At 71.0% G+C, this 55,489-nt stretch carries 52 protein-coding genes (2 of these 52 only partly in view); 23 read left to right on the top strand and 29 right to left on the bottom strand.

Annotated elements, in window-relative coordinates:
* Positions 1–462, bottom strand: partial view of an ABC transporter permease gene (locus tag G3576_RS25985; protein ID WP_164697401.1) — the 5' portion only. The gene continues 300 nt to the left of window position 1, outside the view; only the first 462 of its 762 coding nucleotides appear in the window; the start codon lies at positions 460–462; its stop codon lies beyond the left edge, outside the window.
* Positions 455–1,222 (bottom strand): ABC transporter ATP-binding protein, encoded by a 768-nt coding sequence (locus G3576_RS25980; protein WP_164697400.1) that lies wholly within the window; start codon positions 1,220–1,222, stop codon positions 455–457. The genes G3576_RS25985 and G3576_RS25980 overlap by 8 nt, the downstream gene beginning before the upstream one ends.
* Positions 1,223–1,343: 121 nt before the next feature.
* On the opposite strand from G3576_RS25980, the gene G3576_RS25975 reads away from it, so the two are divergent.
* Genes G3576_RS25975 through G3576_RS25955 form a run of 5 tightly spaced genes read left to right on the top strand, consistent with a single transcriptional unit; the run spans position 1,344 to position 6,975 of the window.
* Positions 1,344–2,255: an SDR family NAD(P)-dependent oxidoreductase gene (locus G3576_RS25975; protein WP_164697399.1), complete on the top strand. Its 912-nt coding sequence runs from the start codon at positions 1,344–1,346 to the stop codon at positions 2,253–2,255.
* A complete protein-coding gene (locus tag G3576_RS25970; RefSeq protein WP_164697398.1) occupies positions 2,255–3,406 on the top strand; it encodes an acyl-CoA dehydrogenase family protein in 1,152 nt (383 codons plus the stop codon). The genes G3576_RS25975 and G3576_RS25970 overlap by 1 nt, the downstream gene beginning before the upstream one ends.
* Positions 3,403–5,445 (top strand): acetate--CoA ligase family protein, encoded by a 2,043-nt coding sequence (locus tag G3576_RS25965; RefSeq protein ID WP_164697397.1) that lies wholly within the window; start codon positions 3,403–3,405, stop codon positions 5,443–5,445. Before G3576_RS25970 ends, G3576_RS25965 begins: the two co-directional genes overlap by 4 nt.
* Positions 5,442–6,287, top strand: a complete 846-nt coding sequence (locus G3576_RS25960; RefSeq protein WP_164697396.1) for a nitroreductase family protein — start codon at positions 5,442–5,444, stop codon at positions 6,285–6,287. The genes G3576_RS25965 and G3576_RS25960 overlap by 4 nt, the downstream gene beginning before the upstream one ends.
* Positions 6,280–6,975 (top strand): NUDIX hydrolase, encoded by a 696-nt coding sequence (locus tag G3576_RS25955; protein WP_235952452.1) that lies wholly within the window; start codon positions 6,280–6,282, stop codon positions 6,973–6,975. Before G3576_RS25960 ends, G3576_RS25955 begins: the two co-directional genes overlap by 8 nt.
* Before the next feature lie 4 nt (positions 6,976–6,979).
* On the opposite strand, the gene G3576_RS25950 is transcribed toward G3576_RS25955, so the two are convergent.
* The 5 genes from G3576_RS25950 to G3576_RS25930 are packed head-to-tail and all read right to left on the bottom strand — an operon-like array spanning position 6,980 to position 12,228.
* On the bottom strand, positions 6,980–7,864 hold the full coding sequence (locus G3576_RS25950) for an MBL fold metallo-hydrolase (protein ID WP_235952451.1): 885 nt from the start codon (positions 7,862–7,864) through the stop codon (positions 6,980–6,982).
* Positions 7,861–8,772: a DMT family transporter gene (locus G3576_RS25945; RefSeq protein WP_164697394.1), complete on the bottom strand. Its 912-nt coding sequence runs from the start codon at positions 8,770–8,772 to the stop codon at positions 7,861–7,863. Before G3576_RS25945 ends, G3576_RS25950 begins: the two co-directional genes overlap by 4 nt.
* Complete coding sequence (locus G3576_RS25940) at positions 8,773–9,744, bottom strand: DMT family transporter (RefSeq protein ID WP_235952450.1); 972 nt, start codon at positions 9,742–9,744, stop codon at positions 8,773–8,775.
* Complete coding sequence (locus G3576_RS25935; RefSeq protein WP_235952449.1) at positions 9,737–10,579, bottom strand: FAS1-like dehydratase domain-containing protein; 843 nt, start codon at positions 10,577–10,579, stop codon at positions 9,737–9,739. The genes G3576_RS25940 and G3576_RS25935 overlap by 8 nt, the downstream gene beginning before the upstream one ends.
* Entirely contained in the window at positions 10,576–12,228 is a 1,653-nt protein-coding gene (locus tag G3576_RS25930; protein WP_164697393.1) for a hypothetical protein, read from the bottom strand. Before G3576_RS25930 ends, G3576_RS25935 begins: the two co-directional genes overlap by 4 nt.
* Before the next feature lie 152 nt (positions 12,229–12,380).
* On the opposite strand from G3576_RS25930, the gene G3576_RS25925 reads away from it, so the two are divergent.
* The 5 genes from G3576_RS25925 (at position 12,381) to G3576_RS25905 (ending at position 16,106) form a co-directional block, all read left to right on the top strand.
* Entirely contained in the window at positions 12,381–13,091 is a 711-nt protein-coding gene (locus G3576_RS25925; RefSeq protein ID WP_207623044.1) for a class I SAM-dependent methyltransferase, read from the top strand.
* A gap of 14 nt (positions 13,092–13,105) precedes the next feature.
* Positions 13,106–14,107 (top strand): glycosyltransferase family 2 protein, encoded by a 1,002-nt coding sequence (locus G3576_RS25920; protein ID WP_235952448.1) that lies wholly within the window; start codon positions 13,106–13,108, stop codon positions 14,105–14,107.
* 25 nt (positions 14,108–14,132) lie between these two features.
* A complete protein-coding gene (locus G3576_RS25915; RefSeq protein WP_164697391.1) occupies positions 14,133–14,483 on the top strand; it encodes a DMT family transporter in 351 nt (116 codons plus the stop codon).
* A gap of 95 nt (positions 14,484–14,578) precedes the next feature.
* Positions 14,579–15,697, top strand: a complete 1,119-nt coding sequence (locus G3576_RS25910) for an MFS transporter (RefSeq protein WP_164697390.1) — start codon at positions 14,579–14,581, stop codon at positions 15,695–15,697.
* Positions 15,698–15,707: 10 nt separating this feature from the next.
* The gene (locus G3576_RS25905; RefSeq protein ID WP_164697389.1) at positions 15,708–16,106 is read left to right on the top strand and encodes a DUF3574 domain-containing protein; all 399 of its coding nucleotides are present in this window, start codon (positions 15,708–15,710) and stop codon (positions 16,104–16,106) included.
* Here G3576_RS25905 and G3576_RS25900 read toward each other — a convergent pair whose 3' ends face one another.
* Positions 16,107–18,899 (bottom strand): phosphoenolpyruvate carboxylase, encoded by a 2,793-nt coding sequence (locus G3576_RS25900; RefSeq protein WP_164697388.1) that lies wholly within the window; start codon positions 18,897–18,899, stop codon positions 16,107–16,109.
* Between the two features lie 184 nt (positions 18,900–19,083).
* On the opposite strand from G3576_RS25900, the gene G3576_RS25895 reads away from it, so the two are divergent.
* Positions 19,084–19,641 carry a hypothetical protein gene (locus G3576_RS25895; RefSeq protein ID WP_164697387.1) on the top strand — a complete coding sequence of 186 codons (558 nt, stop codon included), beginning with the start codon at positions 19,084–19,086 and terminating at the stop codon, positions 19,639–19,641.
* Positions 19,642–19,654: 13 nt separating this feature from the next.
* On the opposite strand, the gene G3576_RS25890 is transcribed toward G3576_RS25895, so the two are convergent.
* Positions 19,655–21,199: an ABC transporter substrate-binding protein gene (locus G3576_RS25890; RefSeq protein ID WP_164697386.1), complete on the bottom strand. Its 1,545-nt coding sequence runs from the start codon at positions 21,197–21,199 to the stop codon at positions 19,655–19,657.
* A 99-nt stretch (positions 21,200–21,298) separates the two neighbouring features.
* Here G3576_RS25890 and G3576_RS25885 point away from each other — a divergent pair, with 99 nt between their 5' ends.
* Positions 21,299–22,837, top strand: coding sequence for a M81 family metallopeptidase (locus tag G3576_RS25885; RefSeq protein WP_164697385.1), 1,539 nt, complete (start codon positions 21,299–21,301; stop codon positions 22,835–22,837).
* On the opposite strand, the gene G3576_RS25880 is transcribed toward G3576_RS25885, so the two are convergent.
* The 7 genes from G3576_RS25880 to G3576_RS25850 all read right to left on the bottom strand — a co-directional run bounded on the left by G3576_RS25880 (position 22,777) and on the right by G3576_RS25850 (position 30,661).
* The gene (locus tag G3576_RS25880) at positions 22,777–25,026 is read right to left on the bottom strand and encodes an ATP-binding protein (RefSeq protein WP_164697384.1); all 2,250 of its coding nucleotides are present in this window, start codon (positions 25,024–25,026) and stop codon (positions 22,777–22,779) included. The two genes, G3576_RS25885 and G3576_RS25880, sit on opposite strands and share 61 nt — an antisense overlap.
* A gap of 145 nt (positions 25,027–25,171) precedes the next feature.
* On the bottom strand, positions 25,172–25,909 hold the full coding sequence (locus G3576_RS25875) for an SDR family NAD(P)-dependent oxidoreductase (protein ID WP_164697383.1): 738 nt from the start codon (positions 25,907–25,909) through the stop codon (positions 25,172–25,174).
* Between the two features lie 36 nt (positions 25,910–25,945).
* On the bottom strand, positions 25,946–27,076 hold the full coding sequence (locus G3576_RS25870) for a DegT/DnrJ/EryC1/StrS family aminotransferase (RefSeq protein ID WP_164697382.1): 1,131 nt from the start codon (positions 27,074–27,076) through the stop codon (positions 25,946–25,948).
* A 17-nt stretch (positions 27,077–27,093) separates the two neighbouring features.
* Positions 27,094–28,080, bottom strand: a complete 987-nt coding sequence (locus G3576_RS25865; protein ID WP_164697381.1) for an NAD-dependent epimerase/dehydratase family protein — start codon at positions 28,078–28,080, stop codon at positions 27,094–27,096.
* A 45-nt stretch (positions 28,081–28,125) separates the two neighbouring features.
* Positions 28,126–29,196: a dTDP-glucose 4,6-dehydratase gene (rfbB, locus tag G3576_RS25860; RefSeq protein WP_164697380.1), complete on the bottom strand. Its 1,071-nt coding sequence runs from the start codon at positions 29,194–29,196 to the stop codon at positions 28,126–28,128.
* A 104-nt stretch (positions 29,197–29,300) separates the two neighbouring features.
* Positions 29,301–30,314 carry a potassium channel family protein gene (locus G3576_RS25855; protein ID WP_164697379.1) on the bottom strand — a complete coding sequence of 338 codons (1,014 nt, stop codon included), beginning with the start codon at positions 30,312–30,314 and terminating at the stop codon, positions 29,301–29,303.
* A complete protein-coding gene (locus G3576_RS25850) occupies positions 30,311–30,661 on the bottom strand; it encodes a RidA family protein (protein WP_164697378.1) in 351 nt (116 codons plus the stop codon). The genes G3576_RS25855 and G3576_RS25850 overlap by 4 nt, the downstream gene beginning before the upstream one ends.
* A gap of 83 nt (positions 30,662–30,744) precedes the next feature.
* Between G3576_RS25850 and G3576_RS25845 the strand changes: the two genes are divergently transcribed.
* On the top strand, positions 30,745–31,254 hold the full coding sequence (locus G3576_RS25845) for a TIGR00645 family protein (protein ID WP_164697377.1): 510 nt from the start codon (positions 30,745–30,747) through the stop codon (positions 31,252–31,254).
* 173 nt (positions 31,255–31,427) lie between these two features.
* On the opposite strand, the gene G3576_RS25840 is transcribed toward G3576_RS25845, so the two are convergent.
* Complete coding sequence (locus G3576_RS25840) at positions 31,428–32,252, bottom strand: metal ABC transporter permease (RefSeq protein WP_164697423.1); 825 nt, start codon at positions 32,250–32,252, stop codon at positions 31,428–31,430.
* A 43-nt stretch (positions 32,253–32,295) separates the two neighbouring features.
* Entirely contained in the window at positions 32,296–33,030 is a 735-nt protein-coding gene (locus G3576_RS25835) for a metal ABC transporter ATP-binding protein (protein WP_164697376.1), read from the bottom strand.
* Between the two features lie 262 nt (positions 33,031–33,292).
* Here G3576_RS25835 and G3576_RS25830 point away from each other — a divergent pair, with 262 nt between their 5' ends.
* Entirely contained in the window at positions 33,293–34,582 is a 1,290-nt protein-coding gene (locus G3576_RS25830) for a DUF445 domain-containing protein (RefSeq protein ID WP_164697375.1), read from the top strand.
* 99 nt (positions 34,583–34,681) lie between these two features.
* Positions 34,682–36,919, top strand: coding sequence for a hypothetical protein (locus G3576_RS25825; RefSeq protein WP_164697374.1), 2,238 nt, complete (start codon positions 34,682–34,684; stop codon positions 36,917–36,919).
* On the opposite strand, the gene G3576_RS25820 is transcribed toward G3576_RS25825, so the two are convergent.
* Positions 36,916–37,386, bottom strand: a complete 471-nt coding sequence (locus G3576_RS25820) for a nucleoside deaminase (protein ID WP_164697373.1) — start codon at positions 37,384–37,386, stop codon at positions 36,916–36,918. The genes G3576_RS25825 and G3576_RS25820 overlap by 4 nt on opposite strands.
* A 47-nt stretch (positions 37,387–37,433) precedes the next feature.
* On the opposite strand from G3576_RS25820, the gene G3576_RS25815 reads away from it, so the two are divergent.
* From G3576_RS25815 to G3576_RS25805, 3 genes are all read left to right on the top strand, one after another.
* A complete protein-coding gene (locus G3576_RS25815) occupies positions 37,434–38,468 on the top strand; it encodes an LLM class flavin-dependent oxidoreductase (protein WP_164697372.1) in 1,035 nt (344 codons plus the stop codon).
* 274 nt (positions 38,469–38,742) lie between these two features.
* Complete coding sequence (locus G3576_RS25810; RefSeq protein WP_164697371.1) at positions 38,743–39,255, top strand: hypothetical protein; 513 nt, start codon at positions 38,743–38,745, stop codon at positions 39,253–39,255.
* A 114-nt stretch (positions 39,256–39,369) separates the two neighbouring features.
* The gene (locus tag G3576_RS25805) at positions 39,370–41,196 is read left to right on the top strand and encodes an HAD-IIIC family phosphatase (RefSeq protein WP_164697370.1); all 1,827 of its coding nucleotides are present in this window, start codon (positions 39,370–39,372) and stop codon (positions 41,194–41,196) included.
* 36 nt (positions 41,197–41,232) lie between these two features.
* On the opposite strand, the gene G3576_RS25800 is transcribed toward G3576_RS25805, so the two are convergent.
* The 3 genes from G3576_RS25800 to G3576_RS25790 are packed head-to-tail and all read right to left on the bottom strand — an operon-like array spanning position 41,233 to position 42,631.
* Positions 41,233–41,622 (bottom strand): hypothetical protein, encoded by a 390-nt coding sequence (locus G3576_RS25800; protein ID WP_164697315.1) that lies wholly within the window; start codon positions 41,620–41,622, stop codon positions 41,233–41,235.
* Entirely contained in the window at positions 41,559–41,897 is a 339-nt protein-coding gene (locus G3576_RS25795; RefSeq protein WP_164697369.1) for a hypothetical protein, read from the bottom strand. The genes G3576_RS25800 and G3576_RS25795 overlap by 64 nt, the downstream gene beginning before the upstream one ends.
* Positions 41,898–41,953: 56 nt before the next feature.
* Positions 41,954–42,631: a GntR family transcriptional regulator gene (locus tag G3576_RS25790; protein WP_164697368.1), complete on the bottom strand. Its 678-nt coding sequence runs from the start codon at positions 42,629–42,631 to the stop codon at positions 41,954–41,956.
* An 86-nt stretch (positions 42,632–42,717) separates the two neighbouring features.
* Between G3576_RS25790 and fahA the strand changes: the two genes are divergently transcribed.
* The 3 genes from fahA to G3576_RS25775 are packed head-to-tail and all read left to right on the top strand — an operon-like array spanning position 42,718 to position 45,817.
* Positions 42,718–44,043 carry a fumarylacetoacetase gene (fahA, locus tag G3576_RS25785; RefSeq protein WP_164697367.1) on the top strand — a complete coding sequence of 442 codons (1,326 nt, stop codon included), beginning with the start codon at positions 42,718–42,720 and terminating at the stop codon, positions 44,041–44,043.
* Between the two features lie 35 nt (positions 44,044–44,078).
* Positions 44,079–44,867: a cyclase family protein gene (locus G3576_RS25780; RefSeq protein WP_164697366.1), complete on the top strand. Its 789-nt coding sequence runs from the start codon at positions 44,079–44,081 to the stop codon at positions 44,865–44,867.
* A gap of 5 nt (positions 44,868–44,872) precedes the next feature.
* Positions 44,873–45,817, top strand: a complete 945-nt coding sequence (locus tag G3576_RS25775) for a Bug family tripartite tricarboxylate transporter substrate binding protein (protein WP_164697365.1) — start codon at positions 44,873–44,875, stop codon at positions 45,815–45,817.
* A 3-nt stretch (positions 45,818–45,820) separates the two neighbouring features.
* Here G3576_RS25775 and recJ read toward each other — a convergent pair whose 3' ends face one another.
* The 6 genes from recJ to G3576_RS25745 all read right to left on the bottom strand — a co-directional run bounded on the left by recJ (position 45,821) and on the right by G3576_RS25745 (position 52,479).
* On the bottom strand, positions 45,821–47,608 hold the full coding sequence (gene recJ, locus G3576_RS25770; RefSeq protein WP_207623042.1) for a single-stranded-DNA-specific exonuclease RecJ: 1,788 nt from the start codon (positions 47,606–47,608) through the stop codon (positions 45,821–45,823).
* Positions 47,608–48,612 (bottom strand): class II fructose-bisphosphatase, encoded by a 1,005-nt coding sequence (gene glpX, locus G3576_RS25765; protein WP_164697364.1) that lies wholly within the window; start codon positions 48,610–48,612, stop codon positions 47,608–47,610. The genes recJ and glpX overlap by 1 nt, the downstream gene beginning before the upstream one ends.
* 131 nt (positions 48,613–48,743) lie before the next feature.
* Complete coding sequence (locus tag G3576_RS25760) at positions 48,744–49,208, bottom strand: hypothetical protein (RefSeq protein WP_164697363.1); 465 nt, start codon at positions 49,206–49,208, stop codon at positions 48,744–48,746.
* Entirely contained in the window at positions 49,205–50,497 is a 1,293-nt protein-coding gene (locus tag G3576_RS25755) for a homoserine dehydrogenase (RefSeq protein ID WP_164697362.1), read from the bottom strand. The genes G3576_RS25760 and G3576_RS25755 overlap by 4 nt, the downstream gene beginning before the upstream one ends.
* A gap of 117 nt (positions 50,498–50,614) precedes the next feature.
* Positions 50,615–51,835: an LL-diaminopimelate aminotransferase gene (locus G3576_RS25750; protein ID WP_164697361.1), complete on the bottom strand. Its 1,221-nt coding sequence runs from the start codon at positions 51,833–51,835 to the stop codon at positions 50,615–50,617.
* A gap of 71 nt (positions 51,836–51,906) precedes the next feature.
* Positions 51,907–52,479: a hypothetical protein gene (locus G3576_RS25745; RefSeq protein ID WP_164697360.1), complete on the bottom strand. Its 573-nt coding sequence runs from the start codon at positions 52,477–52,479 to the stop codon at positions 51,907–51,909.
* A 196-nt stretch (positions 52,480–52,675) separates the two neighbouring features.
* Here G3576_RS25745 and G3576_RS25740 point away from each other — a divergent pair, with 196 nt between their 5' ends.
* On the top strand, positions 52,676–54,508 hold the full coding sequence (locus tag G3576_RS25740) for a PHA/PHB synthase family protein (protein ID WP_164697359.1): 1,833 nt from the start codon (positions 52,676–52,678) through the stop codon (positions 54,506–54,508).
* Between the two features lie 291 nt (positions 54,509–54,799).
* Entirely contained in the window at positions 54,800–55,027 is a 228-nt protein-coding gene (locus tag G3576_RS25735; RefSeq protein WP_164697358.1) for a hypothetical protein, read from the top strand.
* Between the two features lie 110 nt (positions 55,028–55,137).
* Here the strand turns inward: G3576_RS25735 and G3576_RS25730 are convergent, their stop codons facing one another.
* On the bottom strand, positions 55,138–55,489 hold the 3' portion of the coding sequence (locus G3576_RS25730; RefSeq protein ID WP_164697357.1) for a hypothetical protein. It continues 272 nt past the right edge of the window; 352 of the gene's 624 nt are visible here — the last part of the coding sequence; its start codon lies off the right edge, out of view; the stop codon is at positions 55,138–55,140.

Here is a 55,489-nt window from a genome sequence, read left to right as displayed (position 1 = left end):
CGCCGCGCGGATCTTGTCCTTGCCGACCGCGCCGACGCCGGCGGCGGTCGCGATGATGACGACGAAGACCGTCGTATACGCGATCAGGAAGATCTTGCTCTCCTCCCCGATGCCGAACCAGATCACGGCCACGGTGATCATCGCGACGGCGGGGATGAAGCGGAAGAATTCCGTCCAGGGCTCCAGCAGCAGCCGTACCGGGCGGAAGCTGCCAAGTGCGAGTCCGATCGGGATGCCGAGCGCGCTGCCCAACAGGAACCCCTGCAGGATGCGGCGCATGGAGGCGAGGACGGCTTCCTGCAGCAGCCCGTCCTCGATCAGCACCACGGCGCGTTCGAAGACCGGAAAGGGCGAAGGGAACAGGACCGACCGCACCAGGAACTGGCTGGCGAAATGCCAGATCAGGAACAGCAGGGCGAAGCCGGCGACATAGCCGCCGATGGTGGCCGCGCGGTTATTCATGAGGGTGGATCTCCTCATGGATCAGCGCATGGACCTGGCGGAAGGTCTGCATGAAGCCGTCCGAGGTGCGTTCGCGGGGGAAGGGAAGATCGACCGGCACCACGGCCTTCAGCGTGCCGCCCGGGCCGCGCTTCATCACGCCGACGCGGGTGGACAGCGCCACCGCTTCCTCGATGTCATGGGTGATGAAGAGCACGGTCTTCCGCGTCTCCGCCCAGATGCGGGAGAGTTCGTTCTGCAGCACCGCGCGCGTCATCGCATCCAGCGCGCCGAAGGGTTCGTCCATCAGCAGGATGCGTGGATCATTGGCCAGCGCGCGGGCAATCTGGATACGCTGCTTCATGCCGCCCGACAATTCGGAGGGGTGCTTGGCCCCCTGCCCCGTCAGCCCGACCATGGTCAGGAAGCGCTGGGCCACGGCGCGCCGCTCCGCCTTTGCCATGCCGCGAAGGCGCAACCCGAAGGCGATGTTGTCGAGCGCGGTCAGCCAGTCATAGAGGCTGTCATGGCCCTGGAAGACGACGCCGCGATCGGCGCCGGGACCGCGCACGGGCTTGCCATCCAGCAGGATGCGGCCCGTGGTCGGCGCCTCGAACCCCGCCAGCATGTTGAGCACCGTGGTCTTGCCGCAGCCGGAGGTGCCGAGCAGGCAGAAGAACTCGCCCTCCGCCAGTTCCAGGGAGAAGTCGCGAACGGCCTCCCACGCGCCCGTGCGGCCGCGAAAGGTCTTTCCGACCCCCTCAAGGGCAACCAACGCCATGCTGTTTCCCTGACCCGGCTACGCGTGAACAGAATAGTGCGCGCGGCGATGGGGGCAACCCGGCTTCACGACCCGATCGCAGCGGCCTAGAACGCCCCTGCGCAAGAGGGAGGCAGCCGGCATGATGCTCGAAGGCAAGGTCGCGGTGGTGACCGGGGCGGGCGGCGGGATCGGGCGGGAGATCGCCATCGCGATGGCCGTCGCCGGTGCCGCGGTCGTGGTCAACGACATCGGCGCCAGCCTGACGGGCGAGGGCCCGACCAGCACGACGCCGGGCGAGCAGACCGTCGCCATCATCCAGCAGCGCGGCGGGCGCGCGGTGGTGAATACGGACAGCGTCGCCGAATGGGCGAATGCGCAGCGGATCGTGCAGACGGCGCTGGATTCCTTCGGGCGCATCGACATCGTCGTCAACAATGCCGGCATCCTGCGCGACCAGATCTTCCACAAGATGTCGCCGGAGGAATGGCTGGCCGTCATCAACGTCCACCTGAACGGCAGCTTCTTCGTCAGCCGCGCCGCCGCCGAGCATTTTCGGAAGCAGGGGTCGGGTGCCTACGTCCATATGACGTCCACCTCGGGCCTCATCGGCAATTTCGGGCAGGCGAACTACTCGGCTGCGAAACTCGGCATCGCAGCGATGTCCAAATCGATCGCGCTCGACATGCAGCGCTTCGGCGTGCGCTCCAACTGCATCGCGCCCTTCGCCTGGTCGCGGATGACGAGTTCCATCCCGGCGAGCACGGAGGCGGAGCGCGCGCGCGTCGCACGGCTGCAGCAGATGACGCCGGACAAGAACGCGCCGCTCGCGGTGTTCCTGGCCTCGGATGCGGCGAAGGACGTCACCGGCCAGATCTTCGCCGCCCGGCACAATGAGCTGTTCCTGTTCAGCCAGCCGCGCCCCATCCGCAGCACCCATCGTGGCGAGGGCTGGACGCCGGAGGCGATTGCGGAGACGGCGCTGCCGGCGCTGAAGTCACATTTCCTGCCGCTCGATCGCAGCGGCGACGTGTTTTCGTGGGATCCCGTCTGATGCATTTCGGCCTGACCGAGGAACAGATCGCCTTCCAGGACAGCGTGCGCCGCTTCGCGGAAACGCATCTGGCAAAGGACGCCGTGGCGCGGGCGCATGACGAGCGCTTCCCCTGGGACGTCGCGAAGCTGATGGCGGAGAACGGATTGTTCGGCATAATGCTGCCGGAGGAGGATGGCGGCCAGGGTGGCACGCTGTTCGATGCCGTGCTCGCGATGGAGCAGATCGCCTATGTCTGCCCGCGCAGCGCGGATGTGCTGCAGGCCGGCAATTTCGGCGCCTTCCGGACCTTCGCGGAATACGCGACGCCCGGGCAGAAGGAGAAGTACTTCACGCCGCTGCTGAAGGGCGAGACGATTGCCGCCGTCGGCATGACGGAGCCCGATGCGGGTTCCGCGCTGACGGACCTCAAGACCACTGCGACGCGCGATGGCAACGGGTACCGGCTGAATGGCGGCAAGGTGTTCACGAGCAACACCGAGGATGCCGGCGTCTTCGTCATCTATTGCCGCTTCGGACCCGGCGTGAACGGCATCGGCTCCGTCATCGTGGAGCGGGGGATGGAAGGCTTCCGCCTCGGCCAGCCCAGCCGCTACATGAATGGCGAGACCTGGTGCGCGCTCTACTTCGACAATGTCTTCATCCCGGCCGAGAATGTGCTGCTGGGCGAGGGCGGGTTCCGCAAGCAGATCGCGGGCTTCAATGTCGAGCGCTGCGGCAATACGACACGCGCGCTGGCGCTCGGCGAATACTGCTTCCGCCAGGCCAAGGCGCATGCCGAGCAGCGCAAGCAGTTCGGCAAGGCCCTGATGGAGTTCCAGGGTCTGCAATGGAAGTTCGCGGAGATGCGGGTCGCGCTGGATAGCGCGCAGCTGCTGCTCTACCGCGCCGCCGTCGGCGCCGGGGATGGGCTGCCCGATGCGCAGCAGATCGCGCTGGCGAAATATGCCTGCAACCAGGCGGGGTGGATGGCTTCCAACGAATCCATGCAGATCATGGGCGGCACGGGCTACAGCCAGGATCTGCTGATCGAATACTGCGTGCGCAAGACGCGGGGCTGGATGATCGCGGGCGGCAGCCTGGAGATGATGAAGAACCGCATCGCGGAAGGCATCTTCGGCCGCAGCTTCTCCCAGAGGCCGTCCAAGTGAACTCGCTGGCGCAGGCGCTGCTGAACCCGCGCCGCATCGCGCTCATCGGTGCCTCCGCCGATGAGGGCAGGCTGACGGCGCGGCCGCAGCGCTACCTGCGCCGGCATGGCTATACCGGCGAACTCTTCCCGGTGAATCCGCGCGCCGAGACGGTGCTGGGCGAGCGTGCCTTCGCCTCCATCGACGACATCCCGGGCGCGATCGACTTCGCCTATATCCTGCTCGGCACCGACAATGTCGAAGCGCAGGTCGCGGCCTGTGCCAGGCGCGGCATCCCGCTGGCGTGCGTGCTGGCCGATGGATTCGCAGAGGCCGGGCCGGAAGGCGCCGCGCTGCAGGCCCGCGTGCTGGCGGCGGCGAAGGCGGGCAGCATGCGGCTGCTGGGGCCGAACTCCATGGGCGTGGTCAACGCCAATGCCCGCACGGCGCTGACCACGAATGCGGCGCTGGAGGCGGAGACGCTGCCCGCCGGCCGCGTCGCGCTGATCTCCCAATCCGGCTCCATGATGGGCGCGCTGCTGTCCCGCGGGGCGGCGCGGGGGCTCGGCTTCTCCCACCTCATCGGCACGGGGAACGAGGCCGACCTGACGGCGGGCGAGATTGCCTCGCTGGCACTCGATGATCCCGATGTGGATGTCGTCTGCCTGTTCCTTGAAGCGATCCGCGCGCCGGAACAGATGGCGGCGGCGGCGGCGAAGTCGCATCGCCTCGGCAAGCCCATCGTCGCGCTGAAGCTCGGCCGCAGCCCCTTCGGCGCGGAGCTCGCCAACAGCCATACCGGCGCGCTGGCCGGCAGCGATGCGGCGGCGGATGCCTTCTTCCGCGCGCATGGCATCCTGCGCGTGACGATGCTGGAAGCGCTGCTCGAATTGCCGCTGCTGGTGGCGGGGCGCCGCCCCGCCGCGCAGGTGCATCGCGGCGTCGGCGTGATGACGACGACGGGCGGCGGCGGCGCGCTGGCCGTGGATGCGCTGGGTGTGCTGGGGATCGAGGCGAAGAAGCCTGATGCCGTTGCTTCCGCGAAGCTGGAGGCGGCGAAGCTGCCGCATCACGCACGGCTGCTCGACATGACGCTGGCCGGCACGCGGCCGGACCGCGTGATGGCGGGGCTCGATGCGCTGCGCAGCGCGGAGGATACCGACCTCGCGCTCGTCGTCGTCGGCTCCTCCGCCCAGTTCCGGCCGAAGGATGCGGTCGGCGGCGTGGTGGAAGCGGCGAAGATCCCGGGCAAGCCCATCGCGGCTTTCCTCGCACCGCAGGCTGAAGCGTCCCTGCGCATGCTCGCGGAAGCGGGCATCGCCGCCTTCCGCACGCCGGAGGGTGCGGCCGACGCGATCCGCGCCTTCTGCGACTGGCGAGCGCCGGCGGCCGTGCCGGACCTCGCCGCACCCGCCGTCACGTTGCCCGCGGCGCCGGACGAGGCCGATGCCCGTGCGCTCTTCGCCACGCTCGGCCTCACCTCCGACAGCCAGGTGATGCAGGAGGAGCCGCCGACCGGGCTCCGTTATCCCGTCGCGCTGAAGATCCTGTCGCCGGACCTGGCGCATAAGACGGAGGTCGGCGGCGTCGCGCTGCACATCGCCGATGCCGCGGCGCTGCGGGAAGCCGCCACCGCCATGCGCGCCCGCGTCGCGGCGGCTGCTCCAACGGCGCGCCTGACGGGCATGCTGGTACAGACCATGGCGAAGGGGCTGGCGGAGGCGATCCTCGGCTTCCGGCGCGACCCGGAAGTGGGGCCGGTGGTGCTGCTCGGCGCCGGCGGGGTGCTGTCCGAACTGCATCGCGACATCGCGCTGCGCCTGGCGCCCGTCGGCCTCGCCGAAGCCCATGCGATGATCGGGGAGGTCCGCGCCATGAAGCCGCTGACGGGCTGGCGGAACCTGCCGAAGGGGGATGTGGAGGCGCTGGCCAAGGCGATCGTCGCCGTCTCCGCCCTGGCCGCGGTGCCGGAGGTGACGGAGGCGGAGATCAACCCGCTGATCATCGGCCGGCCGGGCGAGGGCGTGACCGTCGCCGATGCCTGGGTGGTGCGGGCGTGACGGCGCCCGCGCCCGGTGCCACCCTGTCGGCCATGGATGCCGAAGCCCTGATCCGCGCCCGCTACGGCGCGCTGCCCTTCACCCCGGCGGAGGTGCCGGAAGCGCTCGCCGCACTGCTCGGCCGCAGCGTGACCCGGCGCTACACCGCCGATCCGGTGCCGGATGCGCTGCTGGACACGGTGCTGGCCGGGGCGCAATCGGCGCCCGCCAAGTCAGACCTGCAACAGTACTCCATCCTGGTGACGCGGGACGCGGCCAAGATCGCGGCGGTCGCGGACGCGATCGGCACCATGCCCTGGATCAAGGAAGCGCCGGTCCTGCTGGTCTTCTGTGGCGACGTAAGGCGCGGGCGGCGGGTCTGTGCCCATCACGGCCGCACCCACGCCAATGACAGCGTCGATACCTTCCTCAACGCCACGGCGGATGCGGCGCTGGCCATGGGGTTCGGCATCATGGCGGCAGAGCATGCGGGGCTCGGCACCTGCCCGATCTCCTATGTGCGCAATCACCTCGACCTCATCGCCTCGCTCTTCGGCCTGCCCGATGGCGTCTTTCCGGTGGCGGGACTGACGCTGGGCTTTCCCGCCGCGCGCAACGCGACCTCGCCCCGCCTGCCGCCTTCCGTCGTCGTGCATCGCGAACGCTATGACGACAGCGGCCTGGTCCCTGCGCTGCCCGCCTATGATTCGCTGCGCCCGCCGGCCAAGCCGCGCTATCCGGAGGTGCATGGCCCGAAGCCCGAGGGTTGCGCCTGGAGCGAGAATGCCGCGCGGCAATTGTCGGTGCCGGAGCGCGCGAATCTTCGTACATGGCTCGCCTCGAAGGGGCTGAACCTTGACTGATTCCAAGCCCAAGGATCCGACGGCCGACAATCCTGGCGGGGCGGACCTCGTCCCTGCCAAACCCGCGAAGAAGCACGCGGTGAAGCCGCGCCACGCCGCGAGCCTCATCGTCTGGCGCGACGGCGCGGGCGAGCCCGAGATCCTGATGGGCATGCGCCACGCCAAGCACAAATTCATGCCGAGCGTGCTGGTCTTCCCCGGTGGCCGCGTCGATCGCGCCGACCATGGCGTGAAGGTCGCGGCGGAGCTGAAGCCGGAGACGCTGGCTCTGCTACGCCACCGCGCACCACCTTCGTTGGCGCGCGCGCTCGGCGTCGCGGCCGTGCGCGAGTTGCTCGAGGAAACCGGCCTCCTGCTCGGGGAGATGAAGGGCACCCGGCTGCTCGCCGACCTCTCCGCGCTCGACTATCTCTGCCGCGCCGTCACGCCGACGACGCGCAGCATGCGGTTCAATGCGCGCTTCCTGATCGCGCCGGCCAGCGCGGTGCGCGGCGAGATCGCGGGGTCGGGCGAGCTCGAAGGGCTCGACTGGTATCCGCTGTCGAAGGCGCTGGACGCCAAGCTGGCGAATATCACCGAGCGCATCCTGGTCGAGTTCCAGGCCTGGCACGCCGCGACGCCAGCCGAGCGCGCGGCGCTGCCGAAGATCGTCTATCGCGGCAACGACAACCGGATGAGCGACGAATAGAGGCTCACCGCGCCTCGAAGCTCTCGCCGTCCCGCACCGCTTCGCCCTCCGCCGCCAACTTGATGAGGTGCGCCAGCAGGCTGCGGGCCGCGGCGGGCACCAGGCGCGGGTCGAGCGACGGGCCATAGGCGGCCGGCACCAGGTCCATCGCCGTCGCGCGGCGGGCCTCGCGCAGGGCATCCAGCACCTTCTGCTCCCGTTCACGCCGATGCGCGGCCAGCGCGGCGACGAAGGGCGCGGGGTCGGGCAGGGGCGGGCCGTGGCCGGGCAGGTAGAGGTCGTGGTCGCGCGCGGCGAGCTTCGCGAGAGAGGCCATGTAGGCCGCCATGTCGCCATCGGGCGGGCTGACGACAGTGGTGGACCAGCTCATTACATGGTCGGCGCTGAACAGCGTGCCGCGGCGGCCCTCGTTCTCCAGCGCGAAGCAGAGATGGTTGGCGCAATGGCCGGGCGTATGCAGCGCCGTGACGCGCCACTCATCGCCCTCCACCACCGCGCCATCGGGCAGGGTGACGTCAGGGCGGAAATCATGGTCGCCCCCCTCCCCGCCCTGGTCGGGCGGCGTGAGGTGCGGGCCGAAGCCGTAGCTGCGCGCGCTTGTCGCGGCGGCCAGCGCGGCGACCCCCGGCGAATGGTCGCGATGGGTGTGGCTGACGAGGATATGCGTGATCGTCTCGCCCGCCGTCGCGCGCAGGATGGCGTCACGCTGCGCCGCATCCGCCGGGCCGGGATCCAGCACGGCCACGCGGCCGCGCCCGATCAGGTAGGTGTTGGTGCCGCGCCAGGTGAAGGGCCCGGGATTGCCGCAGAGGATGCGGCGCACGCCCGGTGCCACCTGCTGCACCACGCCAACCTCGGCGCTGTCCTCGCGCAGGAACGGGATGCTCAATGCTTCTTCCTCCCGCGCAGCAATTCGCGATGCATGATGTAGAGGCTGGCCGCCACGATCGCCGAGGCGCCGGCCAGCGTCCATAGGCTCGGCACGTCACCGAAGAAGATCATGCCGAACAGGATCGCCCAGAGCAGCGAGGAATAGGAATAGGGCGCGAGCGCCGAGACCTGCGCGCTGGCCCAGGCTTCCGTCAGCAGCGTCTGCGCCACGCCGCCCAGCGTGCCGATCGCCATCAGCAGCAGCAGGTCCTGCCAGCTCGGCGTCACCCAGACGAAGGGCAGCGCCAGGCCGATCATCCCCGTCATCAGCAGGGATTGCCACATGACGATGGTGGTGGAGGCCTCGGTCGCCGACAGGCTGCGCACCATCAGCGTCGTGATGGCGGAAAAGGCGCCATGCGTCGTGGCCGCGATGATGCCCATGCGCGCCGCGCCGCCATAGTCGCCGGTGAAGGCGCCCTGCCCGAAGGCGATGACGAGGATGCCGAGGAAGCCGGCCAGGACGGCGCCGGCGCGGTGCAGCCCCACCTTCTCCCCCAGGAAGGGGATCGAGAGGATGGTGACGAAGAGCGGCGTCGCATTGGTGAGCGCCTGGTGTTCCGCCAGCGGCAGCACGCCGAGCGCGTAGAAGGAACAGGCGGTGGCGCAGACGCCGCTCAGGGCGCGCACGACATGGCCGCCGAAGCGCTTCGTCTTCAGCACCGTCGCAAAGCCGCTGTTGAGGCCCGTCCGCCGCAGCACGATCAGCGCCACCACCGGCAGGGCGAAGGCGCTGCGGAAGAACATCTGCTCCTGGAAGGGAATCCGCCCCGCCAGCGACTTCACCAGCACCGACATGAAGGCGAAGAGCGCGCAGGCCGAGAGCATGAAGATGATGCCGCGGCGAAGGTCATGGCGCAGCGGCATCTAGGTCACCGTGCCATAGGCGGCGTTGCGCGCCGCTGCCTCGGCCTCCCGCTTCCGCACATGCTCGCGGTGCAGATTGTAGAGGCCGGCGGCCATGACGATCAGCGCGCCGATCAGCGTGTTCAGCGCCGGCACCTCCGCCCAAAGGAGAAAACCCAGCATGCCGCCCCAGAGCAGCGTCGTGTACTCGTAAGGGGCGAGCGCCGAGACCGGCGCGATGGCGAAGGCGCGGGCGAAGAGGAAATGCGCGCAGCCATTGGCGAGCCCGAGAAAGCCGAGGCAGAGCGCGATGTCCCAGGCCGGGATCACCGGGCCGAGTGGCGGGAAGACCGGCAACAGGAGGAAGCCCGTCGGCACATGCGCGGCCAGCAGCGCGAAGGCGATGGCCTGCGGCGTGTCGGTACGCGCCAGCACGCGGGTCCAGATGCGGGTCAGCGCCAACAGCGCGGCGCCGGCCAGCAGCATGCCGGCCTCCCACCGCCACAACTCGCCGCCGGGCTGGAGGATGACCATGACGCCCACGAAGCCGACGCAGGTGCTGGTCCAGCGCCGCCAGCCCACCTTCTCCCCCAGCAGGGGGATGGCCAGCAGCGTCATCATCAGCGGCGCCGCGGCGTTCACGGCATAGGACCCGCCGAGCGGGAAGCCGCGGAACCAGGCGAGGTAGAAGGCGACCGTGACCGCGCAGTGCAGGATCGATCGCAGCGCCAGCAGCGGCCGGCGCACCGGCACCAGGCCGCGGCCGCGCGACAGGATGGCGATGGCGATCATGCCGAAGACGCCGCGCCAGATCATGGCGACGGCCACGCCCACTTCCGGCAGCGCCCATTTCACCGCGGCATCGGCGCCGGAGATGACGCCATAGCCCAGCGCGATGATCGCGATGCCCTTGATCGTGTCCTGCGTCAGCGGCAGGCGCGGGCGCGACGACCGGGCAATCCCCGCCGTCGCGCCGGGTGTTCGATCAGCCAAGAGGCTGGCCTTCGAGGACCGCTTCCGCCTGCATGCAGGTGGCGCCGGTATCGTCGCGGGTCTCCAGCAGGACCTGCCCACCCTCCTCCCGCCGCAGCACGGTCAGCGGGCGGCCGTCGAAGCAGGGCCGGCGGCCGCGATAGGCGAAGCGCGCCAGGCGCGCGCCCGGCGCGGCGTGGTCCATCGCGTGGTGCGCCATCAAGGTCGCCTGCAACGGGCCATGCACGACGAGGCCCGGATAGCCTTCCTCCCCCGTGACATAGGGGTGGTCGTAATGGATGCGGTGGCCGTTGCCGGTCAGGGCGGAGTAGCGGAACAGCATGACGCTGTCCGGCACGATGGTCGTCGTCACCGCGTCGGGCCAGGCGGGCGCGGGATCCGCCGCCTTCACGGCCGCGCCCTCGGCGCCGCGGTAGACGATGTCCTGCTCCTCCTCCACCGCGACGCCCGCGGGGCCTTCCACGCGGTGCTGGACGGTCACGAAGACCAGGCGGCCGGCGCCGCCCGACTTCTCCGCCACCTTCAGGATGGTGCTGGTGCGGCGCACGGCATCGCCGGTGCGGAGCGGGGCGCCGGGGAAGCTGACGCGCCCGCCAGCCCACATGCGGCGCGGCAGGTCGTGGACCGGCGGCAGGAAGCCGCCGCGCTTCGGGTGGCCATCGGGGCCGATGCCGTCGGGCATCACCCAGTCCTGGAACAGCATCCAGTGCCAGAGCGGCGGCAGCGTGTCCGGCACCGGCCGGCCCAGCGTCGCGGCCAGGCCGCGCACCAGGCGGGCATCGAGCGTATCCTCCCGGATGTCGGTTTTTCCGACGTAGTCCTCGTAGGCCATCATTCCTCGCGCAGGTAGAGCAGGTAGGTGTCCATGTGGACGATGCGGGTGTAGCGCCGCCAGGTCTCCTCGAAGGCCGGGTGGCGGGAGAAATAGGCGATGGGGTCGAACTCCTCGGCCCCGCAGCGGGGGATGCCGGACCGCTTGGCCACCAGCACGGCGCCAGGCGGCGCTCGGGCGAAGTCCTCCGCCACCGTGCGGTAGACCAGGAATTCGGGGCGCGACATCTCCCAGGGCTCGCGGTAGCGGGCGGCACCCTCCGGGCAATCGGGATAGGCGCCGACCAGCAGCCAGAGGTTCATGGTCCGCAGCGTGGACCGGGCCCGGGCATAGTTCAGCGCGGGATAGACGGGGTAGATGTCGGGCGAGAGCACCAGCAGGCGCTCCCCGGCCACTTCCCGCTTCAGCACGGCGGCGACCTGCCCGTCTGTCAGGCTGTTGTACCAGATCTGCCGCCAGGGGCTTTCGCCGCGGATATGCACGGCGGCGATGGCGAAGGTGCAGGCGATGGCGAGCATCGGCGCGGCCGCCACGGCACGTCCTGCCGGCAGGGCGCGGTCGAACCATCGCGCCGCCACCCAGCCGCCCGCCAGCTCCGTCGCCATGGCCATGGGCACGACGTGGTAGGACCAGCCCTTGTGCTGCACGATGGCGGAGAGCATTCCCCCCACCGCCACGCAGCCCAACGCCCGCGGCCCGGACCCCGCGTGCCGCCAGGCCAGCATCGGCAGCACCAGCAGCACGGCCATGGCGGCCGATCCCATCTTGTCCGTCAGCAGCACGGCGACGACGTTGAGGCCGCCGGTGCCGAGGTAGAAATCCATCACCAGCGGCACGACGTGGCCGAGATAGTCCGGGAACAGCAGTGGCAGCGTCGCCAGGTACAGTGCCCAGACAGTCGCCATCAGCCAGGGCAGGCTATCCCGCAGCGCCGGCGCCAGGCCACGGCGCCACAGCACCAGGCCCTCCACCAGCAGCGGCACCGCCAGGAAGTGCGGCTTCAGCGCGAAGGCCAGCGCTGCCGCCAGCGTGACGGCCAGGGCGAGGCCTGTCGGCGTCGCCTGCCCCTCCATCCGGCGTGCCGCCAGCAAGGCGTAGGGCAGCGCGAAGAGCCCCATCAGATGCTCCCGCTGCCCGACGTCATAGGCGGCCAGCAGGCAGGTGAGCGGCACCAGCGCGTCCAGCACCGCCGCCTCCACCGGCCCCTCCCGCCGGTCACGTCGCAGCGCCAGGCAGAGGCGCCAGGCGAGCACGCAGCAGCCCAGCACGCAGGCCTGCAACGCCTGCACGGCATCGAGTGGCGAGAAGCGGTCGATCAGCGCCGGGATGGCGGTCAGGACGAAGATCAGCGGCGGATTGACGTCGATGAGGTCACGGTACAGCCGCTCCCCCCCCACCCAGCGCTCGGCGAAATTCAGGATGGCCGCGACATCGTGATTGAGGGGCGGCGCCAGCACCATCAGCAGGAAGGCCATGGCCGGCACCAACGCCAGGGCGCGCAGCAGCCGGGCCCGCGTCTCTGCCGGCACGGCCGCTGCCGCGCCATCGGGCCGCGCCGCTTCCGTTACGCTCATGCGTTGCGGCGCCTCGGTCGGCGCGGCGGCGGCCCGGGCCTGGAGGCCCTGGTGCGACGGGGTGGTGGGCGGGGTCATCGGCGGGCGCATCCTCGGGCCGCGGGGGTTAAGGTGCAACCGCATTGCGGCGCCGATGCGGCGGGTCTGCCCTGCGCCGGTCGCGGTCCCGCCTTGCCCTCGCCGCGCTCGCCCGCCACAACCGTGGGGTGGAACCCGCCGAATACGCCCTGATGGACGCCGCCGAGGATGGCATGTGGTGGTTCAAGGCCGCCCATGCCCGCGTGCTGGACGCGCTGCGCGCGCGCCCGGGCCCTGAAGGGCCTGTGCTCGATGCCGGCTGCGGGACCGGCGGCTTCCTCCGCCGGTTGCGGGATGACATGCCCGGCCGCGCCGCGATGGGGCTGGAATACCTGCCCGACGCCGCCCGCCGCGCGGCGGAGAAGTCGGGCTGGCCGGTGGCGGCGGGGGATGCCAATGCCCTGCCCTTCGCCGATGCCAGCTTCGGCGCCGCGGTCAGCATCGATGTGATCTGCCATGCCGGCGTGGAGCCTGCCCGGGGCCTGGCCGAGTTGCGGCGCGTGCTGCGGCCGGGCGGCACGGTGATCCTGAACCTGCCCGCCTTCGAATGGCTGCGCAGCGCCCATGACGCACGTGTGCACACCGCGCGGCGCTATACCGCCGCCGGTGCCGCCACGATGATGGAACAAGCCGGCTTCACCGCGATTGTATCGCGGTACTGGAACGGGCTTCTCCTGCCTCTCATGACCCTTCAGCGCAAAGTCCTGCACCGCAAGCCCGATGCGCCGAGCGACGTCACCCACTTCCCCCCCTGGATCGATCGAACCCTGCACGCCGTCGCGGAGACGGAGCGGCGGATCGGCCTGGCCGGCATTCCCATGCCCGCCGGCGGCTCCGTGCTCGTCATCGCCACGCGCCCGTGATGGAGACCGCTGACATGACTGAGCTGATGGGCCGCCCGGTCGGCCTTTCCATCGTGGTGCCGGTCTATCGCGGCGCCACCACCGTGGGCGCGCTGGTGGAGGCGCTGTCCGCGCTCCGCCCCGCCGGCGGGATCGAGATCGTGCTGGTGAATGACGGCAGCCCCGACAATTCCGGGGAGGTCTGCCGCAAGCTGCAGCGCACGGCGACCGTGCCGATCACCTATATCGAGCACGCCCGCAACTTCGGCGAGCACAACGCGGTCATGTCCGGCCTCCGCCACGCCCGCGGCGCCTATGTCATCACCATGGATGACGACCTCCAGAACCCGCCGGAGGAGGTCATCCGCCTCTATGACCATGCGCGGCTCGGCGGCTGGGACGTGGTCTATACGCGCTACGCGAAGAAGGAGCATGAGGGCTGGCGCAACCTCGGCAGCCGCTTCGCCAATGGCGTGGCGGACCTGCTGCTGGACAAGCCGAAGGGCCTCTACCTCTCCTCCTTCCGCTGCATGTCGGCGCTGGCCGTCCGGGAGGTCACGAAGTACAGCGGCCCCTACCCCTATGTGGACGGGCTGCTCATGCAGGTGACGCAGCGGCTCGACAGCATCGAGGTGAAGCACCTGCCGCGCGCCGAAGGGCGCAGCAACTACACGCTGAAGCGCCTGGTCCTGCTGTGGCTGAACCTCGCCACCAACTTCTCCGTCCTGCCGCTGCGCATGGCGATCCTGGCCGGCGCCGCGATGGGCCTGCTCGGCCTGCTGGCCGCCGCCATCGTGATCTTCGAGGGGCTGAGCGGGGAGACCCCCTCGGGCTGGGCCTCCATGATGACGGTGGTGCTGCTGGTCTCCGGCGTGCAGTTCCTGATCCTTGGCGTGCTCGGCGAATATGTCGGCCGCGCCTTCCTCTCCGCCAACGGCAAGCCGCAGGGCGTGGTGCGGGAGGTGCTGCCCGCCGCTGCGACGGCCGAGGCCGAGGCGCCGGCCGCGGATGCCAACCGGGTGCGCGCGGTGTCGTGACGCGCCGCCTGAAGGGACAGCCCCGATGCTGAGTGCCTGGATCACGCTGGCCGCGGCGATCTCCACCTCCCTGATCGGCCAGGTGCTGCTGAAGGCGGGGGCCTCCGGCTCCGTCGCGGCGGAGACAGGCTTCATCGACCAGCTCTTCCGCTGGCAGACCATCATCGGGCTCGGCGCCTATGGCGGCGCGGCGCTGCTCTACATCATCGCGCTGCGGAAGATCCCGATGAGCGTGGCGCTGCCCTGCACGGCGGCGAGCTATGTCGTCATCGCCGTGATCGGCTGGGCGGTGTTCGGGGAGAGCCTGGGCGCGCAGAAGCTGGCGGCGATCGGGCTGATCTCCGCGGGTGTGCTGCTGCTCGCCACCACGGCTTGAACACGCCAACGCCGGGGCGAGGGACTGCGTCCCCGCCGGGGCGAGGGACTGCGTCCCCGCCGGGCTGGGCCGTCGTCGCGGCGCTCGGCGTCTCGTTGATCCTGGGCTGGGGCACGGGCTATTTCGTGCCGGGCGTACTGGGGCCGGCGATCGAGCGCGACCTCGGCCTGCCCGCGGGCACCAGCTTCATGATCGTCGCCATCCAGCTGGGCCTGGCCGGGCTGCTGGCGCCGCCCGTCGGGCGGCTGATCGACCGGCGCGGGCCGCGCGCGGTCATGGTGGCGGGGTCGGCCTTCTATGCCGCGGGGCTGGTCGTGCTGGCGGCAGCGCCGGGCCTACTGGTCGGGCTGCTGGCCTGCCTGCTGCTCGGCCTCGCCGCGGCGATGACCCTGTCGGAGGCGAGCAACGCCGCGCTGGCGACGCTGGGGGCGGAGGGCGCGCGGCGGCGCATCGCGGCACTCGCCGCCATCTCCGGCCTCTCGGCTGCCGTCGCCTGGCCCTCCCTCTCCTGGGCGGAGGCGCAGTGGGGCTGGCGTGTCGCGGTGCTGGGCGCGGCGGCAACCCACCTGCTGATCGCGCTGCCCCTGCATGCCTGGCTGGTGCCGCGCGGCAGCCGCGAACGCGCGCCGCGCGGGCGGGCGCCCCGGCTACCCACTCGGCTGCGCTGGCTGTCGGCGGCCATGACGACGCAGGTGCTGGTCGGCTCCTCCCTGCTCGCCAACATGGTGGCGGTGGTGGAGGCGCTGGGCATGGATCGCGGCAGCGCCATCTTCTGGGCATCGCTCACCGGGCCGGCGCAGGTGGCGGCGCGGCTGATCGACATGCTGGGGGGTGCGAAGCTGCGGGCGATGACGGTCGCCTCCATCGCGCTGCTCGCCATGCCGGCCTCCATCCTGCTGCCGGTGCTGGGGCATGGGCTGGCGCCCGGGCTCGGCCCCGCCATCACGGTGCCCATCTTCGTGCTGTGCTACGGCCTGGCCTCGGGCGTGATGAGCGTGATGCGCCCGGCGACGCTGATCGAGCTGCATGGCACGGATGGCTATGCGACCGTCGCGGGGAAGGTGATGGCGCCCGTGACCTTCGCCATGGCGGTGGCGCCGGTGCTCTTCGCGCCGCTGCTGCTGAATGCGGGGGCCGATGTCGCCCTGCCCGTCATCGCCGCGATCTGCTTCGGCGGCTTCCTGATGCTTCGCCGGGCGGCGCGGGGGCTGTAGGCTCCGCGCCATGCGCCCTGCCCTGCTGTCCCTGCTGCTGCTCGCCGGCTGCGCCACGCAGCCCCCCTGCCCGCAGGGCCTCGGCCCCGCGACGCTCGCCAGCGCCTATTTCGGCCGGACCTCGGGCGGCGAGGAGATCGTCACCGACGCCGAATGGGCGCGCTTCATGGACCAGGTCGTGACACCAGCCTTCCCCGATGGCCTGACGGTGCTGGACGGCGCCGGCCAGTGGCGCGGCCGCACCGGCACCATCAGCCGCCAGCGCAGCAAGGTGCTGGTGGTGGCGCTGCCGGATGGCGACGCCGCCACGGCCCAGTCCCGCCTCGCCCCCGTCATCGCCGCCTTTCGCGAGCGCTTCCGGCAGGAGAGCGTGATGGTCACGACCGAGGCTGTGTGCCTGGGGTTCTGATCACCCGAACGCCCCCACCTCATGCACGATCGCCGCGCTGCATTCGCGCACCAGCGCGAAGAGCTGCCCCATGGGCCGGAACAGCGCCGCGTGTTCCGCCGCATAGGAATTGCTGGTGCGCTCCGGCGCGGGCTCATGGAAGTCGAGTCCCGATGAGGGGTCGGGATTGGCCGGGAAGACCTCCGCCAGCAGCTTGAGCGCGCGCTCCACATCGAGCTGCAGGATGCCCGCGACCAGGCTCTCCCGCGTCGCGCCGTGGCGCGGGCTGAATTCGGGCAGCGCCACGGCCAGCAGCCAGATGCGGTGGATGAGCGCGAGGCGCAGCGCATGCAGCAGCACCAGCCGGTCCGGCATCCGCGGCAGGTCGGGCCAGGCGGCACGCAGCGCCAAATGGTCCGCCTGGAGGCGCCGGAACATGCGCACCACGACGGCCGAGAGGTCCAGCTTCTCCAGCGCCTCCGCCACCGCCATCAGCTCCTCCCGCCGCCCCGGGCGTTGGGTGGCGCCGGCGCGGTCCAGCCAGGGGCCGGGGTCCAGCGTATCGACCGCCGCGCGCAGCACGCCGATATCGGAACTCGCCGCCGCCCGCGCCGCCATGGCCAGCGCGCGGGCGAAGCGGGGGCTGCGGGCGCGGAGATCGGCGAAGGCGTCCGGGTTGGCGGCCGCCGCGGCGCCCAGGCCATGCAGCGTATTCGCCAGCCACCCCATCTGCTGCAGGATGGCGTTGTTCGGGATGGCGCGGAGCTGGCTCGGATGGGTGATGCGGGCGGGCCCGCCCATGTCCGATTGCCGTGCCGCGGGGCGTGATCCCGTGCGGTCCAGCAGGCCCGGGCCGAAGGCGCCGAGCAGCGCGGCGTAGCCCGGGTCCTCAACCAGCGCCTGCATCTCCCGCCGGATGGTGGCGAAGAAATCGGCCGCCCAGTCGCTTTCCGCATAGATCGGGTCGGGCTCGCGCTCGGGCGCCGCGAAGGCGTGTTCCGCGATGCGGGCGATGGTGGCGGCGGCGAGTTGCGGCGTGCCGAAGAGCAGGTAGCCATCGCCGCCCTGGAAGCTGCTCTCCTCCCGCAGCTTGAGCCCGACCTTGGTCAGCGCGCTGCGCGCCTGGGGGGGCGAGAGGTAGTCGAGGCGATCCGCCAGGCTGTCCGGATGCCCGCCCCGGCCGATGCTCTCCCCATGCGTGTCGAACAGCACGAGCTCGAGGTCCGCGAGGCCATGGCGCCGCAGCTGGTCCGCCAGCCGCAGCTTGAGCCGTTCCGCCAGGTAGCTGGCCGGGAGCTGGCCGACATAGCGGCCGGAATCGGAATAGCCGAATTGCAGGCAGAGCCGGCCATGGGCGCGGAGGTAGTCGCGGAAATGCGGGCTCCGCAGCGCCTCCTCCACCACACGGTCGCCACGCTCCAGCGCCTCCGCCGTCTCGAAGAGAGGCGAGATCTCGATGCGCTCCGCGATGCCGAGGCGCTTCGCGAGCCAGAGCGCGCCGAGCAGCGTGTAGCCCGTCTCGGTCTCCGCGATCAGGAAGCGCACGGGCTGGGAGGAATCCACATGCTTGGTGATCTGCGCCACCGTCATCATCAGCTTGGCGGCGGAGGCCTGTTCGGCCAGCAGCGCGCCGAAATCGACGGGCTGCGGCGCCACCTCGGCCAGCGCCTCGTTCATCTGGGCCAGCAGGCCGCGCCGGCTCGCCATGTCATCCGGCGCGGCGGTGATGCCGAGGCGCTGGCGCAGCGCGTTGTGGATCTGGCTGGCATTGAGGCGCGTATGCGTATGCGCCAGCGCCAGCCCATGCGCCGCCAGCCCCGCCCGCGCCACGGCAAGCTTCATGCGCGTGGCGTCATCCGGCGCCGCAGCCATGGCGGCCGGGAACAGCGCGAGGAGGGGCGCGGGGTCGACCAGCGCATCGTCGCGCCGTCCTACCAGGACGGCGGCGAAGGCCTGCACCTCATCGGGCTTCGGCCCGCCCGGCAGCGCCTCCAGCTGCGCGGCAACCGCTTCCTCCGCCAGCGCGACGCGGGCGGCAAGCGGTGCCGCGCAATCGCCGAGCGGCGCAAGCTGCGCGCCCAGGCGCTGCAGTTGCAGCCGCTTCATGGTCAGCCGCAGGCCGATCGTGTCCCACCAGCCGATATCGGTGCGCCCATCCGTGTCGTAGCCGACCCAGGTCGAGAGCAGCACGGGCGCCGGCCGCAATTGCTGCCAGCGGTCGCCCCAGACGCCCTGCGCGGCCAGCAGCAGCGCCGCCGCCAATTCGTCCAGCGCATCTCGCCCACGCGCGATGGCGGCGGCGGCCTGGACGAATTCCTCCGTGAGTGTCGGCGCGGTGGGGCGATGGGCGAGCCCGCGCGGCATGGTGCCGCCGGAGGCTGCGGCGGCCACGGCGGCATTGGTGCCGGGCGGCAGGGAGAAGGTCGGATGCGCCGTGAAGACGGCGGCGAAGCGCGGGCGCTCCACGGCTTCGCGATAGGCGGCGAAGGGGACGGGGCTGTCATCGGGGTCGGGCCGCACCAGCCGCGCCGCCAGCGCCTCCAGCCCGCCTGCCCGGCCGATGCCGACATAGGCAGCAAGCCGCTGCGCGCGCTCCGCCGCCGCGTCATCCGCGATCCGGCCGATCAGCGCGGCGATGGCCGGCGCATCCAACCGCCCGTCATCCAGCCGCCGGCTGATGGCCAGCGCCATGAGCAGCACGGGATCGCCGAAGGGATCGGTGGCGGCGGCCTCGCGCGCCTCCTTCAGCCGTGCCAGCAGCTCGGCCAGGGTGTCGGCGACGGTGTCGGAAGCGGGGGCTGGAACGTCGGGCATGGGGTGATGCTGCACCTGCGAAGCAAGCTGGCGCCAGCGCGAAATCGGGCCGCGAGGTGCCGCACCGACGAAACCGCCGCGCATTCAGGCAGGGCCGCGTGGGGGACGCCGAATCGTTGCGCTTTTTTTCGTTGCCGGACTGGCGCCCTGTCGCAACCATGCGCCTGGCTTCAGGGAGGCTGCCATGCCCTTCGATCTCGATCGTTTCCTGGCGGATTGCAGCGACGCGGCGGAGGCCGGGCATCCCCGCGCGCTGCGGGAGGTGGTGGCCCGCGCCGTCGCCGATCCCGAGGCACTGATGGCCCGGCTCGGCGAACCCCAGCGCGCCGGCGTGACGAAGCTGCTGCATCGCCCGGGGCTGACGGTGCTGAACCTGGCCTGGGGCCCGGGCATGACCATCATGCCGCACAACCACCGCATGGAGGCCGTGATCGGCCTCTATTCGGGGCGGGAGGACAACATCTACTGGCGGCGGATCGAGACCGAGGACGGCCCCCGCATCGAAGCCGCCGGCGCGAAGTCCCTCGGCGCGCGGGAATGCGTGCCGATGGGCCGCGACATCATCCATTCCGTCACCAACCCGCTGAACAAGCTGACGGGGGCGATCCATGTCTATCTCGGCGACTTCTTCGCCGCGGAGCGCAGCGAGTGGGAGCCGGAGACGCTGACCGAACAGCCCTATGACGTCGTGAAGAATGTCGGGCTGTTCGAGGCCGCGAACCGGCGCCTGGCCCAAGCCTAGTCAGGGCCCAAGCCTAGTCCGGCCGCATCATCAGCGCGTTGAAGCGGCGCTCCGGCCGGCTGGTGATGGTGATGCCGCGCTTCGCGGCGAAATCCCAGGAGGGATGGAAGATCGGGATCAGCGCCACATCGGTGAAGGCCGCATCGATCGCCGCGTGCAGCTTCGTGCGGCGGCGATCCGGGTCGATCTCCGCCATCGCCTCCTGGATCAGCGCATCGACCTGTGGGTTCGAATAGCGCGTGCGGTTGGCATTGCCGTAGCCGCGCCCGGCTTCGAAGCTGTGAACCACGGCGCGCGGGCCCTCGCCGGCCTCGTTGGTGCCGTATTGCGCGATGAAGGCGGAATAGGCCTGCCGCGTCGCCTCCGTGAAGAAGACCTGGCCGGCGACGCCGTTGACGCTGGCCTGGATGCCGGCGCGGTTCCACATCTGCGCGATCGCCTGGGCGATCTGCTCATCCTTCGGGTAGCGGTCCGTCGTCGCGTGCAGGGTCAGGCGGAAACCCTGGGGGAAGCCGGCCTCCGTCAGCAGCGCGCGGGCGCGGGCGGGGTCGAAGGGGGTGGGGCGGAGGTTGGGGCTGGTGCCGTCGATGGTGCTGGGCAGGAACTGGCTGGCGGCGGTGGCGCTGCCCTCCATCAACCGCGTCACGATGGCGTTGCGGTCGATGGCCATCGACAGCGCCTGGCGCACGCGCACATCCATCAGCGGATTGCGGACCGGCGTTCCGTCCCGCCCCTGCACGAAGGGGCTTTCGGGCCGCGCGCTGTCGAGCGCGATGTAGTGCACGACGGCCGCCGGGCCGCTGAACAGGCGGAAGCGCGGATCGGCGGCGATGCGCGCCTTGTCGCCCGTAGGCACCTGGTCGATCGCATCCACGTCGCCCGCCAGCAGCGCCGCGACGCGGGAGGGATCGCGCGCGATGGTGCGGATGGTGACGTTGCCCCAGGCGGCGCGCGGGCCCCAATGCGTGTCGCTGCGGGTCAGGGACAGGCTCTCGCTGTTCACATAGCCGGCGAAGCGGTAGGGGCCGGTGCCGTTGACGCGCCCCGCATTGAAGTCGCTCGTCGTCTGGCCGGCGTCCCGCGCGGAGAGCAGCAGCACCCGCGCCAGGTCGCCCGGCAGCGTGGCCGTGGGCGTCGAGGTCGTGATGCGGATGGTGGTGTCGTTCACCACCACCACCTCCTTCACCGCCCGGATGAAGCTGGTGAACAGCGCCGGGCTGTTCGGCACGTTGGGCACGCGGGCGAAGGTCGCGGTGATGTCGGCGGCGGTGAAGGGCGTGCCGTCATGGAAGCGCACGCCGGGGCGGAGGTCGAATTCCCAGGTATTGGCGTCGATCAGCCGCCAGGCGGTGGCGAGCGCCGGCCTGACCTGCAGCTTCTCGTCGATCTCCGTCAGCCCGTCCCAGATCTGGGGGTGCGCGGAGCCCGCGGGGAAACCGTTGAAGAAATGCGGGTCCATCGTGTTGAGCGACAGGCTGGTCGCGATGGTCAGGTTCTGCGCGGCCGCGGCGCCCGCGCCCAGCGCCAGCATCGCGGCGGCGATCATCGTCTTCTTCATGGATCGGGCCTCCCGTCGCCCCGCCTGCATCCTGCCCGGCCCCGCATGGACGCGCCAGCGCCCCGGCCATAGGCTTCGCGCGCTTCAGGGGAACGCATCATGGCCGGACCACGCATCGCCCTCGGCGGCTTCATGCTGGAGAGCAACGGGCACGCGCCGGTCGCGACGCGGGCGGAGTTCGAAGCCGCCTGCTGGCTGGAAGGCGAGGCGCTGGCGGCGGATTTGGCGAAGCCCGCGCCGCGCGCGCCGGCGGGGCTTTCCGGCTTCATGCGCGCCATGGATGCGGGCCGGCCCTGGCAGCCGGTCTTCACCATCGCCGCGACGGCCGGCGCTTCCGGCCCCATGGACCAGGAGGTCTTCGACGACGTCGTGGCGCGGATGGAGGCGGCGCTGCGGGCGGCCATGCCGCTCGATGGCGTCTTCCTCGCGCTGCATGGCGCCGCGACGGCGACGGTGGACCGCGACCCCGATGGCACGCTGCTGAGGCGCGTCCGCGCCATCGTCGGGCCCGATGTGCCCATCCTCGGCACGCTCGACCTGCACGCCAATGTCGCCTGGTCGATGGTGGAGGCCGCCGACATGCTGGCCGCCTATGTCACCAACCCGCATGTGGACCAGGCGGAGCGCGGCGCCGAATGCGCGGCCGTGATGCGCGCCATGCTGGGCGGCATGCGGCCGCGCAGCGCCTTCGTGAAGCTGCCCTTCATCCCGCCCGCCACCAGCCAGAACACCGCCGCGGGGCCCTATGCGGATGCCATCGCCCATGGCCAGCGCTACCTCGACCATGAGGTGCTGAACGTCTCCATCTCGTCGGGCTTCTCGCTCGGCGACACGCCGAAGAACGGGCTTTCGGTCATCGTCACCACGCGCACCGATGGCGATCGCGCGCGGCAGGTGGCGGAGGAGATCGGCGACTGGATCTGGTCCACGCGGGAGCGCTGGATCACCAACCTGACCAGCCTGGAGGACGCGACCGCGATGGCGCTGGCCGCCGGGCGCGATCCCGCCGCGCCCTCCCTCCTCTTCGCCGATGTCGCCGACAATCCCGGCGGCGGCGGGCGCGGCAACACCGCCTTCATCCTGGAATCCTTCGTGCACGCCGGCGTGGAGGGCGCGGTCTTCGGCATCCACAACGACCCGGCGCTGGCGGCGGAAGCGCATGCGCTGGGCGTGGGTGCCCGCTTCACCGCCCGCTTCAACCGGGACGAGACCAACATCTTCTCGAAGCCCTTCGAGGCCGAGGCGGTGGTGGAGGCGCTGACGGAAGGCGAGGTCGTCGGCCGCCGCGGCATCTACCGGGGCCGCAGCGTCTCCACCGGCCGGACGGCGCTGCTGCGCATTGGCGGCGTCCGCGTCGCCGTCGTCACCAACCGCCGGCAGCTGGCGGAACCGCGCATGGTGGAATCGCTCGGCGTCGATCTCCGCGCCGTGCGGTCGCTGGTGGTGAAGTCGCGCGGGCATTTCCGCGCGGGCTTCGACGACATCTGGACGCCGGACCGCATCGTCGAGGTCGATGTGCCCGGCCTGACCACGGTGGTGCTGACGCGCGTGCCGTGGCGGGAGGTGCCGCGGCCGATCTACCCCCTGGATCCCGCGATGGCCTGGAAGGCGGGCCGCGCCTCCTCCCGCGGCGGCTGAACCGTCTCCGCCGCCCGGGTCAGGGTGATGGTGAAGACCGCGCCCTCCCCCTCGTTCCGCGCGGCGATGGTGCCGCCCATGGCCTTCACCAGGCCGTGGCAGATGGACAGGCCGAGCCCGGTGCCCTTGTCCACGCCCTTGGTGGTGACGAAGGGTTCGAAGATGCGGGCCAGGACCTTGGGCGCGATGCCCCCGCCGGTATCGCGCAGCACCAGTTCGACGCGCCCCTGCGGCGGCGCCTCGCCCAGCGCGATGGTGATCCGCCGCGGCTGGCCCGGCGGCAGGGTCTCCATCGCGTGGCAGGCATTCATCAGCAGGTTCACCAGCACCTGCTCCAGCGCCACCATGTGGCCCATCACCATCGGCGGCACGGCGCCGAGTTCCAGCGTCACGCCGACCTCCGCATCGCGCAGCGACCCGCCGACCAGCGTCATCGCCCCTTCCACCGCCGCCTCCAGCGCCAGCGGCTCCGGCGGCGCGGCCTCGTCCGATCCGCGGGCGAAGCGGCGGAGATGCTCGATGATGTTGCCGGCGCGGGCCGACTGCTCGACGATGCGCTCGATCCGCTGCCGCGCCGCCGACAGCCGGCCCGAATCCAGCGCCTTCTGCAGGTTCTGCGCAGCCAGCGACATGATCGTCAGGGGCTGGCGGAGTTCATGCGCCAGGCCCGTCGCCATCTCCCCCAGCGAGGCGAGGCGCCCGGCCGCGGCCAGCTGGCCCGCGCGTTCGCGCTCCGCGCTGACATCCGCGGTGTAGCCCACGATCTCCACGCCGCCATCGGCGCGGCGTTCGGTCACCGCCGCGACGGTGCGCAGCCACCGGCCGCTGCCATCGGGCTGGCGCAGGCGGAACTCGCGTTCCGCGCGACCGCTGCGGGCGACGCCATCCATGAATTCCTCGAAGCCATCGGGGTCCGGTGCGCGCAGCGCGGCCCAGCCGCCGGGCGCCTCGATCACCTCGGCCGGCCAGCCCGTCACCGCCTCCACATTGCCGCCGATGCGGCGGTAGCGGGGTGGCGCGCCGGGCCACAGCTCCACCTGGAACATCAGGGTCGGCACGCCATCCAGCAGCCGCGCCGTCTCCGCCCGGCTGGATCGCAGCAGCGCCGTCTCCCGCGCCGCCATCTGGTGCCGCTCCTCCGCCGCCCGCGCGGCATCCTGCTGCGCCTGGGCCAGCCGGGTGAAGCGGATGACGATCACCAGGCAGGCCAGGGTCGCGAAGGCCAGGATCCCGATGCCGAGGCCGAGTTCCCAGCGATGGCGCAGGACCGGGCGCAGGATCTGCTCCCGCGTCCGCGACACCTCCACCACCATCATGCCCGTGGCGGTGACCCCGAAGGCGGCGGTGGCGGGGCTGCCGCTGCTGTCCTCCTCCTCCTGCAGCCCGGCATCGAGGCGTGGCAGGAAGTCCCGGAACAGCCAGGCGGCGGGATTGGCGATGCCGATGCCCTGCACCGCCCCATCGGACCGCGCCAGCAGCACGGAATCCAGGCGGTGGAAGCGGACATCGACCTTGAAGGCCTCCGACGCGCGCTGGCCGATGGCGGTCAGGTATTCCGGGTTCATGAGGGCGATGACGAAACCGCCCGGCAGCCCGTTCGGGTCGAGGATGGGTCGCAGCAGCGGAATGCTCCACCGCCTGGCCTGTTCGATGGTGACCCCGCGCCGGCCGAAGAAGCGACCGGCCTCCGGACTGCCGATGACGAGCTGGGACGCCCCGCCGGGCGGCGCCTCCAGCCAGCCTCGATCCGCCAGCGAGGTGTCGAGCAGGGCCTCCTCCGTCGAGAAGACGATGCGCCCTCGCGCATCCACCACGACGGCCGCGCGCAGATGCGGCAGCTGCGCGAGGCGCATGCCGACGCGGTCGATCTCCCAGGGCTGCCCGCGCTGTTCGATCCCGCGGACCATCTCGATCAGCAGGATATCCGTGGTTTCCAGCGCCCGGGTGAGCTGGTCGACCACGCTGGCCAGCACGCCGGTCACGTCCCGCCGCGCTTCCTCCATGGCGGACCGGCGCTCCCGCTCCCCGAGCACGACAAACAGCGAGAGGAAGCCGATCGCCAGCATGACGCCGGCCAGGATGCCCAGCGTTCGGAGCCGCCAGGGCCGGGACGCGACAAGACGGAAAAACCGGAAGCGGCGCGCTTCCGGCTTTCTCAGGCGCCCCGGCTCATCCTGCGTCGCGTCCATGCCCCCCAACCGCCCAGGCCGGCAGTGCCAGGGGCAGAGCGGCCGTCAACCTGCCCGCAGGCCCTTAGCGACCGCATCCTAGCTTCATTTTGGCGTGAGGCTGTGTCCAAAATCTTGACGCAACGTCGCGAGGCGAGCGCGGTGATCAGGTTTCGGCCCCACCATTCACCGCCAGCATCTGGCCGTTCACATAGGCGCCGCCTGGGCTGGCGAGCATCCGCACCACCGCCGCGACTTCCGCAGGCTTGCCCATGCGCCCGACCGGGACCTTGGCGACATAGCCATGGCGGTGGGTCTGCACGCCGGGCTGATCGTCATCGGCCTCGATCGGGCCGGGGGAGATGGCATTCACGGTGATGCCCTTCGGCCCGAATTCCTTGCCGAGCGACTTGGTCAGGCCCCAGAGGCCGTGCTTGGCGACGGAGACGGGCGCGCGGCCGGCATAGCCGTGGATGGCGTTCATGCCGGTGAAGTTCACGATGCGGCCCCAGCCGCGTTCCAGCATCCCCGGGATGCAGGCCTGGGACAGCCAGATGGCGCCTTCCAGGTCCACCGCCATCACCCGGCGGAACGCCTCCGGGGTGAGTTCCAGGAACTTGTGCTGGGGGCGGAGCGCGGCGTTGTTCACCAGCACGTCCACCGCGCCGAAGGCGGCAATCGCCTCCGCGGCGATCCGCTGGCAATCCTCGGGCTTGCCGACATCGCCCATGGCGACCAGCGCCTGGACGCCCTTCGTTCGGACCTCCGCCGCCACGCCCTCGGCAGCCGCGCGGTCGGAGGAGCCGTTGACGACGATGTTGAACCCATCCTCCGCGAGGCCGAGGGCGATGGCGCGGCCGATGTTGCGGCCCGCGCCGGTGATGAGGGCGGTCTTCGTCGTCATTTCCTGGGATCCCCGGTGGTTCGGTGATCCCGATTGCTACAGCCCCCGGAGCACCGTGCAAACATGCCCGACCTGGGCATCGGTGAGTTCCGGGAACATGGGCAGGCTCATCACCTCCGCCGCCGCCCGTGCCGTTTCCGCGCAGCCGGCCGGGCCCAAGGGCGTGCGGCCGCGATAGGCGGGCTGGAGATGGACGGGGGACGGGTAGTGGATGGCGGTCGCCACCCCTTCCGCCCGCAGCCGCGCCATCAGCGCCGCGCGTTCCGGCACGCGGAGCACATACTGGTGGAAGACGTGGCCCGATCCCTCACGCCGCGCCGGCGCGGCGTAGCGCGTGCCGGCCAGCGCCTCGTCATAGGCCGCCGCAATCGCCTGGCGGCGGGCATTGCCGGCATCGAGGTAGTTGAGCTTCACGCGCAGGATGGCGGCCTGGATCTCGTCCAGCCGGCTGTTCACGCCCACACCGTCGCTGATGTAGCGCTCCTTCCACCCGTACTGCCGGATGGCGCCGATGCGGTCGGCCAGCGCCTCGTCATCCGTGGTCAGCACGCCGCCATCGCCGAGCGCGCCGAGGTTCTTGGTGGGGTAGAGGGAGAAGCAGGCGGCATCGCCCATCGTTCCGACCTTGCGGCCGGTCAGGGTCGCGCCATGGGCCTGGCTGCAATCCTCGATCACCTGCACACCATGCGCCTTGCAGGCGGCCAGCATGGGGTCGAGGTCGCAGGCCTGACCGTAGAGATGCACCGGGATGATGGCGCGGATCGGCGGCAGGCCTGGCGGCGGGTCGTCCAGCACCGCGACCAGCTCATCCGGGTCCATGGTGAAGGTGTCAGGGTCGATATCGACCAGGAGCGGCGTCGCTCCCGTCATCTCGATCGCTGCCACAGTCGCGACCGCGGTGTGGGAGACGGTGACGACGGTGCAGCCCGGGCCGATGCCCATGCCGCGCAAGGTCAGCGCCAGCGCATCCGTGCCATTGGCACAGCCGACCGCGCGCTTCTGGCCCTGCCAGGCGGCGTATTCACGCTCGAAGGCCTCGCCTTCCTTGCCGAGGATGTACCAGCCGGAGCCGAGCGCGCGCAGCGCGGCGGCGTCGATCTCCTCCTTGTGGGCGCGATAGCCGGCGCCGGGATCGGCCTGCGGGACGGTGATGGTGGTGGCGTTCATGGTGCTGTCTGCCTCCCTCAGGCGACGTATTCGTCAAGGCGTGGGCGGTACCAGTCGAGCGAGCGGCGCAGGCCCTCATCCACATCCACCCGCGGCCACCAGCCGGTGGCGGCGCGGAAGGCGCGGTCATCGGCGGCGTAGCTGCCGATGTCGATCTGCGCGCGGTCGGCCGGGAATTCCTTCATCACGTAGCTGCCCTTGCCGCCATTCGCCGCGACCAGGCGATCCGCCAGATCCTTCAGCGAGAGGGGTGGCGGGCCGCCGATGTTGAAGACATGGCCATTCACCTGCGGCTCCGTCGCATGCTGCGCGGCGCGCAGGAAGGCATCGGTGACGTCGTCGAGGTAGGTGAGGTCGCGCAGCTGCTCGCCCCCCCAGACCTCGAAGGCCTCCCCTTCCAGCACCCGGCGGATCCAGATGCCGAGGAAGGTCTGCCGCGCATCCTTGATGCGCAGCCGCGGGCCGTAGCAGTTGGTCAGGCGGAGCGAGACCACCGGGCGCCCATGCACCCGGTTCTCCAGCAGCCAGTACTGCTCCCCAGCCCATTTGGAGACGCCGTTGGAATCCGGCGGGTTGACCGTGTGCTTCTCATCCACCGGGATGTATTGCGGCCGGCCGTAGAACTGGCGCGTGGAGGCGTGGACGACGATCGCCTTGGGGGCGACTTCGCGCATGATGCCGATCAGGCGCACCTGCGCCACGGCATTGATGGCGATGTCGGAGACGGGGTCCTTCTGCCCGCCCATATGGCTGGTCTGGGCGGCCATGTTGAACAGCACGTCGATGCCCTGGCAGAGGCTGTGCAGCTCCGCATCGCGGATGTCGCCGCGCACCAGCATGACGTTGCTGCCCTCGAGGTTCAGGGCATTGGCGCCGCCATCCGGCACCATGGCGTCCAGCGCCACCACCCTTGCGCCCTGCGCCGCCAGTGCATGGCAGAGGCCACTGCCCAGGAACCCCGCCCCACCCGTCACCAGAACCCGCTTGCCGCGCCAATTGTCCATGGCCACCGAAGTCGTTCCCCTCCGCCGTCGTTCCGCAGGCGACGATCAAGCCGCCGTGTTGACACCGCCAAGCCGCTGCCCGGCATAGCGCCGCGCCCGGATCGGCCCCCACCAATCCTCATGGTCGAGGTACCAGCGCAAGGTGTGTTCCAGCCCGCTCTCGAAATCATGTTTCGCACGCCAACCCAGCGCCGTCTCGGCACTGGTCGGGTCCATGGCATAGCGGAAGTCGTGGCCCGGGCGGTCCTTCACGAAGGTGATCAGCCGCTCCCGCGGCCCGGCGGGGTCGGGCCGCAGCCGATCGAGCACGGCGCAGATGGCCTTCACGACCTGGAGGTTGCTGCGTTCCTGCCGCGGCCCGATGCAGTAGGTGCCGCCGGGCTTGCCGGCCTGCAGCGCGGCCAGCACCAGCGCCTCCGCATGGTCCTCGACATGGATCCAGTCGCGGATATTGGCACCGTCGCCATAGACGGGCAGCGGCTTGCCCTCCAGCGCATTGAGGCTGACCAGCGGGATCAGCTTCTCCGGAAATTGCCAGGGGCCGTAGTTGTTCGTGGTGTTGGAGACGAAGGCGGGGAAGCCATAGGTGTGGTGCCAGGCCCTCACCAGATGGTCGGAGGCCGCCTTCGAAGCGCTATAGGGGCTGCGCGGGTCATAGGGCGTGTGCTCGTCGAAAGGCTTGTCGTCCTTCGATTCCAGCGACCCGAAGACCTCGTCGGTCGAGATGTGGTGGAAGCGGAAGGCCGCCTTGCGGGGGGCGTCGAGGCCGGCCCAATAGGCCCGCGCGGCTTCCAGCAGCACCTGGGTGCCGACGACATTGGTGCGGATGAACTCGGCCGGGCCGTCGATGGAGCGGTCCACATGGCTCTCGGCCGCCAGGTGCATCACCACCTCCGGCTGCCATTCCGCGAAGGCGGCGGCCATGGCGGCGGGGTCGCAGATATCGGCCTTCAGATGGACATGCCTTGCGTGTCCGCGCGCCTGGTCCAGCGCCTCGTGGCTCGCCGCATAGGTCTCCTTGTCCACATTGACCACCACATGGTCGGTGGTGGCGATCAGGCGGCGGACCACGGCGGAGCCGATGAACCCCAGGCCACCCGTCAGCAGGATACGCATGTCCACTCCTCGGTCGGCATCAGGAATGACCCTGAATTAAGGCAGCCCCACGGCCCGCCCGTGTCGGCACTGCGGTGGCGCGATCGGCCACACGCTCGGGGGCTTCAGCCGGGCGGCGGCGGAGAATGCCCGGAGGCCCGGTCCGGGTCCACATGCGGGTCCTGGTGGGCATGCGCGGGCCTGACCCGGCCGGTGGAAGCCTCGCTCCGCAGGCGCCGGCTGCGCATGATCTCGGCGAAGCCGAACAGCAGCAGCAACTGGCCCGCCAGTACCTCCAGGCTCGCCAGCACGCGCGCCCCGTCGTCGGAGGGGCGGATGTCGCCGTAGCCGACGGTGGACAGCGTCGCGATGGAGAAGTGCAGCGCATCCGAATAGCTGAGCCGGATCGGGCCATCCGGCCCCATGAACAGCGCGTGGTGGCTCATGCCATCCGCCAGGCGGTAGGTGGCGCCGAAGCCGATGACCAGCAGCGCATACATCAGCAGGAAGGCGACGATGGGCACCGCGAGGTGGCGGGCGCGGCTGCCCAGTTCCTCCATGATCAGCGCCACATCGACCAGCAGGCGGACCACGTCCTTGACGGAGAAGGCGACGACGCCGCCGATGGCCGCCATGGCGCCGATCAGCGCCAGGGCCTGCGCGCCGGCCTCCAGCCGGTTCACCGGCAGGGCGAAGCAGACCACGCCGATGGCCGAGACCCCGGCCAGCCAGCGCGCGGCATAGGGCAGCAGGTCCAGGCTCTCGGCCTCCTGCTTCTCCGCGACCTCCGCCAGTTCGCGCCGCCGCCAGAAGACGGTGCCGAGGAAGGCCAGGACCGGCAGCAGGAAGGCGACCGGCCGGGACCAGTCCGCGGCATGCGGGAACTGCGCCCGCCCCAGCACGACGAAGAGCGTGGCGTAGAGCGCAAGCCCCGTCGCCGTGCCGAAGGCGAAGTGCAGCCCACGCGGGAAGAGGCGGTAGAGCAGCCCGAGCCCGAAGGCCGCCACGCCCAGCACCACGGCCGAGAGCACCAGCCCCTCATCCCCCACGCCGAGCGCCACCAGCAGGGACAGCGCGACGGTGAAGCCGACGGACCGCGCCCAGGCGCGCAGCAGGCGGCGTGGCGGCAGCGGGTTCACGGGGCGAGGGCCACGCCCGTGATCTCGACCTTCCAGCGGGGATCGACCAGCGCGGCCTCGATCGTCATGCGGGCCGGCTTGGCGGTGGGGTCGAGCCAGGCATCCCAGGCGCGGTTCATCGCCGGCGCGTCCCGGATATCGGCCAGCACGATGGTGACGGAGACCAGCGCGCGCTTGTCGGTGCCGGCTTCGGCCAGCAGGGCGTCGATCTGGGCCAGGATGTCGGCCGTCTGGCCTTCGGCATCCAGCGTCGGGTCATCGGCCACCTGGCCGGCCAGCCAGAGGAGGCCGCCCCCCAGCACCGCGCCCGACAGGCGCTGCTCCTCGGCGATCCGGCGGATGGTCATGGCTGTCTCCTGCAATGATTCGCGGCGCCAATCTTTCAAAGACCCGGGCCGGACGCCACATGGCGCGCGACCCGGAGCCTGACATGCAGACACTGATCGACAAGGCCATGATCGCCAGCCGCTACCTGCTGGTGGTGTTTTTCGGCGGCATCCTGGTGGCGCTGGCGATCTACGCGCTGGGCTTCCTGAAGAAGCTGTGGAAGTTCGCCACCAGCGTCGGCGATGTGGCGGACAACCAGACGCTGCTCGACCTGCTGCACCTCGTCGATTCGGCGCTGGTCGCCTCGCTGGTCGTGATGGTGGCCATCTCCTCCTACGACAACCTCGTCTCCCGCCTCACGCCCAAGGATGGGGATCAGGAAGCGGGCTGGCTGGCGGCGGTGGACCAGGGGAACCTGAAGCTGAAGCTGGCGACGGCGCTGGTCGCGATCTCCTCCATCCACCTGCTGCAGATCTTCATGGAGATCGGCAACTACGACGACCGCGCCGTGACCTGGGGGCTGGCCATCCACGCCATGTTCCTGGCGGGCGTGCTGGTGCTGGGCGTGGTGGACCGGGTGACGGCGGCGGCGAAAAAGGCCGCCAAGGGGTAGCGCGGCGCCTCAGTGACCGTTTGAGAATGCTGGTGGCTGAGGGTTCGCGAGGGGTTTTTCGTCCTTGGCAGGAGCCGGACGCGGCCGATGCTGGTCGCATCGGCAAGTCCGGCGACGAACCAAGGGCGGAAAAGCCCAGCGAAACCGACCCGCCAGTGTTCTCAAACGGTCACTCAGCCGGCCAGGTGAGGCCGGCGCAGCCAGCGGGCCAGCAGCCCATCCACCGGCCCCGCGACCACGGAGACGATCCAGAGCAGACCCGCCGACAGCACGATGGCGGGGCCGGAAGGCAGGTCCAGGTGGTAGCTGGCCAGCAGCCCGGCGATGCTGGAAGCGGTCGCCAGCCCGACCGCGGCATAGGCCAGGCCCGACAATTCCCGCGACCAGTGCCGCGCCGCCACGGCGGGCAGCATCATCAGCCCCACCGCCATCAGCGTGCCCATCGCCTGGAAGGCGGCCAGCACGTTCAGCACCACGAGCCCCAGGAAAGCCATGTGCCAGGCGCCACCTTGCGCGCCCTCGGCCTGGGCGAAACCGGGGTCGAAGCATTCCAGGGCGAGCGGCCGCCACCCCAGCGCCAGCACCGGCAGGGTCAGCGTCGCGACACCCGCCATCAGCAGCAGCGCCGGATCGTCCACCCCCAGCACCTGGCCGAAGAGCAGATGCGTCAGGTCCCCGGTATCGCCCCGCAGCGACACCAGCGTGACGCCGAGCGCAAGGGCGATGAGGTAGAGCGCCGTCAGCGCCGCATCCTCCCGCCCCCCGGTGGCGCGGGACAGGGCGCCGGCGCCGACCGCCACCACAAGCCCCGCCACCAGCCCGCCGATCGACATGGCAGGGACGGAAAGGCCGGCGATCAGGAAGCCCGCGGCAATGCCTGGCGTCACGCCATGGGCCAGCACCTCCGCCGTCAGGCTGGTGCGCCGGAGCATGAGGAAGACGCCCAGCAGGGGCGCGGCGACGGAAAGCGCCAGGCAGCCCACCAGCGCCCGGCGCATGAAGCCGAATTCGACGAAGGGGCCGAGGAGGGCGTCCACGGCGTCAGGCGGCGCAGGCGGGGGCGGTCTCGTCCCAGGCCTCGGCCATCATGCGGGCCTTCAGGCGGTTGGCGGCGGAGAGCACTTCCGCCGTCGGCCCGCTGGCCACGCATTCGCGGGCCAGCAGCAGGCAATGCGGGAATTCCTCCCGCACCAGATCCATGTCGTGCAGCACGGCCATGACGGTGCGGCCTTCCCCGTGCCAGCGGCGGACGACGCCGAGCAGGTCGGAAGCCGTGCGGGCATCGACGGCGTTGAAGGGCTCATCCAGCAGGATCAGGTCGGCGTCCTGCACCAGCAGGCGCGCGAAGAGCAGGCGCTGGAATTGGCCGGCCGACATGGCGCCGACCGGGCGGCGGGCAAAGCCGCCAAGCCCCACCGCCTCCAGCGCCGCTTGCGCGCGGTCGCGGTCCCCGGCGCTGGCAGAGCGGAAAGCGCCGAGCTTCGACCACATCCCCTGCATCACGACATCGAGGCATAGGATCGGAAAGGCGCGGTCCATGCCGGATTGCTGCGGCAGCAGGGCCAGGCGCGGGCTGGCGCCGCTGATCGCGACCCGCCCGGAATCGATGCGGTGGAGGCCGGCGATGCTGCGCAGCAGGGTGGTCTTGCCGGCGCCATTGGGGCCGACGATGGCCGTCAGGCTGCCAGGCTCGAACCGCGCCGTGACATGGTGCACCGCCGGATGGCGCTGATGCGTCGCCGTGAGGTTGGCCACCTCGACCGCCGGCCCGCGCATGGTCCCGCCATCCGCCATCAAAGCGCCATCGCCCAGGCCACGGCCGCCCAGAGCCCGGCCAGCACCACGCCGGACAGCGCCAGGCGGGCGCCGGCGCCGGAGGAGAAGGCCAGGGGGTCGGGGATCGAGAGCCGCATGGTTACCTTATAACGTCACCCCCGATGTAGCGCCCCCGGGATGAGAGTCAAAGTCCCGTTTGGGCAAAGTCCCGCGTGGCGCATGGCTGGGAAAACGCCCGAAGGGGGCCTAACTGCGGCGTGCCATGCAGCTTCCTCCCCTCCCCGCCCCCGAAGATCCCGACCTCGCGCTCCGGCGTGCCCTGACGAAGCATCGCCGCGCGGCCTCCCTGCTGCTGGCCGGCATGGGGGGGCTGCTGGTCGGCAGCTACTGGCTGCCGCCGGGCTATGGGACCGACCTGCTGCAGGCCTCCGCCAAGGCGGGGTTGGTCGGCGGCATCGCCGACTGGTTCGCGGTGACGGCGCTGTTCCGCCATCCCCTCGGCCTGCCGATCCCGCACACCGCCATCATTCCCCGGCAGAAGGAACGGCTCGGCGCCGGGCTCGGCCGCTTCGTGGCGAACCACGTCTTCACGGAAGCCGAGGTCGCGCGGGTGCTCGGCCGGCTCGACCTGGCGGGCATCCTGCGCGGCTGGTTCAACGACCCTGAAGCGATCCAGCCCGCCGCCGCCGCGCTGGCCCGCACCATGCCGCGGATCCTGGCAAGCCTGGAGGATGGCCGGGCGCGGCGCCTGCTGGCGCGCCTGCTGCCGCGCATCGCCGGCGGGCCCGGGGCGGCGCGGGTGGTGGCGCGCGCCCTGACCGCGCTGATCGAGGGCGGCCGGCACCAGGAGGTGTTCAACCTGGCGATCTCCCAGCTCAAGACCCTGCTGGCCGCGAAGGAGGACCAGTTGCAGGCCGCCATCGCCGCGCGCGTGCGGGCGGAGGGCGGCGCGCTGGTCGGCTGGCTGGCGGGTGCGACCATCGCGCGGCGCGTCCTCTCCGCGCTCAATGCGGAGCTCGACAAGGTGGAGCCGGGCGACAGCGACCTGCGCCTCGCCTTCGAGGGCTGGGTGAAGGCGGAGGTCGCGCGGCTGGAGAACGACCCGGAACGCGCCGCGGCACTGGGCCGCGCGTTGCGTGACGCGCTGAAGCACCCCGCCGTGGCGACCTGGCTCGGCGATATCTGGGAGAGGCTGCGCGCGGCGATGGAGGCCGATGCCGCGAACCCGGAAGGCCGCACGGTGCAGGTGCTCGCCGGGGCGCTGGCCAATGTCGGCACCATGCTGGCGGAGGATGAGGGCGCCCGCGCCCGGCTGAACAAGGGGGCGGAGCGCGTGCTGATCGCCCTGCTGCCGGCGGCGCGGACCCAGCTTTCCGACTTCATCGCCGGCGTGGTGCGGAACTGGGACACGGCGACGGTGACGGAGAAGATCGAGCTGCGGGTCGGCAAGGACCTGCAATATGTGCGCATCAACGGCACGCTGGTCGGCTTCCTGGTCGGCGGCGCGCTCTATGCGCTGCTGACGGCGGTGTTCGGACGGGTCGCGGGATAGGCCTCACGAAGCTGTGGCCGAGGCACCCGGAACGACCGGCTGAATCGTATACCGATATCGGCCGGGATGGTCTTGGGTGGGCGGGAGGAGAACCCGTCCATGGCCTTCATCCGCCGCATCCGCCTGCTTGCCCCTGCTGACCGCGACGAGCCTTTCCTCGAGAAGCAGCCCTGGTGGCCGCGGCGGACGCCGCTTCGCGTCGAGACCCCGGCCATCTCTGCCAGCGAGGAGGCGGAGAGCCTGGCCCGCTGGCGCCAGGCACAGCGCGCCCAGAAGCGGCAGCAGGAACCGCAGGGGCCCGGCCTGACGGGGCTTGGCATCTATGCGGCGGTGCTGCTCGGCCTGGGCGCGGTCGAGATCGGGCAGCGCGCGCGGCGGGAGGAAGCCGCGTCCGACACGCCGGATTCGCTGGCCGGCGCCGACGCAGTGGCATCGGCCTGGGCCCCGGAAGGCGGTGGCGCCGCGGGGCTGGGCTCGGGGCTCGGCCTGTCCTGGGGCATCGGCTCCGCCGCGGCGGCCGGCCTCGGCGCCAGCATCTCCCCCGCCTACACCATTCCGCGCGGCAGCGGCGCGCTGCCCGAAGCGCCGCAGGCAGGCCTGGCGCCGGCCATGCCGCCGGGCGCGCCCTCCGCCGCCGCGCCGCCCCAGGCGGGCGCGACCGAGGCTGCCGGCTGGTCGATGCCCGCGGAAGCCGGGGCAGCCATGCGTCCCGCGATCCTGGACGAGGTGCCGATGACCGTGGCCGCCGCGCCCCGCACGGCGCCGGTGACGGAGGCCGCCAAGGCGCCTGCCGCGGCGCCCGCCCCGCAGGCAGCGCCGGCGGCACGCGCGGAGGCGGCACCGGCCGAGGCGCCTCGCGCCGTCACGCCGCCCGTGGGGGAGGTTGCGCCGACGCCGTCCACGCCGGCGACCACCGTCGCCGAGGCCGCGGCTCCGGCGCCGCCCGGCTGGCGCTGGACGTCGTGGGATCGCCGGCAGGAGGAGTCCTGGTCCTCCCGCGACGCCGTCGAGGCGCCGCGTGACAGCCTTCCGCTCAGCGACGCGACCGCACCACAGGCCGATTCGCCCTCATCGCCGCCTGAGGCGGCTGCGCCGGTGATCGGTGCCGTCATCGCCGAGGTCGAGGCCGCCTTGCCCGTCATCGGCAATCCGGATGAGAGCGGCTCCACGCCGCCCGTCGTCGACGTCAGCATCGGCCAGCCCGTCGAGACGGGCTCTACACCGCCGGTGATCGATGTCAGCGTCGGCAAGCCTGCCGAGCCCGGCGTCGCGCCGCCCGTCATTGACGTCAGCATCGGCAAGCCGGCCGAGCCGGGCGTCACGCTGCCCGTCATCGATGTCGGCGTCGTCAAGCCGGCGGAGCCGGGCGCCACGCCGCCCGTCATCGATGCCAGCATCGGCAAGCCCGCCGAGCCGGGCGTCACGCCGCCCGTCATCGATGTCAGCATCGGCAAGCCGGCCGAGCCGGGCGTCGCGCCGCCCGTCATCGATGTCAGCATCGGCAAGCCCAGCGATCCGGGTTCTACGCCGCCGGTGATCGATGTCACCATCGGCAAGCCGGCGGAGCCGGGCATCACGCCGCCCGTCATCGATGTCAGCGTCGGCAAGCCGGCGGAACCGGGCGTCACGCCGCCCGTGGTCGACGTCAGCATCGGCAAGCCCGTCGAGCCCGGCGTCACGCCGCCCGTCATCGATGTCAGCGTCGGCAAGCCGGCCGAGCCGGGCGCCACGCCGCCCGTCATCGACGTGAGCATCGGCAAGCCCGCCGAGCCCGTGACTTTGCCGCACGCCATCGATGTCAGCATCGGCAAGCCCGCCGAGCCGGGCGCCATGCCGCCCGTCATCGATGTCACCATCGGCAAGCCTGCGGAGCCGGGCGTCACGCCGCCCGTCATCGATGTCAGCGTCGGCAAGCCTGTAGAGCCAGGCTCTACGCCGCCCGTCATCGATGTCAGCATCGGCAAGCCCGCTGAGCCCGGCGCCACGCCGCCCGTCATCGATGTCAGCATCGGCAAGCCTGCTGAGCCCGGCGACACGCCGCCCGTCGTCGATGTCAGCATCGGCAAGCCCGCCGAGCCGGGCGCCACGCCGCCGGTGATCGATGTCAGCATCGGCAAGCCCGCCGAGCCGGGCGCCACGCCGCCCGTCATCGATGTCAGTGTCGGCCAGCCGGCGGCACTCGCGGAGACCTTGTCGCCGCTGCTGGACGTCCTTCTGCCGCCGGGCATCGAGGAGTTCGCCAGCCCGCTCGCGCCCGCCGGCGGGCTGGCGGGCGTGCTGGATGCAATCAGCCCGGCGGAGGTGCTGCGGCCGCTGGCGCTCGACCTCGTGCTCTAATAGGCGACCTTGTCGGGCTTGGCGGCCCAGGCCTCGAAGACCTCGAGCGCCTCGGCCGCCAGCAGGCGGCGCATGGGCAGGATGCGGGCCTCGATGGGCTTCGGGATCTCGGTGTAGAGCAGCTCGTCATCGAAGCCGATCGCCGCGGCCTGGACGCGGTCATTCGCATAGGCCACGGCATCGACGCGGGCCCAGTAGAGGGCGGCGAGGCACATCGGGCAGGGCTCGCAGCTCGTGTAGACCGTGGCGCCGCGCAGGTCGAAGCGGCCCAGCGCGGCGCAGGCGCGGCGGATGGCGACGACCTCCGCATGCGCGGTCGGGTCGTTGGTGGAGGTGACCTGGTTCCAGCCCTCCGCCACCACCTTCCCGTCCATCACCACCACCGCGCCGAAGGGCCCGCCGGCGCCGGAGGCCATGCCGCGGCGACTGACCTCGATCGCCTGGCGCATGAAGTCGGCATCGGTCATCAGCGCATCCCTTGGCGTTGCGGCGCGGAAGCGCCACCATCCATGGCATGACGCTTACACTGTCGATCCTCGACCAATCCACCATCGCCGCCGGCCGCGGCGCCGATGAGGCGATCCGGGAGACGCTGGCGCTGGCGAAGCTGGCGGAGGATTGGGGCTACCACCGCTACTGGATGGCGGAGCACCACAACAGCCAGTCCCATGCCGGCACGGCGCCGGAGATCCTCTGCGCGGCCATTGCCGCCACGACCAGCCGCATCCGCCTCGGCACCGCGGGGGTCATGCTGCCGCACTATTCCGCGCTGAAGGTGGCGGAGCAGTTCCGGGTGCTGGAGGCGATCGCGCCGGGGCGGATCGACCTTGGCGTCGGCCGCGCGCCGGGCAGCGACGGGCGCACCGCCTTCGCGCTGAACCCGGATGCGGCGCAGGCGGCGGACCGCTTTCCGCAGCAGGTGCAGGACCTGATGGGCTGGCTCGGCGATGGGCTGCCGGAGAGCCACCCCTTCCGGATGGTCGCTGCCAATCCCGCCATCCCGACGCGGCCGGCGGTGTGGATCCTGGGTTCCTCCGATTTCGGTGCGCAGCTCGCCGCCTATTTCGGCCTGCCCTACTGCTTCGCGCATTTCATCACCGATGGCCGCGGGTCCGAGGAGGCGATGGCGCTGTACCGGGAAGGCTTCCGGCCGCATCCCGGCAAGCCCGGGCGCCTCGCCGCGCCGCAGGGCGCCGTCGCGGTCTTCGCGCTGACGGCGGCGACGGAGGCGGAGGCCTTCCGTTTGTTCAAGTCCCGCGCGCTGTGGCGGCTGTTCCGGGACAAGGGCGCCTTCCCGCCGCTGCCGAGCGTGGAGGAGGCGGAGGCCTATCCCTACACGCCCGACGACCTCTCGCGCATCGAGCGCATGCGCGCCCGCGCCCTGGTCGGCGCGCCGGAACAGGTGGTGGCGCGGCTGCAGGCGCTCGCGGCCGCGCATGGGGTGGAGGAGGTGGCGGTGCTGACCCCCTGCCACGACGCGGAGGCAAGGCGCACCTCCTACCGGCTGTTGGCGGAGGCCAATGCCGCTTCGGTGGCGAAAGCCGCCTGATGTGGCTTTTTAGTCGCTAAGCCCTTTAGGCCGATTATGCCGTTTATGCACCTTTAGCACCGTTTTCGCGGGGTGCTCCGGGCGGCGGCGGCGCCTTCCGGGCATGGATCGGGTGGTGGCTGACCCGGAATCATGCGGCTATTTTTCCTAAATGTCAAGCCGATCGTTTCGCCTGTTGCGCGCCCTGTGGCGTGCTGTTTCACGCGCTGGCCCGCGCCATTGACCCCCGCCCGGCGGCGGCGCCAGCCTGGGTGGGACGGCGCGGAGCGGCAGCATGTCCTATCGCAAGATCCCCAGCATCGGCCAGGCGCATGAGAATTCCTGCTGGGCCGCCTGCCTCGCCTGGTGGCTGAAGGCCGTGCAGGGCGGGCGGCCTTCCTGGACGCAGGCGAAGATCATGGAGGTCTATCGCCGCAGCCTGGATGGCGATGGCGCCATGATCCCGGAATACATGGTCAATGCCTGGCGGAACGACCAGCGGCTGAAGATGGGCACGATGGTGTTCAAGACGCCCAACGCGACGCTCGATCGGCTGCCGATCGGGCCGACGCCGGTCTGCATCGCCTTCAAGCATTTCACGGGCTTCGCCCATATGAACGTCATCTGGCCGAGCGAGGGCAGCAAGGTCTGGTGCATGGAGCCCTACTGGCCCTTCCCCGGCGTGAACGGGAAGCGCACCGGCCGCTTCGTGGAGCGCGAGATCAACGACCATTTCAATTTCGGGGATGCGGTGATCCTGGCCTGGGCCAACCCCTTCGAGGGAGAGAGCGCGGCGCCGCCGGCCTGAGGCGGGGCAGAGGCGCCTGACCCGGGGCGCTGGCCGGGGCGCTGGCCGGGCCTGCTTGCCTGGACAGGACCGGCAGGCGCAACATGGCGCGGCACTCTCACCTCTGGGTCATCCATGGAAGCTGTTCGGCTGGTCGTCTGGGACCTGGACGAGACCTTCTGGCGCGGCACCGTCACCGAAGGCGGCATCCGGGAGTATGTGCAGCAGCACCACGACATGATCATCGAGCTGAACCGGCGCGGGATCATGTGCTCGATCTGCTCGAAGAACGACTTCGAGACGGTCAAGGCCATCCTCGTCGAGCGCGGGATCTGGGACTACTTCATCTTCCCCAGCATTTCCTGGGAGCCGAAGGGCCTGCGCATCGCCCGGCTGATCGAGGATGTGCAGCTGCGCGCGCCGACGGTGCTGTTCCTCGACGACAACCCTAACAACCGGGCCGAGGCCGCGGCGCTGGTACCGGGGCTGCAGGTGGAGGATGAGCATTTCGTCGCCGGGCTGCTCGCGGACCCCCGCTTCAAGGGCAAGGATGATGCCGGGCTGTCGCGCCTGAAGCAGTACAAGCTGCTGGAGACCAGGAAGGCGGATGAGGCACGGGCGACCGGTGGCAACGAGGAGTTCCTGCGCCAGTCGGGGATCAGGGTCTTCATCGACTATGACGTCGCCGGGAACATCGACCGGGTCGTCGAGCTGATCAACCGGACCAACCAGCTGAACTTCACCAAGAACCGCCTGCCGGAGGATGCCGGCCTGGCCAGGGCGCATATCCTGCAGAAGCTGTCCCGCTTCGATTGCCATGCGGGCCTGGTGCGGGTGGAGGACAAGTATGGCGACTACGGCCATGTCGGGTTCTTCATGGTGCGCAATGGCAGGAAGCGGATGGTGCCCGGCGCCGCGGCGACGCACCTCGCCCATTTCTGCTTCTCCTGCCGCACGCTCGGCATGGAGGTGGAGCGGTGGGTCTACGACTTCCTCGGCAGGCCGGAACTCGTCGTCGTCGGGGAGGTGCTGACCGACCTGTCCGTCGATCGCCGGATCGACTGGATACGGCAGGTGAATGCGCCCGGAGAGGGCCGTGAGGAGATGCCCGCCATTGCCAGCCGGCTCATCGCCTGGGGCGGCTGCGAGATCCATTCCATCGCGGGCTACCTGGGGGCCGCGGCGCCGACGGTGATCTCCCGCGGCAACTACGCGGCGAGCGGCCTGTTCGCCCGGGCCGGCTTCAGCCAGCTGGTGCTCGACGGTCCGTCGCGGGCGGCGCCTGGCTTCGCCGAGGAAGTCGCCACGCTGGGGCTCGATGTCGAGCATGAGATGCTGGACGTCTTCGCGAATCCGGGCCCCAACGACCTCTATGTCTTCAACCTGACGGGGGACATGAACTGGCTGCTGCGCCACCGGACGGGGGGGTGGCACTTCTCCATGGATCCGCGGGGGTGGAAGCATCCGAAGCGGTTCTTCGAGGTCGACGCGGAGGAGCTTGACGCCGTCGTCGCGGCGATGCCGGGCGAGGAGCAGGAGCGCGAGCATCTGCGGAAGGTCGGCCGCCATGTGGCGCTGAACTACGAGCGGGTGCCGGTCTCGCCCACGGCGGAGATCCTGCGGCGGCACCACCGGATCGTGGAGGCGATGCCGGCGGGGTCGCGCTGCATCTTCCTGCTCGACCTCGATTGCTGGCGGCTCAGCATGGAGTCGACGGCCTTCAAGCCGCTGCCGCGCGTGGCGGACTACTCCAGCCGGATGCGTCGCGAGATGCAGGGCATCCCGCATGTCGGGCTCGTCGAGTTCGCGGATGCGATCAGGTCGGATGAGGAGGTGAAGCCGGCCCGGCACTATGCGCGGGAGGTCTACTACCGGCTCTCCCAGCTGATCGCCGCCAAGGCGGCGGCGTTGACGCCGAAAGCCTCGCCCCTGGAGTCCCCGGCGGCGCGCGAGGCGGCGTGACGCGGTGGGAGGCAGGTCGCACCCCCTGCCCCGGCGTCAGCCGCGCCCGAACTCCCTTGGCCTCACCCGATGCCGTCGCCGCGCCCGGTGCCGGGCCAGGGCCTCGATGAGGGCGGGAAGGGCGAGCAGCGGAACGGTCGCCAGCGCCAGCAGGCCGAAGCCGGCGCCCCAGGCGCGACCGCCCAGCACGAAGGCGAGCCCCGCCAAAGTCCAGGTGAGGCCATTGGCGCCGAGTCCGAGGGCGAAGAGCCAGCGCAGCCGCGCAAGCCGCGCGGCGGCCTCCGCGGCGTCGCCTTCCGTGAAGGCGGTGCCGCGGGCGGAAACGTCGTAGAGGCGGTCTTCCTGGACCCGGAAGGGTGCGCTCAGCGGCGGACCACCACGAAGCGGATGGGCACGCCCTGGCGCTTCAGGCGGCGGATGCGCCACCACAGCGTGACGGCGCCGATGGCGCCGGCGACGATCAGCACGGGCAGCACCAGGCCGACGAAGAGGATGGCGAGCGAGGCCAGCAGCAGGCCACCGGCCGCCAGCGCGACCAGCAGCGCCACGCCGCCGACCCGGCCCAGGATGCGGTCGAGCGTCGTCGCCGGGCGCGGGTTGGGCGGCGCGCCCGGGTTCATGCCGGGGTTCGGCCCGGCGTTATCCCGGAACTGGCCATCCGGCGTCATGTCGAGGACGGGCGGGGTGCGGTGCTGGTCCATGCCCGGGATGTTGCCCGGGCTGGGCCAGGGTTCAAGGGCGGGATTGTTGCGTAAGGTCACGGCTCCCCGAACAGCGCGGGCAGGACATGGTCGGCGGTGGTGCCGATATGGGCATGGATGGCGGCCATGGCCGCCGCTTCCTGCCGCGCCACGGCGAGGTCGGCGAGCTGCTGGTGCACCGGCGCGGCGCGGTTCCAGTCCACCAGCACGGTCTTCATGACGCGGCGATACCGCGTCATCTGCACGTAGAGTTCATCGCAGAAGCCGGCCAGCGACCGCAGCGGGCAGGCAGCGATCAGGGCGCGGTGGAAGCGGTGGTGCCTCGCCTCGTAGCTGTCCTGCCAGGCGGGGTTGGCGGGGTCGCGCCGCTCGATCTCCCGCTTCAGCAGGGACAGGCTGGCGACGATCTCATCCTCCCACGCCGCATCGCCGGCCTGGATCGCGAGGCGCAGCGCCTCCGGCTCCAGCATCTGGCGGGTGCGGGTGATGTCGAGGAGATGGGCGCGGGTGACCGGGGGGACGGAGAAGCCCTTCTGCCCTTCGCCATGCACGAAGCCCTCCGCCACCAGGCGGGACAGGGCTTCGCGCAGCGGCGTGGTGCCGATGCCGTAGCGCTCCACCAGATCCTTCAGCCGGAGCTTCGCGGCCGGCGCCAGGTCGCCCGCCACGATGTCCTGCCGCAGGCGATGGGCAACGGCCTCCGCGGCGGTGCTGGCCAGCCCCCCGTCAGCCATCGATTTTCGCCAGAAAATATATTTCTACTTGCATGATCGATGATTCCTCGCATGATCGACATAACACGGAGGAAGCGGGCCTTGCCATGACTCATGACCGGCTGGATGAGACGCATGACCCGGCGCGGCGAAGCTGGGTGGCCTCCGCCCAGGCGCCGGGGACGGACTTCCCCATCCAGAACCTGCCGCTCGGCGTGTTCAGCCGCGGCGGCGGGGAGCGGCGCGGGGGAATCGCGATCGGCGACCAGGTGCTGGACCTGGCTGCGGCGCTGGCGGCCGGGCTGCTGGAGGGCGAGGCCGGAGAGGCCGCGGAGGCGGCCTCGGGCCCGGTGCTGAACCCGCTGCTGGCGCTGGGGCGGGGGGCGTCGCGGGCGCTGCGGCGGCGGGTCTCGGCCATCCTGGCGGAAGGCAGCGCGGACCAGGCGAAAGCCTCGGCCTGCCTGATGCCGATGGACCAGGTGGCGCTGCACCTGCCGATGGCGGTCGGTAACTTCACCGACTTCATGGCGTCCCGCTTCCACACGGCGCGCATGGGGGCGAAGCGCGATCCCGGCAATCCGCTGCCGCCCGCCTTCCTGCACCTGCCGATCGCCTACCATTCCCGCGCGACCACGGTGCGCGTGAGCGGGGAGGCGGTGGCGCGGCCGCATGGGCAGGCGATGGGGCCGGACGGGACGCCGTGCTTTGGGCCGACGCAGTCGCTGGATTTCGAACTGGAGTTCGGCGCGGTGATCGGCGCGGCCAATCGCTTCGGGGAGCCGATCCCGGTCGCGCGGGCGGGCCAGGCGGTGTTCGGCACCTGCCTGCTGAATGACTGGTCGGCGCGGGACGTGCAGCGCTTCGAGATGATGCCGCTCGGCCCCTTCCTGTCGAAGAGCCTGTCCACCACCGTCTCCCCCTGGATCGTGACGGCGGAGGCGCTGGCGCCCTTCGCCGCGCCGGCCTTCGCGCGGCTCCCGGGCGACCCGGAGCCCCTGCCCTACCTGATGGCCGCGGCCGACCAGGCTTCGGGCGGGCTCGACGTGGCGCTGGAATGCTGGATGACGACGCCGCGGATGCGGGCGGAGGGCACGGCGCCGGCGCGGATCGTGGCGACGAACCTGAAGCACCTGCACTGGACGCTGGCGCAGATGGTCGCGCACCACACCAGCAATGGCTGCGACCTGCGGCCGGGCGACGTGCTCGGCACCGGCACCGTCTCCGGCCCCGAGCACGAGGGGCGGGCCTGCCTGGCGGAGGTGGTGGTGGAGGATGGCGGCCTGACCCTGCCGAACGGGGAGCGCCGGAGCTTCCTGGAGGATGGCGACGAGGTCTGGTTCACCGGCCGCGCCAGCAGGGATGGCTTCGTCCCCATTGGCTTCGGCGAATGCCGTGCGAGGATCAAGCCGGCGAGGCCCTTCCCCACCGCCTGACACGGACCGGCCTGACCACGGAGGAAACACAAGACATGGCACGACGCATCGTGGACATCTCGTCCGCGCTCAAGGCCGGCATCGCGAGCGACCCGCCGCACATGCTGCCGAAGATCGACTATGTGGACCATCGGATGAGCGCGCCTTCCATGGCGGAGTACATGGGCGTGCCCATCGATGCGCTGCCGGAAGGCGAATACGCCGCGGTGGAGCGGGTGCAGATCAGCACCCATAACGGCACCCATCTCGACGCGCCCTACCACTTCTTCTCCCGCATGAACGAACGGACGGTGCCGGGGGGCGAGCCCAGCATGCGCATTGACGAGGTGCCGCTCGACTGGTGCTTCCAGCCCGGCGTGAAGCTGGATTTTCGCGGGTTCGAGGATGGCTACATCGTGCAGCCATCGGATGTCGAAGCCGAGCTGAAGCGGATCGGGCACGAACTGAAGCCGCTCGAGATCGTCGTGGTGAACACGCGGGCCGGCGAGCGCTACGGCCAGGACGACTACATCGACAGCGGCTGCGGCATGGGCAAGGCGGCGACCTTGTGGCTGCTGGAACGCGGCGTGCGGGTGACCGGCACCGATGGCTGGTCCTGGGACGCGCCCTTCAGCCACACGAAGCGCCGCGTGCAGGAAACCGGCGATGCGTCGCTGATCTGGGAAGGCCACCGCGCGGGGCGGGAGATCGGCTACTGCCACATGGAGAAGCTGAACGGGCTGGAGAAGCTGCCGCCCCACGGCTTCATGATCGCCTGCTTCCCCGTGAAGGTTCACCAGGGCTCCGCGGGCTGGACCCGCGCCGTCGCGATCTTCGAGGAGTGAGGGTCATGCGCAGGATCCTGCTGGCGGCGGCAGCGCTGCTCGGCTTCGTGCCCGCGGCGCGGGCGGAGTTCCCGGAACGGCCGGTGACCGTCATCATGCCCTATGCGCCCGGCGCGGCGGATGCGCTGATGCGCGCGGTGGGCGAGCATTTCCAGCGCGCCACGGGGCAGCCGCTGGTGCTGCAGACGCGGGATGGCGCTTCCGGCGTCGTCGGCATGCGCGTCGTGGCAGGCGCGGCGCCCGACGGCTACACCATCGGGCATACGCCGGTGACGGCGATCGCGGTGCAGCCGCACCTGCTGCGGAATGCCGGCATCGGCCCCAACAGCTTCGAGGGCGTCTGCGGCACGAACGAGAACGTCATCACCATCGCGGTGCGCGCGGACAGCCCGATGCGGGACCTGCCGGGGCTGGTGGCGGAGGCGCGGCGGCGGGCGCTGTCCTTCGGCAGCCCGGGGCCGAATTCGCTGCCTCAGCTGGCGGTCTGGCAGGTGCAGCGCGCGACGGGGATCGAGCTGAACCACATCCCCTACCGGGGTGAGCCGCCGCACATCAACGACACGCTGGCCGGGCGGCTCGACTTCTCGGCGGCCATCGTCAGTTCGGCGGCGGAGCTGGTGATGGCGGGGCGGATGCGGCTGCTGGCCGTGTTCTCCGCCAACCGGCACCCCGACTTCCCGGATGTGCCGACGGCGCGGGAACAGGGGATCGACGCGCAGCTCTTCTCCCAGGTCGGCATCTATGCGCCTCGGGGCACGCCGGCGCCGGTGCTGGACCGCCTGGAGAGCGCCTGCCGGGATGCGCTGCAGGATGCGACGGTGCTGCGCGTGCTGGCCAACAGCCGATCCCCCGTTCGCTTCGTGCCGCGCCAGGCGCTGACGGAATGGGTGCGGGGCGAATACGAGAATTACGGCCGCATCCTGCGGGAGCTGGGCGTGCAGCCGGAGTGAAGCTCACACCGGCGCGGCGTCCACGACGTGGAAGCCGACCGTGACGTTGTCGTTCCAGGACTCGGCGCGGAGATGACCCGCCAGGTGCATCGTGCCGCCGCCGAGAAGGGCGGCGGCGAGCGGCCCGTCCTTGGCGCGGAAGCAGACGGCCTTGAGGCGCGGCCCACCGCCCTCCCCTTCCAGGAAGGCGCGGATGGTCGCACCTTCCTTGCCGACGCGGTCGGCCCGCACCACGCGGGCGCGGTTGAGGACGAAGACCGGTTCGTCATTGCCGGCGCCGAAGGGGGCGAGGCGCGCGACCTGGGTCGCGACCTCCATGGTGGCGCCCTGCACGGTCAATGAGCCCTCGACCGGCAGGTCGGCGGCGCCGGGCAGATCGGCGGCATGGGCCAGGCGTTCGTCGAGGAAGGCGTGGAACTCGCCCTCCCGCGCTTCCAGGAAGGAGAAGCCGGCCGCCATGGCGTGGCCGCCGCCGGTGTGCAGCAGGCCCATCTGGCGCGCGGCGATGATGGCGGCGCCGAGATCGACGCCGGGAAGCGAGCGGCCGGAGCCCTTGGCGAGCCCATCCGCCAGGCCGGCGACGCAGGCGGGGCGGTTGAACTTCTCCTTCATGCGGCCGGCGACGATGCCGACCACGCCGGGATGCCAGCCCTGCCCCACCACCAGCAGCACGGGATGGCCGCGATCGACCTGGCGGGCGGCCTCCGTCATGGCGGCGGTCACCACATCGGCCTCCACCTCCTGCCGCCGCCGGTTCACCTGGTCGAGCTTCTCGGCCATGGCGCGGGCCTCGATCGGGTCGTCCTCCACCAGCAGGCGGAGGCCGAGATCGGCTTCGTCGATGCGGCCGGAGGCGTTGATGCGGGGGCCGAGCAGGTAGCCGAGCGTGTGGGCGCTGGGCGCGTCCTTGGCGAGTGCGACATCGAGCAGCGCCGCGATGCCGGCGCGGCCGCGGCGGGCCATGACCTTCAGCCCCTGCGTCACCAGGGCGCGGTTCAGGCCGGTCAGCGGCATGACGTCGCAGACGGTGGCCAGCGCCACCAGGTCCAGCAGGTCCAGCAGCCGGGGCTCCGGCCGGTTCGCGAAATGGCCGCGGCGGCGGAGTTCGCGCAAGGTCGCGACGCCGGCCAGGAAGGCGACGCCGGCGGCGCAGAGATGGCCGAGGCCGCTGCCGCAATCCGGGCGGTTGGGGTTCACCGCGGCGCGGACGCGGGGCACCGGACCCTCCGCCTTGTGGTGGTCCAGGATGACGATGTCGGCGCGGTTATGGGCGCCGGTGAAGGCAGCCTCCGCCGCGATGCCGCAATCCACCGTCACGATCAGCGTGGCGCCGCGGTCGCAGAGGGCGGAGATCGCCGCCGCGTTCGGGCCATAGCCTTCCCGGATGCGGTCCGGGACGTAGTGGGTGACGGCGCAGCCGAGGTCACGCAGCAGCCGCGTCGTCAGCGCGCCGCTGCAGGCGCCGTCCACGTCGTAGTCGCCGAAGACCGCGACGTGTTCGCCGCGCTGCACGGCATCCGCGAGGCGTGCCGCCGCCACATCCATGTCCCGCAGGCAGGAGGGGTCGGGCAGCAGCGCGCGCAGCGTGGGCTCAAGGAAATCCGCCGCGGCATCGATGCCGACGCCGCGGGCGGCGAGCAGGCGCCCGACCAGTTCGGGCAGCGCCAGGCGCTGGGCGATGGCGGCGCCGGTCCGCGCATCGCCCTGCCGCCAGATCCAGCGACGGCCGGTGGCGGAATGCGCGACGCCTAAAGCCAGCGCCGCCTGGTCCTGCACCGGCCCGTGCATCATCAGCCCTGGAAGGCGAGGGGCTTGCGCGCGAAGTTGTGGTGGCCCTCCACGTAGCGGACGGTGCCGGACTTGCTGCGCATGACGATGGAATGCGTGACCGCGGAGGTCCCGAGGTGGCGGACGCCGCGCAGCATCGGGCCCGTCGTCACGCCCGTCGCGGCGAACATCACGTCGCCGCGGGCCATGTCCTCCAGCCCATAGACGCGGCTGGGGTCGGTCACGCCCATCTCCTTGGCGCGGGCGATCTGCTCCTCATTCTCGAAGAGCAGCTTGCCCTGCATCTGGCCGCCGATGCAGCGCAGCGCGGCCGCGGCCAGCACGCCTTCCGGCGCGCCGCCGGAGCCGAGATAGATGTCCACGCCCGTATCGGCCTGGGAGACGGCGACGACGCCGGAGACGTCTCCGTCCGGGATCATCATGATGCGGGCGCCGGCCATGCGGCAGCGCTTCACGATGTCCTTGTGGCGGTCGCGGTCCAGCAGGCAGACGACCAGGTCGCCGATGCCGCACTTCTTCGCCTTCGCCAGGTTGGCCAGGTTCTCCTCCACCGAGGCGTCGATGTGCACGACGCCGTCGGGCAGGCCCGGGCCGACCGCGATCTTGTCCATGTAGACGTCGGGGGCATGCAGGAAGCCGCCCTTCTGGGCGAGTGCCACGCAGGCCATGGCGTTGGGGCCGCCCTTGGCGGTGATGGTCGTGCCCTCCAGCGGATCGACGGCGATGTCGACCTCCGGCCCGCCGCCGGCCTTGGCGTAGAGGCCGACCTTCTCGCCGATGTAGAGCATCGGCGCCTCGTCCATCTCGCCCTCGCCGATCACGACGGTGCCGGAGATGGCGACGGTATCGAAGGCCTTGCGCATGGCTTCCACCGCCGCGCCATCCGCCGCGTTCTTGTCGCCCCGGCCCATCCAGCGGGAGGCGGCGAGGCCCGCGGCCTCCGTCACCCGGACGAGTTCGAGGGCGAGGTTGCGGTCCACATGGACCTGGCGGTCGAGATCAGCCACGGGCAGTTCCTCCGGATCGGTGCGGCAGGGTAACGCGGCGGATCGCGCCACGGCACCCTTCACGTCGGTGCTGGCTTGTTGCCCGGAACGCGGGCGGCGCGAAAGGGGGCAGCGAGGTCACCCTGTCGCGGTCAGCGGGCCGAGATGGTGGCGCCGCAGGCCGCCGGCAGGCTGCGGGGGACCACGCGTCGGGCGGCGAAGAGGGTGCAGCCCGGGCCGTCCACCTGGCCGAACAGCGTGCCGTCCTCATCGATCTCAGCGTCCAGATCGACCGTGACGTAGTTCGGCGGCCGCAGAAGCCAGGCGCCCGCGACGACGGTCATGGCGTCGCCATCGGGTTCGGCCGAGACCTCGTAGCAGCCCTCCGCGGCCTGCGGGTTGCTGGCCAGCGGGTAGAAGTGGAAGACGCCGGAGAGGCGCCCATCGGCTTGCGGGCGGAGCCGCAGGCTCATGCCCGTGGAGCCCTGAGCGCAGACATAGGTGCCGGACCAGTCGCCGGCGAAGCGGGACTCCGGAGCGCCGGAGGCGCCCGGGACCTGCGCCCACGCCGGCAGGGCCAGCGCGAGCAGCAGCAGGAAGGGCGCCGCAGCCCTCACAGCGCCTCGATGCGGATCAGGGCGGGCTTCTCCACCACCGCTTCCAGCGCCTCGATCCGCGCAATGGCGGCGCGCATCTGCGCCTCCTCGCAATCATGGGTCGTGACGACGACGGGCACCGCCTCCCCGGGCGCGCGGCCGCGCTGGAGCATGGATTCGAGGCTGATGGCGTTGTCGCGCAGCGCCGCAGTGACATCGGCGATGACGCCGGGGCGGTCCACCACCATCAGACGCAGGTAGTAGGCGCCGACGCGCTGGGACATGGGGAGCGACGGCGCGTGGGAGAGCGCCGAGGAGGCGACGCCCCAGACCGGCGTGGTGCGGCCGCGCGCGATGTCGATGAGGTCCGCGACCACGGCGGAGGCGGTCGGGCCGGCGCCGGCGCCGCGGCCTTCCAGCACCACGCGGCCGACGAAATCGCCTTCCGCCACCACCGCGTTGAAGACGCCATCGACGCGGGCGATGGGGTGGCTGACCGGCACCATGCAGGGATGCATGCGCGTCTCGATCCCCGCTTCCGTCCGCCGCGCGATGCCGAGCAGCTTGATGCGGTAGCCCAGTTCTTCGGCGAGCTTAATGTCGAGCGCGCTGACGCTGCGGATGCCCTCCACATGCACGGCCCCGAAATCGACGGGGCGGCCGAAGGCCAGCGCCGCCAGGATCGCCAGCTTGTGGGCGGCGTCGATGCCATCCACGTCGAAGCTCGGATCGGCTTCCGCGTAGCCGAGCTTCTGCGCCTCGCTCAGCGCCTGGGCGAATTCGATGCCGCGCTCGCGCATCTGCGTCAGGATGTAGTTGCAGGTGCCGTTGAGGATGCCCATGACGCGGGTCAGATCATTGGCGGCCAGCCCCTCCCGCACCGCCTTGATGGCGGGGATGCCGCCGGCGACGGCGGCTTCGAAGCAGAGCGCGACGCCCTTGGCTTCCGCCGTCGCGGCGAGTTCGGCGCCGTGGATGGCGAGCAGCGCCTTGTTGGCGGTGACCACGGGCTTGCCGGCGGCGAGGGCGGCGCGGACCAGATCGGCGGCCGGGCCTTCGGTGCCGCCGATCGTCTCCACCACCACATCCACGCCGGGGTCGTTCGCCAGCGCCGCGGCATCGTCGTACCAGCGCAGCCCCGCGATGGAGACGCCGCGGTCCCGCGTGCGGTCGCGGGCAGAGACGGCGGTGACGGCGATGGGGCGGCCGGCGCGGGCGGCGACCGTCGCGGCATTGTCGCGCAGCAGGGTGAGCACGCCGGCACCGACGGTGCCGAGGCCGGCGACGCCGACCGAGAGGGGCTTGGTCATGTCATGCATTCCAGGAAGGCGGGGCGGGGCCAGTCTCGATCCCGCAAAGCCCCCCTCACCCTGCCCTCTCCCGCCGTTGGGGGGAGAGGGTTGAAGGGCGGCGGGGGGGAGGAAGGGTCAGGCCGCGTCCACGTCCATGGCATCGACGGGGCCGGCATTGTCGGCGGCGAGGAAGGTCTTGATGCCGCGCAGCGCCTGGCGGATGCGGTGGTTGTTCTCCACCAGCGCGATGCGGACATGGTCGTCGCCATGCTCGCCGAAGCCGAGGCCCGGCGCGACGGCGACCTTCGCCTTCTCCAGCAGCAGCTTGGAGAAGCCGACGGAGCCGAGGTGGCGGAAGCGGTCGGGGATGGGCGCCCAGAGGAACATGGAGCCATCGGGGCTCGGCACGTTCCAGCCCGCGGCATGCAGGCCCTTGACCAGCACATCGCGGCGTTCGCGGTAGAGTTCCCGCATCTCCGCCACGCAATCCTGCGGGCCGTTCAGCGCGGCGACGGCGGCGACCTGGATCGGCGTGAAGGCGCCGTAGTCGAGGTAGGACTTCACCCGCGTCAGCGCCGAGATCAGGCGCTGGTTGCCGGCGGCGAAGCCCATGCGCCAGCCCGGCATGTTGTAGGTCTTGGACATGGAGGTGAACTCGACCGTCACCTCCTTCGCGCCGGGGATTTCCAGCACGGAGGGCGGCGGGTTCGCCTCGTCGAAATAGAGCTCGGCATAGGCGAGGTCGGAGAGGATGAAGAGCTCATGCTTCCGCGCCAGCGCCACCAGGTCCTTGTAGAATTCGCGGCTGGCGAGGAGGGCGGTGGGGTTGGAGGGGAAGTTGACGATGACGGCGGTCGGCTTCGGCACGGAATGCCGCACCGCGCGGTCGATCGCGGCCAGCATGTTGTCGTCCGGCGTGTAGGGGATCGATCGCGCGGAGGCGCCGGCGATGATGAAGCCGAACTGGTGGATGGGGTAGGAGGGATTGGGGACCAGGATGGTGTCGCCGGGGCTGCTGATGGCCTGGGCCAGGTTCGCCAGGCCTTCCTTCGAGCCCAGCGTGGCGACGACTTCCGTCTCGGGATCGAGCTTCACGCCGAAGCGGCGGGCGTAGTAGCCGGCGAGCGCGCGGCGGAGGCCCGGGATGCCCTTCGACATGGAGTAGCGATGGGTGCGCGGGTCCTGCACCGCCTCCACCAGCTTGGCCACGATATGCGGCGGCGTCGGCGTGTCGGGGTTGCCCATGCCGAGGTCGACGATGTCCTCCGCCGCCGCGCGGGCCTTGGCCTTGGCCGAGTTCACCTCGGCGAAGACGTAGGGCGGCAGGCGCCGGATGCGGTGGAACTCCTCGGTCATGTTCGTCGTCCGTCGGGTAGAGGAAGCGCCGATATACAGCAGGCGATTGCGGGGTGCGAGGTTGCGGGCGGCTATTGGGGCCGCGGCGCCAGCAGGTCCTGCGTCGGCGCGGGCGGCAGGCCGAGGAATTCGGGCAGCGGCGCGGGCGGCGGGCCGGGGATGGCGGCGGGCGCGGAAGCGCCGGGCCGAGACGGGGCGGCGTCCGGCACCGTGGCCGCCGGGGCGGCGGCGGGCGGGGCATCGAAGCGGATGGCAGGTGCCGCGGCCAGGCGGGGCGGCGGCGGGGGTGCGGCGCCATCGGCGGGTGCGGCGGGCAGGCCCGGGGGGCCGGCCGGGCGCGTGGCGGGATCGGTGCGGGCGAACTCCCGGTCCCCGGCCAGGGCGGCGGTGACGGCGGCGCGGGTCGCGGCATCCGGCGGCACAGGCCGGGCGGGCACGGTCGCCAGGTTGGGATAGGGGGCGTCCATGCCGGGCGGCGGCTGGCGTTCATCCAGATAGGCGCCGCTGATGTTGCGCCACCAGTAGCTCGGCTGGATATCGCGCGGGACCGAATCACCGCAGGCCGCCGCCAGCAGCGGCAGCAGCAACGCCATCCGCCGGGCGGCAGGGCTCGAGAGGGTATCGCGATCAAGGCGCGGCTGCATGATTTCCCATCCTTCCCGGATGGCTTCCCATCCTTCGCGGCCGGAGGACGCGCCGGCCACGGTTACCGCGAACCACCAGCCGGCGAAAGCGTCAGCATGTCAGGCGACGGTGAGCCCCGGATGGCGGGAAGCAGCGCCGGGGGGCATAATCGGGCCAACAGGAACGGCCGGGGCGATCCCGGCAAAGAGGGGGCGCATGTCTCAGGACGGGGCGCGGAATGACGGCTCTGATCGCGGGGGTCTCGACAAGAGCGCCTTCCGCCTGCCGGACCCGGCGCTGGTGTCGCGCACCATGGCCGATGTGGCGGAGCGTGGGCAGCGGATCGTCACGGATTTCCTGAAGCGGCAGGCGGAAGGCAGCGCGGCGGGGCCCGACCCCGCGCATATCGGCTCCGCCTTCCTCGACATGACGACGCGGCTGATGACCAACCCGGCGCGGCTGATGCAGGCGCAGATCGGCTTCTGGCAGGATTATCTGACGCTCTGGCAGAACACGGCGCGGCGGATGATGGGCGACCCGGTGGCGCCGGTGATCGAGGAGCCGAAGGGCGACCGCCGCTTCAAGGACGAGGCCTGGCGGGAGAACGAGGTCTTCGACTTCATCCGCCAATCCTACCTGCTGTCGGCCCGCTTCTTCACCAATGTGGTGCAGGGCGCGGAGGGGCTGGACCACAAGACCGCGCAGAAGGTGGATTTCTACACGCGGCAATTCGTCGATGCGATGAGCCCGTCCAACTTCCTGATGACGAACCCGGAGGTGCTGCGGCGCACGGCGGAGACGGGCGGGGAGAACCTGCTGAAGGGCCTGTCCAACCTGCTGTCCGACCTGGAACGCGGCAAGGGCAACCTGCGCATCCGCATGACCGACGACACCAAGTTCAAGGTCGGCGAGAACATCGCGGTCACGCCCGGCAAGGTCATCTACCGCAACGACCTGATGGAGCTGATCCAGTACGCGCCGACGACGGAGACGGTGCTGAAGCGGCCGCTGCTGATCCTGCCGCCCTGGATCAACAAGTTCTACATCCTCGACCTCCGCCCCAAGAACAGTTTCATCCGATGGGCGACGGAGCAGGGGCACACGGTCTTCGTGGCGTCCTGGGTGAACCCCGATGAGCATCTCTCGGAAAAGGGGTTCGAGGATTACATGCGGGAAGGCCCCTATGCCGCGCTCGATGCCATCGAGCAGGCGACGGGGGAGAAATCCGTCAACGCCATCGGCTACTGCCTCGGCGGCACGCTGCTGGCCTGCACGCTGGCGCATATGGCGGCGCGCAAGGACACGCGCATCAAATCCGCGACCTACTTCGTCACCATGACGGATTTCGAGGAGGCCGGCGAACTCGGCGTCTTCATCGACGAGGAACAGCTCCAGGGCCTCGAGGAGAAGATGCAGAAGAAGGGGTTCCTGGAGGGGCGGGAGATGGCGACCACCTTCAACATGCTCCGCGCCAATGACCTGATCTGGTCCTTCGTGGTCAACAACTACCTGATGGGGCAGGAGCCGTTTCCCTTCGACCTGCTCTACTGGAACGACGACAGCACCCGCATGCCGGCGAAGATGCACAGCTTCTACCTGCGGCGGATGTACCAGCAGAACGACCTGGTGAAGCCGGGGGGGATCGAACTGGATGGCGTCGCGCTGGATCTGCGGAAGATCAAGGTGCCGACCTACATGATCTCGACGCGGGAGGACCACATCGCGCCGTGGAAATCCACCTATCGCGGCACGCAGATCTATGGCGGCAAGACGCGCTTCGTCCTCGCGGCCTCCGGCCACATCGCCGGCGTGGTCAACCCGCCTGATTCCGGCAAGTACAGCCACTGGGTGAATGAGAGCCTGCCGCCGGATCCCGAGGAGTGGTTCAAGGGCGCGACCGAATTGTCGGGGTCCTGGTGGCCGGACTGGCAGCGCTGGGTGACGGCGCAGGACCGGACGATGGTGCCGGCGCGGGTGCCGGGGGATGGTGCGCTGACGCCGCTGGCGGATGCGCCCGGCACCTATGTGACCGTGATGGCGAAGGACTGACCGCGCGCCCCTCAGACACGATCCTGTGGCGGGGCGCCGCTCCGCCATTTTCGCGCTCCGGTAGAGTTGATGTCGTGACGACTTGGCTTGTTGCGACTTTCACGCGACTCCTGTGTCTCTCAGCCACCATGTCGCGAGTATTTTTTTGGCAGCCTCTGCATTACTCGACGATTTCTTTGGGCTATTGTCGGTGGCAGCGCGGTCAACAGGATCGCGGATCTCAGCCCGCCAGGCCGCGCAGGATGACGTGCCTCGAGGGCTCCGATTGGGTCTCGGTCCATGAACAATGGGGTGCGGTCAGCGCTGGCGCAGGCGTTGGAAGCGGCGCTGCGGAAGGCGATGCGGGAACAGCCCGACCCGATGGCCTATCTCGACGGCATCGGCGAGGATGTGTTGCCGACGCTGCTCGGCGGATACCGGCCCGACGGGACGGTGCTGCGCGACCCCGCCAATGCCGCGGTGGTGGCAGGCGTGTTGTGCGAGGTGGTGACGCGCCTGCGGGCGGAGTGGCGGCGGTAGAGCACGATCCGTCCCGTTGGACGGGCCTCGTGCTCTGGAAGTTATCGTTCCCAAAGCACTATCCGATCAAGCTGATTCAGCTTGATCGGATAGTGCTTTAGCGCCGGGCTTCAGCGCGGCCCGATGGACATGCCCCGGCCCGGCAGCGGGTCGAGCCAGCCGCTGTCCGGATCGAGCGAACCCGACAGCCCCCAGACATTGCTCCGCGCGAGGCGGCTGGCCTCGTCGCGCGCCAGGGCGGTGGCGATGCGGGATTGCGGCAGCGGCCCGGGGCGCGTGAGGAAGGCAAGCGTCCCCTCCCCGCCCGGTTCGAAGATCGCGGGATCCAGGGCGCGGACCGCGGCGGCGCGATCGCCCCGCATCAGCGCCGCATAGGCGGCGGAGAGGGCGCGGGAGGCAGCCTCCGGCGACGCGCCGGCGCGGATGCCGAGAGCGGCACGAAGTTCGGTGCGGGCGCCGCGC

It is taken from the genome of Falsiroseomonas algicola (assembly GCF_011040385.1).
Lineage (GTDB): Bacteria > Pseudomonadota > Alphaproteobacteria > Acetobacterales > Acetobacteraceae > Falsiroseomonas > Falsiroseomonas algicola.
Note: the sequence above shows the minus strand (reverse complement) of the source record. Positions and strands in the feature narration are given on the sequence as shown.

What these genes read in the sequence shown, in the direction of transcription:
- G3576_RS25980 (WP_164697400.1), bottom strand. Translation starts at nt 1,222, where the DNA reads ATGGCGTTGGTTGCCCTTGAGGGGGTCGGAAAGACCTTTCGCGGCCGC.
- G3576_RS25975 (WP_164697399.1), top strand. Translation starts at nt 1,344, where the DNA reads ATGATGCTCGAAGGCAAGGTCGCGGTGGTGACCGGGGCGGGCGGCGGG.
- G3576_RS25970 (WP_164697398.1), top strand. Translation starts at nt 2,255, where the DNA reads ATGCATTTCGGCCTGACCGAGGAACAGATCGCCTTCCAGGACAGCGTG.
- G3576_RS25945 (WP_164697394.1), bottom strand. Translation starts at nt 8,772, where the DNA reads ATGCCGCTGCGCCATGACCTTCGCCGCGGCATCATCTTCATGCTCTCG.
- G3576_RS25935 (WP_235952449.1), bottom strand. Translation starts at nt 10,579, where the DNA reads ATGATGGCCTACGAGGACTACGTCGGAAAAACCGACATCCGGGAGGAT.
- G3576_RS25930 (WP_164697393.1), bottom strand. Translation starts at nt 12,228, where the DNA reads ATGACCCCGCCCACCACCCCGTCGCACCAGGGCCTCCAGGCCCGGGCC.
- G3576_RS25925 (WP_207623044.1), top strand. Translation starts at nt 12,381, where the DNA reads ATGGACGCCGCCGAGGATGGCATGTGGTGGTTCAAGGCCGCCCATGCC.
- G3576_RS25920 (WP_235952448.1), top strand. Translation starts at nt 13,106, where the DNA reads ATGACTGAGCTGATGGGCCGCCCGGTCGGCCTTTCCATCGTGGTGCCG.
- G3576_RS25915 (WP_164697391.1), top strand. Translation starts at nt 14,133, where the DNA reads ATGCTGAGTGCCTGGATCACGCTGGCCGCGGCGATCTCCACCTCCCTG.
- G3576_RS25905 (WP_164697389.1), top strand. Translation starts at nt 15,708, where the DNA reads ATGCGCCCTGCCCTGCTGTCCCTGCTGCTGCTCGCCGGCTGCGCCACG.
- G3576_RS25900 (WP_164697388.1), bottom strand. Translation starts at nt 18,899, where the DNA reads ATGCCCGACGTTCCAGCCCCCGCTTCCGACACCGTCGCCGACACCCTG.
- G3576_RS25895 (WP_164697387.1), top strand. Translation starts at nt 19,084, where the DNA reads ATGCCCTTCGATCTCGATCGTTTCCTGGCGGATTGCAGCGACGCGGCG.
- G3576_RS25890 (WP_164697386.1), bottom strand. Translation starts at nt 21,199, where the DNA reads ATGAAGAAGACGATGATCGCCGCCGCGATGCTGGCGCTGGGCGCGGGC.
- G3576_RS25885 (WP_164697385.1), top strand. Translation starts at nt 21,299, where the DNA reads ATGGCCGGACCACGCATCGCCCTCGGCGGCTTCATGCTGGAGAGCAAC.
- G3576_RS25880 (WP_164697384.1), bottom strand. Translation starts at nt 25,026, where the DNA reads ATGGACGCGACGCAGGATGAGCCGGGGCGCCTGAGAAAGCCGGAAGCG.
- G3576_RS25875 (WP_164697383.1), bottom strand. Translation starts at nt 25,909, where the DNA reads ATGACGACGAAGACCGCCCTCATCACCGGCGCGGGCCGCAACATCGGC.
- G3576_RS25870 (WP_164697382.1), bottom strand. Translation starts at nt 27,076, where the DNA reads ATGAACGCCACCACCATCACCGTCCCGCAGGCCGATCCCGGCGCCGGC.
- G3576_RS25865 (WP_164697381.1), bottom strand. Translation starts at nt 28,080, where the DNA reads ATGGACAATTGGCGCGGCAAGCGGGTTCTGGTGACGGGTGGGGCGGGG.
- rfbB (WP_164697380.1), bottom strand. Translation starts at nt 29,196, where the DNA reads ATGCGTATCCTGCTGACGGGTGGCCTGGGGTTCATCGGCTCCGCCGTG.
- G3576_RS25850 (WP_164697378.1), bottom strand. Translation starts at nt 30,661, where the DNA reads ATGACCATCCGCCGGATCGCCGAGGAGCAGCGCCTGTCGGGCGCGGTG.
- G3576_RS25845 (WP_164697377.1), top strand. Translation starts at nt 30,745, where the DNA reads ATGCAGACACTGATCGACAAGGCCATGATCGCCAGCCGCTACCTGCTG.
- G3576_RS25840 (WP_164697423.1), bottom strand. Translation starts at nt 32,252, where the DNA reads ATGCGCCGGGCGCTGGTGGGCTGCCTGGCGCTTTCCGTCGCCGCGCCC.
- G3576_RS25835 (WP_164697376.1), bottom strand. Translation starts at nt 33,030, where the DNA reads ATGCGCGGGCCGGCGGTCGAGGTGGCCAACCTCACGGCGACGCATCAG.
- G3576_RS25830 (WP_164697375.1), top strand. Translation starts at nt 33,293, where the DNA reads ATGCAGCTTCCTCCCCTCCCCGCCCCCGAAGATCCCGACCTCGCGCTC.
- G3576_RS25825 (WP_164697374.1), top strand. Translation starts at nt 34,682, where the DNA reads ATGGCCTTCATCCGCCGCATCCGCCTGCTTGCCCCTGCTGACCGCGAC.
- G3576_RS25820 (WP_164697373.1), bottom strand. Translation starts at nt 37,386, where the DNA reads ATGACCGATGCCGACTTCATGCGCCAGGCGATCGAGGTCAGTCGCCGC.
- G3576_RS25815 (WP_164697372.1), top strand. Translation starts at nt 37,434, where the DNA reads ATGACGCTTACACTGTCGATCCTCGACCAATCCACCATCGCCGCCGGC.
- G3576_RS25810 (WP_164697371.1), top strand. Translation starts at nt 38,743, where the DNA reads ATGTCCTATCGCAAGATCCCCAGCATCGGCCAGGCGCATGAGAATTCC.
- G3576_RS25805 (WP_164697370.1), top strand. Translation starts at nt 39,370, where the DNA reads ATGGAAGCTGTTCGGCTGGTCGTCTGGGACCTGGACGAGACCTTCTGG.
- G3576_RS25795 (WP_164697369.1), bottom strand. Translation starts at nt 41,897, where the DNA reads ATGGACCAGCACCGCACCCCGCCCGTCCTCGACATGACGCCGGATGGC.
- G3576_RS25790 (WP_164697368.1), bottom strand. Translation starts at nt 42,631, where the DNA reads ATGGCTGACGGGGGGCTGGCCAGCACCGCCGCGGAGGCCGTTGCCCAT.
- fahA (WP_164697367.1), top strand. Translation starts at nt 42,718, where the DNA reads ATGACTCATGACCGGCTGGATGAGACGCATGACCCGGCGCGGCGAAGC.
- G3576_RS25780 (WP_164697366.1), top strand. Translation starts at nt 44,079, where the DNA reads ATGGCACGACGCATCGTGGACATCTCGTCCGCGCTCAAGGCCGGCATC.
- G3576_RS25775 (WP_164697365.1), top strand. Translation starts at nt 44,873, where the DNA reads ATGCGCAGGATCCTGCTGGCGGCGGCAGCGCTGCTCGGCTTCGTGCCC.
- recJ (WP_207623042.1), bottom strand. Translation starts at nt 47,608, where the DNA reads ATGATGCACGGGCCGGTGCAGGACCAGGCGGCGCTGGCTTTAGGCGTC.
- G3576_RS25755 (WP_164697362.1), bottom strand. Translation starts at nt 50,497, where the DNA reads ATGACCAAGCCCCTCTCGGTCGGCGTCGCCGGCCTCGGCACCGTCGGT.
- G3576_RS25750 (WP_164697361.1), bottom strand. Translation starts at nt 51,835, where the DNA reads ATGACCGAGGAGTTCCACCGCATCCGGCGCCTGCCGCCCTACGTCTTC.
- G3576_RS25745 (WP_164697360.1), bottom strand. Translation starts at nt 52,479, where the DNA reads ATGCAGCCGCGCCTTGATCGCGATACCCTCTCGAGCCCTGCCGCCCGG.
- G3576_RS25740 (WP_164697359.1), top strand. Translation starts at nt 52,676, where the DNA reads ATGTCTCAGGACGGGGCGCGGAATGACGGCTCTGATCGCGGGGGTCTC.